Source organism: Neisseria sp., from assembly GCF_030523955.1.
GTDB lineage: Bacteria > Pseudomonadota > Gammaproteobacteria > Burkholderiales > Neisseriaceae > Neisseria.
In genome coordinates this window covers 1-57,671 of record NZ_JAUNHL010000003.1, presented here as the reverse complement: position 1 = coordinate 57,671, position 57,671 = coordinate 1, and the positions used below count along the sequence as shown (strand labels likewise).

The 57,671-nt window shown below is 52.5% G+C and carries 45 protein-coding genes (1 of these 45 running past the window's edge); 25 read left to right on the top strand and 20 right to left on the bottom strand.

Features of this window, described 5'->3' with window-relative positions; all coding sequences use genetic code 11:
- Positions 1-996, bottom strand: partial view of a potassium/proton antiporter gene (locus Q4C79_RS01395; RefSeq protein ID WP_303089246.1) — the 5' portion only. 747 nt of this gene lie to the left of the window's left edge; the window shows 996 of its 1,743 coding nt (coding positions 1-996); the start codon lies at positions 994-996; the stop codon falls past the left edge of the window.
- A gap of 190 nt (positions 997-1,186) precedes the next feature.
- Here Q4C79_RS01395 and rlmB point away from each other — a divergent pair, with 190 nt between their 5' ends.
- From rlmB to Q4C79_RS01375, 4 genes are all read left to right on the top strand, one after another.
- Positions 1,187-1,936 (top strand): 23S rRNA (guanosine(2251)-2'-O)-methyltransferase RlmB, encoded by a 750-nt coding sequence (gene rlmB, locus Q4C79_RS01390; RefSeq protein ID WP_303089245.1) that lies wholly within the window; start codon positions 1,187-1,189, stop codon positions 1,934-1,936.
- A 146-nt stretch (positions 1,937-2,082) separates the two neighbouring features.
- Positions 2,083-4,134: a site-specific recombinase gene (locus tag Q4C79_RS01385; protein ID WP_303089244.1), complete on the top strand. Its 2,052-nt coding sequence runs from the start codon at positions 2,083-2,085 to the stop codon at positions 4,132-4,134.
- 117 nt (positions 4,135-4,251) lie between these two features.
- Positions 4,252-6,507 carry a DNA internalization-related competence protein ComEC/Rec2 gene (locus Q4C79_RS01380; RefSeq protein ID WP_303089243.1) on the top strand — a complete coding sequence of 752 codons (2,256 nt, stop codon included), beginning with the start codon at positions 4,252-4,254 and terminating at the stop codon, positions 6,505-6,507.
- A gap of 246 nt (positions 6,508-6,753) precedes the next feature.
- Positions 6,754-9,912 carry a hypothetical protein gene (locus Q4C79_RS01375; protein ID WP_303089242.1) on the top strand — a complete coding sequence of 1,053 codons (3,159 nt, stop codon included), beginning with the start codon at positions 6,754-6,756 and terminating at the stop codon, positions 9,910-9,912.
- Positions 9,913-10,151: 239 nt separating this feature from the next.
- Here Q4C79_RS01375 and Q4C79_RS01370 read toward each other — a convergent pair whose 3' ends face one another.
- Positions 10,152-10,514, bottom strand: a complete 363-nt coding sequence (locus tag Q4C79_RS01370; RefSeq protein WP_303089241.1) for a hypothetical protein — start codon at positions 10,512-10,514, stop codon at positions 10,152-10,154.
- Between Q4C79_RS01370 and Q4C79_RS01365 the strand changes: the two genes are divergently transcribed.
- From Q4C79_RS01365 to Q4C79_RS01350, 4 genes are all read left to right on the top strand, one after another.
- Complete coding sequence (locus Q4C79_RS01365; protein WP_303089240.1) at positions 10,495-11,778, top strand: hemolysin family protein; 1,284 nt, start codon at positions 10,495-10,497, stop codon at positions 11,776-11,778. The two genes, Q4C79_RS01370 and Q4C79_RS01365, sit on opposite strands and share 20 nt — an antisense overlap.
- 229 nt (positions 11,779-12,007) lie before the next feature.
- Positions 12,008-12,796 carry a 3-methyl-2-oxobutanoate hydroxymethyltransferase gene (gene panB, locus Q4C79_RS01360; RefSeq protein WP_303089239.1) on the top strand — a complete coding sequence of 263 codons (789 nt, stop codon included), beginning with the start codon at positions 12,008-12,010 and terminating at the stop codon, positions 12,794-12,796.
- Between the two features lie 99 nt (positions 12,797-12,895).
- Positions 12,896-13,732 carry a pantoate--beta-alanine ligase gene (gene panC / locus Q4C79_RS01355; RefSeq protein WP_303089238.1) on the top strand — a complete coding sequence of 279 codons (837 nt, stop codon included), beginning with the start codon at positions 12,896-12,898 and terminating at the stop codon, positions 13,730-13,732.
- Between the two features lie 327 nt (positions 13,733-14,059).
- Positions 14,060-14,914, top strand: a complete 855-nt coding sequence (locus Q4C79_RS01350; RefSeq protein WP_303089237.1) for a class I SAM-dependent methyltransferase — start codon at positions 14,060-14,062, stop codon at positions 14,912-14,914.
- 589 nt (positions 14,915-15,503) lie between these two features.
- On the opposite strand, the gene Q4C79_RS01345 is transcribed toward Q4C79_RS01350, so the two are convergent.
- Together Q4C79_RS01345 and Q4C79_RS01340 are read right to left on the bottom strand one after the other, a co-directional pair.
- Positions 15,504-16,370 (bottom strand): RnfABCDGE type electron transport complex subunit B, encoded by an 867-nt coding sequence (locus tag Q4C79_RS01345; protein ID WP_303089264.1) that lies wholly within the window; start codon positions 16,368-16,370, stop codon positions 15,504-15,506.
- An 87-nt stretch (positions 16,371-16,457) separates the two neighbouring features.
- A complete protein-coding gene (locus Q4C79_RS01340) occupies positions 16,458-17,102 on the bottom strand; it encodes a DedA family protein (RefSeq protein ID WP_303089236.1) in 645 nt (214 codons plus the stop codon).
- Between the two features lie 222 nt (positions 17,103-17,324).
- Here Q4C79_RS01340 and hda point away from each other — a divergent pair, with 222 nt between their 5' ends.
- The 4 genes from hda to Q4C79_RS01320 all read left to right on the top strand — a co-directional run bounded on the left by hda (position 17,325) and on the right by Q4C79_RS01320 (position 19,568).
- Positions 17,325-17,990, top strand: a complete 666-nt coding sequence (gene hda, locus Q4C79_RS01335) for a DnaA regulatory inactivator Hda (protein ID WP_303089235.1) — start codon at positions 17,325-17,327, stop codon at positions 17,988-17,990.
- Entirely contained in the window at positions 17,987-18,655 is a 669-nt protein-coding gene (locus tag Q4C79_RS01330; RefSeq protein ID WP_303089234.1) for an HAD family phosphatase, read from the top strand. Before hda ends, Q4C79_RS01330 begins: the two co-directional genes overlap by 4 nt.
- Before the next feature lie 12 nt (positions 18,656-18,667).
- Positions 18,668-18,994: a divalent-cation tolerance protein CutA gene (gene cutA, locus Q4C79_RS01325; protein ID WP_303089233.1), complete on the top strand. Its 327-nt coding sequence runs from the start codon at positions 18,668-18,670 to the stop codon at positions 18,992-18,994.
- A gap of 127 nt (positions 18,995-19,121) precedes the next feature.
- A complete protein-coding gene (locus tag Q4C79_RS01320; RefSeq protein WP_303089263.1) occupies positions 19,122-19,568 on the top strand; it encodes a CopD family copper resistance protein in 447 nt (148 codons plus the stop codon).
- 75 nt (positions 19,569-19,643) lie between these two features.
- Here Q4C79_RS01320 and Q4C79_RS01315 read toward each other — a convergent pair whose 3' ends face one another.
- The 3 genes from Q4C79_RS01315 to Q4C79_RS01305 form a co-directional block, all read right to left on the bottom strand.
- On the bottom strand, positions 19,644-20,486 hold the full coding sequence (locus tag Q4C79_RS01315) for an intradiol ring-cleavage dioxygenase (protein WP_303089232.1): 843 nt from the start codon (positions 20,484-20,486) through the stop codon (positions 19,644-19,646).
- Positions 20,487-20,875: 389 nt separating this feature from the next.
- A complete protein-coding gene (locus Q4C79_RS01310) occupies positions 20,876-22,471 on the bottom strand; it encodes an aspartate:alanine exchanger family transporter (protein WP_303089231.1) in 1,596 nt (531 codons plus the stop codon).
- A 390-nt stretch (positions 22,472-22,861) separates the two neighbouring features.
- Positions 22,862-24,490, bottom strand: coding sequence for an ABC-F family ATPase (locus tag Q4C79_RS01305; protein ID WP_303089230.1), 1,629 nt, complete (start codon positions 24,488-24,490; stop codon positions 22,862-22,864).
- A 227-nt stretch (positions 24,491-24,717) separates the two neighbouring features.
- On the opposite strand from Q4C79_RS01305, the gene Q4C79_RS01300 reads away from it, so the two are divergent.
- The 3 genes from Q4C79_RS01300 to Q4C79_RS01290 all read left to right on the top strand — a co-directional run bounded on the left by Q4C79_RS01300 (position 24,718) and on the right by Q4C79_RS01290 (position 26,737).
- Positions 24,718-25,341 (top strand): phospholipid-binding protein MlaC, encoded by a 624-nt coding sequence (locus tag Q4C79_RS01300; protein WP_303089229.1) that lies wholly within the window; start codon positions 24,718-24,720, stop codon positions 25,339-25,341.
- 139 nt (positions 25,342-25,480) lie between these two features.
- Positions 25,481-26,341, top strand: a complete 861-nt coding sequence (locus Q4C79_RS01295) for a DMT family transporter (protein ID WP_303089228.1) — start codon at positions 25,481-25,483, stop codon at positions 26,339-26,341.
- A gap of 39 nt (positions 26,342-26,380) precedes the next feature.
- The gene (locus tag Q4C79_RS01290; protein WP_303089227.1) at positions 26,381-26,737 is read left to right on the top strand and encodes an STAS/SEC14 domain-containing protein; all 357 of its coding nucleotides are present in this window, start codon (positions 26,381-26,383) and stop codon (positions 26,735-26,737) included.
- Positions 26,738-26,832: 95 nt separating this feature from the next.
- On the opposite strand, the gene Q4C79_RS01285 is transcribed toward Q4C79_RS01290, so the two are convergent.
- Positions 26,833-27,006: a hypothetical protein gene (locus Q4C79_RS01285; protein ID WP_303089226.1), complete on the bottom strand. Its 174-nt coding sequence runs from the start codon at positions 27,004-27,006 to the stop codon at positions 26,833-26,835.
- A gap of 113 nt (positions 27,007-27,119) precedes the next feature.
- On the opposite strand from Q4C79_RS01285, the gene Q4C79_RS01280 reads away from it, so the two are divergent.
- From Q4C79_RS01280 to Q4C79_RS01270, 3 genes are all read left to right on the top strand, one after another.
- Entirely contained in the window at positions 27,120-28,259 is a 1,140-nt protein-coding gene (locus tag Q4C79_RS01280) for a homoserine O-acetyltransferase (protein WP_303089225.1), read from the top strand.
- Entirely contained in the window at positions 28,256-28,837 is a 582-nt protein-coding gene (gene metW / locus Q4C79_RS01275; protein ID WP_303089224.1) for a methionine biosynthesis protein MetW, read from the top strand. The genes Q4C79_RS01280 and metW overlap by 4 nt, the downstream gene beginning before the upstream one ends.
- A gap of 145 nt (positions 28,838-28,982) precedes the next feature.
- The gene (locus tag Q4C79_RS01270; protein WP_368492198.1) at positions 28,983-29,201 is read left to right on the top strand and encodes a hypothetical protein; all 219 of its coding nucleotides are present in this window, start codon (positions 28,983-28,985) and stop codon (positions 29,199-29,201) included.
- Between the two features lie 216 nt (positions 29,202-29,417).
- Here the strand turns inward: Q4C79_RS01270 and Q4C79_RS01265 are convergent, their stop codons facing one another.
- The 3 genes from Q4C79_RS01265 to purM all read right to left on the bottom strand — a co-directional run bounded on the left by Q4C79_RS01265 (position 29,418) and on the right by purM (position 34,755).
- On the bottom strand, positions 29,418-29,834 hold the full coding sequence (locus tag Q4C79_RS01265; protein ID WP_303089222.1) for a hypothetical protein: 417 nt from the start codon (positions 29,832-29,834) through the stop codon (positions 29,418-29,420).
- A 161-nt stretch (positions 29,835-29,995) separates the two neighbouring features.
- Positions 29,996-33,580, bottom strand: coding sequence for an exodeoxyribonuclease V subunit beta (gene recB / locus Q4C79_RS01260; protein ID WP_303089221.1), 3,585 nt, complete (start codon positions 33,578-33,580; stop codon positions 29,996-29,998).
- Between the two features lie 140 nt (positions 33,581-33,720).
- Positions 33,721-34,755, bottom strand: coding sequence for a phosphoribosylformylglycinamidine cyclo-ligase (gene purM, locus Q4C79_RS01255; protein ID WP_303089220.1), 1,035 nt, complete (start codon positions 34,753-34,755; stop codon positions 33,721-33,723).
- A 133-nt stretch (positions 34,756-34,888) separates the two neighbouring features.
- On the opposite strand from purM, the gene Q4C79_RS01250 reads away from it, so the two are divergent.
- On the top strand, positions 34,889-35,977 hold the full coding sequence (locus Q4C79_RS01250) for an AI-2E family transporter (RefSeq protein ID WP_303089219.1): 1,089 nt from the start codon (positions 34,889-34,891) through the stop codon (positions 35,975-35,977).
- A 97-nt stretch (positions 35,978-36,074) separates the two neighbouring features.
- Here Q4C79_RS01250 and Q4C79_RS01245 read toward each other — a convergent pair whose 3' ends face one another.
- Positions 36,075-36,827, bottom strand: a complete 753-nt coding sequence (locus tag Q4C79_RS01245) for a TatD family hydrolase (RefSeq protein ID WP_303089218.1) — start codon at positions 36,825-36,827, stop codon at positions 36,075-36,077.
- 121 nt (positions 36,828-36,948) lie between these two features.
- On the opposite strand from Q4C79_RS01245, the gene Q4C79_RS01240 reads away from it, so the two are divergent.
- Positions 36,949-38,574 carry a CTP synthase gene (locus tag Q4C79_RS01240; RefSeq protein WP_303089217.1) on the top strand — a complete coding sequence of 542 codons (1,626 nt, stop codon included), beginning with the start codon at positions 36,949-36,951 and terminating at the stop codon, positions 38,572-38,574.
- Positions 38,575-38,665: 91 nt separating this feature from the next.
- On the opposite strand, the gene Q4C79_RS01235 is transcribed toward Q4C79_RS01240, so the two are convergent.
- Entirely contained in the window at positions 38,666-39,592 is a 927-nt protein-coding gene (locus Q4C79_RS01235; RefSeq protein WP_303089216.1) for an NAD(P)H-hydrate dehydratase, read from the bottom strand.
- Positions 39,593-39,745: 153 nt separating this feature from the next.
- On the opposite strand from Q4C79_RS01235, the gene Q4C79_RS01230 reads away from it, so the two are divergent.
- Entirely contained in the window at positions 39,746-40,402 is a 657-nt protein-coding gene (locus Q4C79_RS01230; RefSeq protein WP_303089215.1) for a cytochrome b/b6 domain-containing protein, read from the top strand.
- Between the two features lie 93 nt (positions 40,403-40,495).
- Positions 40,496-41,119: a 2-polyprenyl-3-methyl-6-methoxy-1,4-benzoquinone monooxygenase gene (coq7, locus tag Q4C79_RS01225; protein ID WP_368492197.1), complete on the top strand. Its 624-nt coding sequence runs from the start codon at positions 40,496-40,498 to the stop codon at positions 41,117-41,119.
- Positions 41,120-41,486: 367 nt separating this feature from the next.
- Here the strand turns inward: coq7 and rng are convergent, their stop codons facing one another.
- Positions 41,487-42,980, bottom strand: coding sequence for a ribonuclease G (rng, locus tag Q4C79_RS01220; RefSeq protein WP_303089214.1), 1,494 nt, complete (start codon positions 42,978-42,980; stop codon positions 41,487-41,489).
- Positions 42,981-43,269: 289 nt separating this feature from the next.
- Positions 43,270-44,007, bottom strand: coding sequence for a peptidoglycan editing factor PgeF (gene pgeF / locus Q4C79_RS01215; RefSeq protein WP_303089213.1), 738 nt, complete (start codon positions 44,005-44,007; stop codon positions 43,270-43,272).
- A 183-nt stretch (positions 44,008-44,190) separates the two neighbouring features.
- On the opposite strand from pgeF, the gene Q4C79_RS01210 reads away from it, so the two are divergent.
- A complete protein-coding gene (locus tag Q4C79_RS01210; protein ID WP_303089212.1) occupies positions 44,191-44,655 on the top strand; it encodes a serine O-acetyltransferase in 465 nt (154 codons plus the stop codon).
- A gap of 47 nt (positions 44,656-44,702) precedes the next feature.
- Here the strand turns inward: Q4C79_RS01210 and rluD are convergent, their stop codons facing one another.
- Complete coding sequence (gene rluD, locus Q4C79_RS01205; RefSeq protein WP_303089211.1) at positions 44,703-45,824, bottom strand: 23S rRNA pseudouridine(1911/1915/1917) synthase RluD; 1,122 nt, start codon at positions 45,822-45,824, stop codon at positions 44,703-44,705.
- On the opposite strand from rluD, the gene Q4C79_RS01200 reads away from it, so the two are divergent.
- Both Q4C79_RS01200 and Q4C79_RS01195 read left to right on the top strand, forming a co-directional pair.
- Positions 45,823-46,626, top strand: coding sequence for an outer membrane protein assembly factor BamD (locus Q4C79_RS01200; RefSeq protein ID WP_303089210.1), 804 nt, complete (start codon positions 45,823-45,825; stop codon positions 46,624-46,626). The genes rluD and Q4C79_RS01200 overlap by 2 nt on opposite strands.
- 168 nt (positions 46,627-46,794) lie before the next feature.
- Positions 46,795-47,304, top strand: a complete 510-nt coding sequence (locus Q4C79_RS01195) for an RDD family protein (protein ID WP_303089209.1) — start codon at positions 46,795-46,797, stop codon at positions 47,302-47,304.
- 161 nt (positions 47,305-47,465) lie between these two features.
- Here the strand turns inward: Q4C79_RS01195 and Q4C79_RS01190 are convergent, their stop codons facing one another.
- From Q4C79_RS01190 to Q4C79_RS01175, 4 genes are all read right to left on the bottom strand, one after another.
- On the bottom strand, positions 47,466-48,767 hold the full coding sequence (locus Q4C79_RS01190) for an adenylosuccinate synthase (protein ID WP_303089208.1): 1,302 nt from the start codon (positions 48,765-48,767) through the stop codon (positions 47,466-47,468).
- Positions 48,768-48,805: 38 nt separating this feature from the next.
- A complete protein-coding gene (locus tag Q4C79_RS01185; protein WP_303089207.1) occupies positions 48,806-49,957 on the bottom strand; it encodes an ATP phosphoribosyltransferase regulatory subunit in 1,152 nt (383 codons plus the stop codon).
- Positions 49,958-50,197: 240 nt separating this feature from the next.
- Entirely contained in the window at positions 50,198-51,781 is a 1,584-nt protein-coding gene (locus tag Q4C79_RS01180; RefSeq protein ID WP_303089206.1) for an inorganic phosphate transporter, read from the bottom strand.
- A 248-nt stretch (positions 51,782-52,029) separates the two neighbouring features.
- Positions 52,030-57,671, bottom strand: a 5,642-nt coding sequence (locus tag Q4C79_RS01175; RefSeq protein ID WP_303089205.1) for an Ig-like domain-containing protein, incomplete at its 5' end; no start/stop codon positions are given.

Below are 57,671 nucleotides of genomic sequence, written 5' to 3'. Positions count from 1 at the left end.
TTTTTCACGTTGGGTGTAGCGGAAGAATTTGAGGCTGGTCCATACCGCAATCGGTCGAGCCACCAAAGTAAGAAAAAAGGCGATTACCAATGCGTCTACACCGTGGTCAAGCAGACGGCTGGGGGTAACCAGCAGACCGAGTACTAAGAACATGCTGGCTTGGGCGAGCCAGGCCAAGCCGTCCATCACATTGAATACGTGCTCGATCGCACGGGTGTGTGAATTGCCGATAAAAACACCGGCCAGGTATACCGCGAGAAAGCCACTGCCGCCTAATAAGTTGGTAGATGCAAACAGCATCAGGCCGCCGGAAGCGACCAACAGGGCGTAGAGGCCGTCGGCCAGCCGGATTCTTGCCAACAGGCGTGCCAGCACTTTGCCGGCCAGCCAGCCCAATATCAGGCCGAGACCGAGTTGTTTGACCAGCAGCCAGCCGATGGTGAGCGCGTCGGCTTCCTGCGGCTGCATAATCATCATAATCAGGGCGGTAACCATCAGAATCGCCATCGGATCATTGCAGCCGCTTTCCAATTCCAGCGTGGCCATTACGCGTGAGTTGAGGCGCACGCCGCTGGTGCGCAGCAGCGAGAATACTGCGCCGGCATCGGTGGAGCCGACGATGGCGGCCATCAGCATGCCGTGTTTCCAGTCTACGCCGAGAAAGAGCGTAGCGAAAATACCGAGCAGGACAACGGTGGCGATTACGCCGTAGCTGGCGAGTACCGCTGAGGGTTTGAGTGCGATGCGGAAGCTGGAAAGATTGGTGCGCAAGCCGCCGTCGAGCAAAATCACGGCCAGTGCTAACTGGCCGATGGTGTTGGCGGCGGAGTAGTTATCGAACTTGATGCCGCCTATGCCTTGTTCGCCGGCGAGCATGCCGACGCCGAGAAATACCAGTAACAGCGGCATGCCGAGTTTGGTTGACGCCCGGGTCGCTATTACGCTGACAAACAGCAGCAAAGCGGTAATCAGAAATAAGAAATTGACACCGTCCACAATCCGTTATCCTTGTTATTGTGATCAAAAACATTAAACACGCGATTCTACCATTATTTGCTTGCTTCCGAAGGCAGTTTCCCAATGCGGCCGATTTTTCAGACAGGCATTATGCAACCGGAAAACTAACGGCGTTAAACGGTTTGGCAAGCTGCTATAATGTACGCTGTTTTTGTGAAAGATAAACCTCATGGCGAACCAGCGACTGATTTACGGCTTTCATGCCGTCAATGCCCGATTGTGGCAAAACCCGAAAAGCATTACCGAGCTTTATATTCAAGAAGGCAAAAACGATGCGCGTACCCGCGAAGTATTGGAAAAAGCGGCGGGCGAAAACGTGCGCGTACATTTTGCCGCAGCCGATAGGTTGAATACCATCAGCAAGGGGGCGCGCCATCAAGGCGTGGTCGGCTTTATCGATGCTTCGAAAAACCATGTTCATTTGGAAGACGTATTGGAAAATTTGAGCGAGCCGGCTTTGTTGCTGGTGCTGGACGGCATTACCGATCCGCACAACCTCGGTGCCTGCCTGCGTACTGCCGATGCGATGGGAGTGCATGCGGTGATTGCGCCGAAAGACAAAAGCGCCGGTTTGAATGCTACCGTCAGCAAAGTAGCCTGCGGTGCGGCGGAGACCGTGCCGTATATTACGGTGACCAATCTGGCGCGTACCTTACGCGAATTGAAAGAATACGGTATTTGGGTGGTGGGCACGGATATGGAAGGCGTAGCGGATCTTCACCATTACAGCGTGCCGCAAAGTGTGGCTTGGGTAATGGGCAACGAAGGCGAGGGCATGCGTCGCCTTACCCGCGAATTGTGCGACGAGTTGGTATCCATTCCAATGTTCGGTACGGTAGAGAGCATGAACGTATCGGTATCGGCAGGCATGGTGTTGAGCGAAACCCGCCGCCAGCGCAGCCTGATCGAAAAAACTTAAATATTTAAAAACATATACTTTACTGACCGTTCTGTTTTTTCAGACAGGCATTGTTTGAAACAATATTACAAATAATTGCAGGAAAAACTTTTCTATGGGATAAATTTTGCTATTATCCGTACCGATACCTTCTCAAACACAAACCGATGATTAAAATCCGACTTCCAAAAAAAGATCTTTACAGTTGGTTGAAAAAGCTGTGCGACAGCGGCGATCCGATAGCCACGCTGAACAGTTTGGTCGAGTGGTTGCGCCGCGGCGGCACGAAGCATGCGGCAGCCAGAACGGAAGAATTGTTGCAAACGCTGCATAACCATCCTGAACTGGCGCGCGAAATGGGGCGGCAGCTGTTTGGCTGGTTGGCCGTATTGCATATTTATCCTGCGTTGGTGACGCTGGGTATTTTTTCGCGCGAAGGCTTCGGCCGCGAGGCGGGCAAGCGTTTGTATGACCGGTTCAATCCGCCGCCGCGCGATCAGAAAAACCTGCGCGACGTCTTTTTGAGGCTGTTTTACCGGCAGCAAGACCGCGTTTGGTTGCAAACCATTCCGGGCATCCAATGGCAGCGGTTTTACCAATTGCTGATTGCCGGCCTGCCGGCCAATACCGCGCAAACCATACACCGCAAATGGTTGCACGATCAGCTGCACGCCATCGAAATGCTGGCGATTTGGATTGCCGCCGAAGAATTAGATCCCAACCTTATTCGTATCGATCCGAAACTGCTGGAAGTGGATTCGCCTTTTCTTGCGTTGAGCCGCGAAGTGTTCCGCTTGCTGGAGCATCTGCGTAGCGGAAATCCGGAACGTTTCGACGATGCCCATTTGCAGGTGATGTTGGACCAATCGGAGGCGCAGATTGATCGTTTGCGCAAGCGCGGTGCGGGGGCGGGTACCGGCTCTTCATTATCGGTAGCGCATTTGTTGGAACGTTTGGAGCAAACGCTGGACCGTTTGAAAGTTTTATTGGCGATTCAAACCGCCGAGAGCGAAGCCGTGCAAATCAGCCATACTTTGGATTTGCTGCATCATTTTGCCGGCTCGGCCGGTGAATCGCGCAGTATTTCGCTATTGTGGAAACGCAGTGTGAAAATGTTGGCGCGCAGTATCAGCCAGAACACCAGCGGCCGCGGCGAAAAATACATCACCACCAACCGCAGCGACTATTTTGCAATGTTACGCTCGGCGGCTCTCGGCGGGGTGTTGATTGCCTTGATGGCCTTGCTGAAACTCAAGTTGGGTATGATGGGGTTGAGCAAACTGCAGTATGCGGTTTTATCCAGTTTGGATTACGGCATCGGTTTTGCTTTGATTCATATGGTTCACGGTACGGTGGCCACCAAGCAGCCGGCCATGACCGCCTCCAATATTGCGCAGCAGATCGAACGCAGTAGCGACGATAGAACGATAGACCAGAAATTGGCCAAAATCAGCGTGGATTTAATCCGTTCGCAGGCCATTGCCGTGTTCGGAAATATGAGCGTGGCGATTTTGCTGGCTACGCTGATTACCTTTGTGCACGACTGGTACACCGGTTTGCCGATTTTATCGCAAGAGGTCACCGATAAGCAGTTTTTATCGGTGCTGCCTTTCAGTCAGCCGACGCTGATTTACGCGGCGATTGCCGGGGTGTGGTTGTTTTGCGCCGGAATCATTTCCGGCTTCTTCGACAACCGGGCCAATTATCTGAATATGCGGGAACGCTTGCGAGAGCACCCCTTGATGGTGAGGCTGTTGCCGGCCGGTTTGCGCGGCAAAGTGGCCGATTATCTGCATCAGAATTATGGCGCCCTGATGGGTAATTTTATTTTCGGCGTGATGCTCGGCAGTACCAGTTATGTCGGTTATCTGCTAGGGCTGCCGCTCGATATCCGCCATGTGGCTTTTTCTTCGGCCAATATCGCCTATGCGGCGGCGGTGGAGGAGATGTCCCCTTGGATATTTATGATTTATCTGGGCGGCGTTCTGTTGATCGGCATCGTCAACTTGTGGGTGAGCTTTGCTTTGACTTTATGGATTGCACTGCGTTCGCGCGATACGCACATCGGCAGTTTGGGTAAACTGGCCAAAAGCATTTGGCAGCAAATGGTTGCCAATCCGATGAGCCTGCTGTTTCCGGTGCAGGCGGCCGGCCAGATTATTAAGGAGCAACGGCAGCCGGAAAAAGCGGAAAGCAAAAATAAGGATACGGCGGAATAAACATACCTTACCGTCAACCAATGCCTGTCTGAAAAATTACGGATGCGGATTTTTCAGACAGGCATTGTTATTTGTCACTATAATTTAAGTGATATTTTAAATTGGCAAGAAAATAAGATGAAACAGGGGAAAATGCGGCTGATTCACGGCTTGGGCGCTTGGGTATGCGGGCTGGTGTTGTCGTTTTATTTACCTGCGCAAGCTTCTTGGCAGCTATGGGCAGTTGCGGCGTTGTTGCTGGCGGCGGTTGCCATGCGCTACCGCGCGGCTTTACTGCTCTTGATTGCACTTGCCGGCGCGGCGTGGGGCGTATGGAATACCGAAAGGGAGCTGGCGGCACAATGGCCGTTGAAGGAAACGGTTCAATCGTCGGACTTGCAAATACGGGTGACCGATTTACCGCAACGCGATGAGCGGCGGGTACGCTTTATCGCTGAAGCAAGCGACAGCAGCGGCCGCTCTTATCGTTTGCAGCTTTCTGATTACCAGCTGCGCGAATGGCCGGCCGGCAGCCGTTGGCAAGTAATGGCACGGGTTCGTGCGCCTCTGGGCGAATTGAACGGCGCCGGTTTTGACCGTGAAGCATGGGCACTGGCCGCCGGGTTGGACGGTTCGGGTACCCTTGGCAAGGAAAGGCGGCTGTTGACACAAGCGGACTGGCGGGACGGTTGGTTGCTGCTTCGGCAAAACTTAAGTGCGAATTGGCAGCGGATAGACGGGGCAGACGAGGGCGCGGCATTGATGCGGGCGTTGGGCTTGGGCGAACAAAATGCGTTGCCGCAAACGGCGTGGCAGGCATTCCGGCCTTTGGGGCTGAATCATTTGGTGAGCATTTCCGGTTTGCACATCAGTATGGTCGCGCTGATGGCGGCGTGGATTGCGAACCGGTTATTGCGTGTATCGCCATGGCTGCCTTCGCGCCCGCGCAGTGTGGTGTTGTTATCCGGCTTGCTCGGTGCTTTTGCCTATACCGCGTTGGCAGGATTTCCGGTACCCGCTTTGCGCTCTTTATGGATGCTGGCGGTACTGGCTTGGTTTTGGTGGCGGCGCGGTGCGCAATCGGCTTGGCTGGCTTGGTGGTTGGCGTTGGCCGTGGTGTTAACGGTTTATCCGCCCTCGGCATTGGGCGTCGGCACTTGGCTGTCATTCGGATTGGTGGCCGCCTTGTTGTGGGCGGGTTCTTGGCGTTTGCAGGAGCGCGCTTGGAAAATCGCCGTGCGTGCGCAGTGGGCGGCAACCTTGATGACCATCGTATTGGTGGGAGAGCGCTTTTCTGCTGTTCCTTTGCTCAGCCCTTTGGTCAATGCTTTGGCGATTCCTTGGTTTTCTTGGGTACTCACGCCTCTGGCGCTGTTGGCTTCTTTTTTGCCGTTTTATCCTTTGCAATGGCTGGCCGCGCAGCTGGCCCAATACACCATGGATATATTGTATTGGCTGGCGCCTTATGCGCCGGAATGGGGCGTAACGGCGGCTCCTTGGCCTTTATGGCTGCTGGCAGTCGTATCGGTATTCATCATCTTGTTGCCGCGCGGGTTGGCTTTGAAACCGTTAGCTTGGCTGATATTGGCGGGATTTATGTTGTACCGGCCGCCTAAGCCTTTGCCGGGCGAAGTGCGCGCAACGGTATGGGATATCGGGCAAGGTTTGGCGGTGAGCGTGGAAACTCAAAACCATGTGCTGTTGTTCGATACGGCTACCGCCGAAATGGCACAGATGAATCTGATTCCGAATTTACATGCCCAAGGCTGGCGGCGGTTGGATGCGTTGGTGTTGTCTCATCATGATAACGATCACGACGGCGGTTTCGAGGCAGTAGCCCAACGTTTTCAAGCGGATAGCGTTTGGGCGGGGCAGCCCGAATTTTACCCCGGCGCCCGCTTGTGCAGCGACGGTATCCGCTGGCAATGGGATGGTGTGCATTTCGAGTTTCTGCGCCCTGCAGGAACTTTCAAAGCAGATAATGACCAAAGTTGTATTTTGCGGGTGGTTGCCAATGGCCAGGCTTTGTTGATAACCGGCGATTTGGGATTGGCCGGTGAAGAGTCATTGGCAAGCCGGTACGGCAGCGGCTTATACAGCCAGGTGCTGGTGTTGGGGCACCATGGCAGCGCTTCGTCTTCTTCGGGCATGTTTTTGGATGCGGTATCGCCACGTTGGGCGATTGCTTCCAGCGGTTTTGCCAACCACTACCGTCATCCGGCCGAAGAAACGCAAATTCGCTTGAAACTGCGGGGCATCGAATTGTTGAGAACCGATTACCAGGGAGCTTGGCGCGTCGAACTGGGCAGTGGGTCGCAACCGAAAATCACACCATTGGTTTTCAGACAGGCCTATTGGCATAAGAAGCCTTTTGATTTGGATTTCCAGCAATGAGCCATCACGCTCCTGCTTTTATTAATCAACAGAATTTATGAAAAATAAATATACAATAGCTTCATAAAGAAACAATTTGTTTATTTATATTTTCTAATATTAATTTTTGTAAAAACTAAAAATAAAGTTTTTATTTTACAAGTGACTATATTCCCCTGTGCAACCTTTTGCTGTTTGAGTACTCTCTATTTTCAATAGTTTATGATGGCTAAATGCCTGATAAATCTCGTTTATGGAGAAATGCTGATGATGCAAAAGGATGTTTCATTTAATCCTCGCGAATATTCAACTGCTCAAACAGATACTGCTCTTGATCAGGAAACGGCAGCAGACGGTGTTGTCGCTAATGAATATCTCAATCAAGACTATGTCTATGTCGGCGAACATGCAGATACCGGTTTTGCCGCCATTCAAAACATTCCCCTGAATACTGAAGAAATCATGTGGACGGCGTATGCGGATCCCTATCGCCAATATGCCGCTACCGGAGCAGAAACTGCCGAAACGGCTTCTGATACGGCTTTGCTTGCCGCCGATGTGGGTGCAGAAAATCCCTCTTCCGGAACTCAAGCCGCTTGGTGGTTAGCAGGCGGTACTTTATTGGCTGCCGGTATTTTGGGCGCAACGGCATTCAAAGACGATGACGATGATGCCAATACAACCGATAGCACCGCCACACTAAGCAATGCAGACACCGGCAATACGGGTACAACAGCGACAAATACAGAGGCCGTAAGCAATACGGAAACTGAAAACACCGCAGCTACTGAATCTGCAACAGATGATAGCGATACCAGTACCGTTGCCGCCGAAACCACCGATACTGCAAGCAATACGGCGGAAACGGAAAATACGACGGTATCCGAAACCGACACATCGGCAACAACAAACGAAACAACAGTAACTACCGCAGCGCAAACTCCAGCAGCGACCGCTTCGGAAACCACGGCAAACGACAATGCCGCCGATACCGCTTCAAGTTCAACAGATGAAATCGCATCGGCCGGTTTAAGTGCCCGTAGCGCTACCATCGAGCTTAATGAAGGCTTGGGTAGCGACAAAGTACTGAGCAATAGCGACGGGTTGGTTACGCTCAGCGGCAGTTTGTCTGCCGGTGACAGCACTTTACAAAACTATCTGTCGCAAGGTTGGATCAGCCAATTGCAAATTACCATCGGCGACAAAACTTATCTGGCTGATGTTGACGCCGATAGTTTGACTTACCGCTTTCAAGCGCAAGCGGCTGATTTGGCGGCAGCGGCCGGTAGCAGCATAGGCATTGCATTTGTTGAAAGCCCGGTAGATTCGCTGGAAGGTACTGCACTTGCCGATACCTACCTACTGAACCAAGGCCTGCCTACCGCCGACACTTCAGCCATCGAGGTCAGTCTGCAAGATAATATCGATGGTGCCGTTATTTCCGGCAGTTCGGGTAGCTACACCGTATCCGACACCTTCAGCGATACCACCGTTATCGGCGGCAGCATCAGCGGTGCAGAAACCGGTGATACGGTTGAATTAATCGTCAATAATCAAACCTATACCGCTACGGTGGCGGAGGACGGTCATTTCAGCGCAGCGGTCAGCACAGCCGATTTAAGCACCGACAGCGATAAACAGATTGAAGCACGCCTGCTCGACAGCAGCGGCAATACCGTTGCACAAAGCAGTGAAGCTTACGCGGTTGCCGCATCACCCGAGGGCGGCAACGGCAATATCAGTGCACAAAGCGAGCTGCCGTATTTTATTAACGCACTGAATAACGCCGCCACCGCACAAGGTTATCTTGGCGAGAGCAGCAAATGGGCCGGTGTCGGCAGTGCGTTGAACATTAGCTATGCTTTTGACGGCGGCAGCGGCATCGACCGCCAGAGTGGTGCGGCTTTGGGCAACAGCCTGGCTTTCAGCAGCCAGCAGATGAGCGATATCAAAGCTTTATTATCGAAGCTTACGCAATACGCCAACATCACCTTTACCGAAGCCGAAAATGCCGATAGCGCGGATTTGGTATTTTATCTGGATGATTTGAGTACCGTAGGCCTGGATGATTCTTACGGCTACGCCTACACCGGCGGCGACGTACATTTTTCATCTACTCTCTACAGCGCCGACGATGCCTTCAGCCAAGGCGACGGCCCGATGACCGTATTGCACGAAACCCTGCACAGCTTGGGCTTCGAACACCCGTTCGAGGTAGGCGACAACAACAGCGAAACGCTTTCCGAGCAGGAAAACAGTACCGAATTTACGCTGATGTCGTACAACTTCGATGATTTGGCCAAAACCGACGACTTGCGCGTGTTCGACCTTGCCGCCCTGCATTACAACTATGGCGTGAACACTTCGCAACGCAGCGGCAACGACGTTTATACATTCAATGCCTTCAACCGCGGCACATCCGACGGCAGTATTTATATATGGGACGGCGCGGGTGTCGATACCTTCGACGCCGCTTCCGCCGAAGCGGGCGTTACCGTTAACCTCACGCCCGGTTCTTGGAACTACATCGGCGAAAAAAGCCAGTATCTGGCCGCCACCGGTACCGAAACCGTTGATTACGCCACACTGCTCGGCGTTTCCGCCGACAGTACCATTATCGACGGTTGGAATACCGCCACCAATTCCGCCAACTACGTAACCGGTACCCAACAAGCGGTATATGCCACCGGACAATCGTTTATCGGCTACGGTACCCAGATTGAAAACCTGATCGGTTCCGCCCATAACGACAACCTCACCGGTAACGATGCCGACAACCAAATCGAAGGCGGTGAAGGTACCGACACCATCGCCGGCGGTTTGGGTAACGACAGCCTGATTGGCGGCGCCGGCGATGACAATATGAGCGGCGGGCAGGGCAACGATATTTATTATGTAGACAGCAGCGGCGATAGCGTAACCGAACAAGCCGGCGAAGGTAGCGACACCGTATACAGCAGCGTGGATTACACTTTGGCCGCCAATTTGGAAAACCTGATGTTGCTCGGTTCTGCCAATATCCGCGGTACGGGCAACGATGGCGACAACCTCATCAGCGGCAACGGCGGCAGCAATTGGCTCAAAGGCGGTCTGGGTAACGACACCTTAACCGGCGGCGCCGGCGCCGATTATTTCGTGTTCGACGACTTGCTCGGCGGCGGTACCGATACCATTACCGATTTCAGCTACGGCAGCGACAAAATCGTACTCAGCAGCCTGCTGTTCGACGAAGCCGATCTCAATCTCAGCGGCTTTCTGGCTTTCGGCGACGACCAAATCAACGCCGATACCCGCCTGATTTACAACAGCAGCGAACAAAGTCTGGCTTATGATGCCGACGGTTCGGGCAGCGCCGCCGCCGTTACCTTCGCCGGCGTGTCGTTGGACGAACAGATTAATGCCGCCAATCTGATCAGCTTGGTCTAACGTTTTACAGGCGGCAAGCCGCCAGTTTGAATAAAATGCCTGTCTGAAAACTTTTTTCAGACAGGCATTTGTGTTTAAAAAGCTTTTACGGCAGATTTGCCATATGAAATTTTGCAAGCCGTTTCGGCATCTTAAAAAATGCGTCATGCTCGGGCTTGACCTGAGCATCTGGTTTTTAAGAAGAAATAACAGATACTCGGGTCAAGCCCGAGTATGACAAAATATTAATCAACTCAGGATTAAAACGGCTTTTTGCAAAGGCCAAAGCCTATGCCTGTCTGAAAACTTTTTTTCAGACAGGCATTTGTGTTTAAAAAGCTTTTAACGGCAGATTTGCCTATGGAATTTGCAAGCCGTTTCGGCATCTTAAAAAATGTGTCATGCTCGGGCTTGACCCGAGCATCTTTTTGTTTTGAAAGAAAAAGCCGATACTCGGGGTAAGCCCGAGTATAACGAGATATCAATAAATTCAGGATTAAAAAGTTTTTTGCAAAGGTCTCAGGCATATTGAAAGTTGCCGGCAAAATTGTTGTCTCGAAAGGGGAAATGTTATAATAGCCCGTTTTTAAAGAAAAATTTTTTATGAATATCGCCGCCGCCATCCTGATTATCCTGCTGCTGATTCTTATCAGCGCCTTCGTTTCCAGCGCCGAAATCGCGCTGGCCTCCTCGCGCAAAATCAAATTGCAGCTGATGGGCAAAGAAGGCGACACCCGCGCGCTTGACGTACTCAAGATGCAGGAGCAGCCCGGCAGCTTCATCACCGTGGTGCAAATCGGCCTCAATACCGTAGCGATTCTGGCCGGTATCGTCGGCGAAGCCGCCGTACGCCCTTATCTGGATGAACTGCTTGCCGGTATGCCGTGGGCCGCCACCGTCGCATCGCTGCTTTCTTTCTCTCTGCTTACCGGCAGCTTTATTCTGTTTGCCGACTTGATGCCCAAACAATTTGCCATGGGTAACCCGGAAAAAGTTGCCGTACGGGTGGTGCGTCCGATGTTGTTGCTGATTTTTCTGCTCAAACCTTTCGTATGGATATTCGACGGCTTGGCGCGCTTGCTGTTCAAGATGCTCAATATTTCCACTGTGCGCCAAGAGCAGCTCACTTCCGAAGACATTTATGCGGTGATGGATGCCGGCGCACAGGCCGGCGTGCTGAAAAAGCAGGAACACTATCTGATTGAAAACGTGTTTGAAATGCAGGAGCGCACCGTTACCTCCACCATGAACAGCCGAGAATCCATCGTTTATTTCGACAAACACGATACCGGCGAGCAAGTACTGGAAACGATGGCGGCCAATCCGCACAGCAAGTTTCTGGTGTGCGACGGTGACTTGGAACACGTTATCGGCTACATCGAATCGCATGCACTGCTTACCTTGTTTTTAAAAGAAGAAAACGTTCGGCTGACCGACAAACGCGTGCTGCGCAAAGCGCTGTTTATTCCCGATACGCTCTCTTTGTTCGACGTGTTGGAAACCTTCAAAACCTCGGGCGAAGATTTTGCGGTGATTGTTAACGAATACGCCTTAGTGGTCGGCCTGGTTACCTTGAAAGACGTGATGAGCATCGTGATGGGCGAATTGGTGAACACCGAGGAAGAGTCCCAAATCATCCGCCGTTCGGAAGATACCTGGCTGGTAGACGGTGCCACCCCGCTCGAAGATGTGATGCGCGCGTTGGATATCGAAGAATTTCCCCATTCTGAAAATTACGAAACCATTGCCGGTTTTATGATGTACTCCCTGCGCAAAGTACCCAAACGCACCGATTATGTGGTGTACGGCCGCTATAAATTCGAAGTGATCGATACCGAAAACTTCAAAATCGACCAATTGCTGGTGTCTTTGCAAAAGCAGGATTAAACCTCTTGGGCGCTGCTTGGCTCGAATGCCTGTCTGAAAAGTTTCCGACCGCTTGTGATGCGCAATATCAGCCCTCATATCGGCCTGCATCAGCGGATATCGAAAGAAACCAAAAACAGTTTTCAGACAGGCATTCGCCTTTTTCTGCTGCCGGGTATTGCTATTCTGTGCAAAGGGCTTATCATGGCGGCTGTTTTTATAGTTTGATAATAATTGAATCAGAGACTTTATGATTACCGTCAACACCTTGCAAAAAATGAAAGCACAGGGCGAGAAAATCGCGATGCTTACGTGTTATGAGGCCAGTTTTGCCGCCCTGATGAACAGTGCGGGCGTGGATGTGCTGCTGGTGGGCGATTCGCTCGGCATGGTGGTACAGGGGCATGATTCGACGCTGCCGGTGAGTTTGCAGGAAATGTGCTACCACACTTCGGCGGTGGCGCGCGGCAACAGCGGGGCGATGATTCTGGCCGATTTGCCGTTCGGCGCGTATCAGGCAAGCAAAGAGCAGGCGTTTGCCGCTTCGGCCCAATTGATGGCGGCGGGTGCGCACATGGTGAAACTGGAAGGCGGCGTGTGGATGGCGGAAACCACCGAATTTCTGCAAATGCGCGGTATTCCGGTATGTGCCCACATCGGGCTGACCCCGCAGTCGGTAAATGCTTTCGGCGGCTACCGGGTGCAGGGCAAGGGCGATGTGGCGGCACAGGCGCTGCTGAACGATGCCAAGGCGCACGATAACGCGGGCGCGGCAATGATTTTAATGGAATGCGTACCGGCGCAATTGGGCAAACAGGTAACCGAAAGCGTTGCCTGCCCCACCATCGGCATCGGCGCAGGTGCGGATTGCGACGGCCAAGTGTTGGTAATGCACGATATGCTGGGGATTTTCCCGGGCAAAACCGCGCGTTTCGTGAAGAATTTTATGGCCGGCCAATCCAGCATCCAAGAGGCCGTAAAAGCTTATGTAGAAGCGGTGAAAGGGAAAACTTTTCCGGCGGCGGAACATACGTTTTAATACCGGTTTGATCTCAGACCGAAACATGCCTGTCTGAAAAACATATCCTGTCTTTTCAGACAGGCATACTCTTTGAAACTTGAAAAGGATAAGCAAGCGATGCAAATTATTCATGGCATTGCCCAATTGCGCGAATGGCGCAAAACTGCCGGCCGGGTGGCTTTTGTGCCGACCATGGGCAATCTGCACGAAGGCCATCTGGCCTTGGTGCGCGAAGCGAAACGGCATGCCGATGCGGTGGTGGTGAGTATTTTCGTCAACCGCCTGCAATTCGGGCAGGGCGAGGATTTTGATAAATATCCGCGCACCCTTCAGCAAGATGCCGACAAGCTCGAAGGCGAGGGCGTGGCGGTGGTGTTCGCGCCCGATGAGAAAGAACTCTATCCGCGCGTACAGCAGCAATACAATGTCGAGCCGCCTCATTTGCAAAACGAATTGTGCGGTGCTTACCGCCCCGGTCATTTCCGCGGCGTGGCCACTGTGGTGACCAAATTATTCAATATCGTCGAGGCAGATGTGGCCTGTTTCGGTAAAAAAGATTATCAGCAGCTCACCATCATTCAGGGCATGGTGGACGATTTGAATATGAATATTCAGATTATTCCGGTGGATACCGGCCGCGCGGCAGACGGGCTGGCTTTATCCAGCCGCAACCAGTATTTAAGCGAAGCCGAGCGCGCCGAAGCACCGCGTTTGTACCGCGAACTCTCGCAAATGGCTCAAGCGATTGCCGGGGGCAATGTGAATTATGCCGAGCTGGAAAGCCAAGCGACAGCGAATTTGCAGGGGGGCGGTTGGCAAGTGGATTATGTGGAAGTGCGCCATGCCGGCAACCTGCAGGTGGCGCATGCGGGCGACAAACATGTGGTGATCGTGGCGGCCGCAAGATTGGGCAGTACGCGCCTGATTGATAATATCGAAGTGTTTATCGATTAACCGGCTTGGAGAATTCTGATCCGGATTGAAAACCTAGGGCGGGGAACAGGATTTCCCGCCTTATGTTTTATGTTGAAATATCATGACTACAATGAATTATATTTTGAGTGATTTGATGTGAATATATGCCTTTAAAAATCAATCAAAATGAAGTGCGGCTATTGTCTGTTGCGGGCGGGTATTTTATATTTATAGTTGAAAAGAATAAAAACTCGAACAGAGAAGAATCAACCAGATTGCTTCGTAAGAAAGGTAAAAATAAAACAATCTGGCGGCTGAAAGGCAACGGTTTGCCGAGGCCGGAAAACTGAGTAAGGAGAAAACAAGATGCAGCCGGATAAAAATATTCAACCCGATCACTTTGCCGTCAGAACCGCGTTATGGAGGGCCATGCATGTGTTGGCCGACGCACCGCCCCATATTTTGACTGATAACATCGGTTTGAAATTGGTAGCGCCGGAAGGTCAATGGCGCCAGCGGCCGGATATGGGCTTGCATTTTACGCGGCGCGTACGCGCTTCGGTGGTGGCGCAGAGCCGTTTGGCCGAAGAGGTGGTGGAAGAAAATTATCGGCAGGGTGTGTATCAATATGTATTGATCGGGGCGGGTTTGGATACTTTCGCCCAACGCCGTTCGGCGGAAATGAAAGATTTACAGATATTCGAAGTGGACGAAGCCGGCGTACAAACTTGGAAGCAGCAGCGTTTGCAGGCCATCGGTGCGGAAAAAACGGAAGGGCTGCATTTTGTAACCGCTGATGCCGAACGGGGAGAGTGGCTGGCACCTTTATTAAAAGCCGGATTCGATGAAAAAAAACCGGCGGTGGTGGCGGTGTTGGGGTTGGGTTTGTTTCTTGGACAACAGGCGATAAGTATGTTGCTAAAACAGATTGCCGGTTTAGCCAAAGGTTCGCAACTGCTGCTGTCTTATTTGTTGCCGTTGGAGTCGGTAATGCCGGCCGATAAGGCGGTATGGAAAGTTTTCGGCAAAGGAGCGCGTCATTACGGTATGCCGGAACCTTGCTTCTTTTCGGCTGAAGATATGGGTTTGTTGGCCGCAGCGGCAGGTTTTGAAGCAGTACAGACGATTAGTGCGCAAGATTTGGACGAACGCTATTTTGCCAATCGAGGCGATCGTTTGAGCCCGGCCAGCGGCGCTGAGGTTTTATGGGCAAAGGTTTAGAAGCATGTCGGATTAACTTAATCTCCGGCTATGGTATTGCTTGATGCCAAAAATAAGTTACCTCAGAAAATAACCCTTGATGACAAATGCCTGTCTGAAAATTTTAGCTTGGCCATAACGCGCAAGCTTTTTCAGACAGGCATTTTTTTATAGCGGATTTAATTAACTGAGACCTTTGCAAAAAATTTGTTAATCCTGAATTTATTGATATCTCGTCATACTCGGGCTCGACCCGAGTATCTGCTTTTTCTTCTCAAACAAATATAGCAGATTTAATTACTTCGATACAAGGCAGCAAGCCGCAGACAGTACAAGTAGTACGGCAAGGCGCAGCAACGCCGTAGCGAAAGTTAAGTTAATCTGCTATAAATGCTCGGGTCAAGCCCGAGCATGACGCCAGTGTTTTCAGGTATCAAAAAGAATTTTGCAAAGGTCTCTAACTTTCGCTGCGGCGTTGCTGCGCCTTAGCTCGAAGAGAAGAATTTTGTCAGCCGCTAAAGCGGCAACAGAATCGGTTTCATACATGTGTACTGTCTGCGGTTTGCTGTCTTGTATCGAAAATGTGCGAATTCGCCATAAGGGTTGTTTTTTAGCCTTCGGAACCGTTCTGCTCTTCCTGCGCGGCTTTGTAGGCACGCAAAAATTCTAGTGCGGCGGCTTGTTCGGCTTCGTTGCCGTATTTTAAATCGCGCTGTGCGCGGCGGTAGGCAGCTTTGGCTTGGGCGGCTTTGACTTGTTGCTCGCGATAATCTTCGCGGTTGGCCGGTACGGTACGTTGGGTGTGCATGGCTTGTGCACGGGACATGGCTTGTGCGATTAGGGCGGCCGGGTTGAGGGTGGCCGCAGTAGCAGCAGGTTCGGCTTTGCGTTCGATAGCGGCGGCGCGCGCTTTGAATTGCGCTTGTTTGGCTGCTTCGGCCTGTTCCAAGCGTTGGGTACGCCGCTGGTAGCGCACGCGGGCATGGCCAGCGGCGGCAAAGCGCTCGTTGCTGAGGTTGTCGGAGAGATAGTGCGCCTGCGGCAGAAATTCGTTTGTAACCGGCTGCATGTGGATGCAGTCGACCGGGCAGGGCGGAATACACAGGCCGCAACCGGTACATTCTTCGGCAATTACGGTATGCATCTGCTTGGTTGCGCCGAAAATGGCATCAACCGGGCAGGCGCGGATGCAGGCGGTGCAGCCGATGCAAACCGTTTCGTCTATCCAGGCCAGAGCGGTTTGCTGGGTCTTGGCCGGTTCAAGTACTGAACGCCCCAGTAATCCGGCAATATCAACGGCAACGGCATGGCCGCCGGGTGCGCAGAGATTGCCGGCCGCACTGCCTTCGGCCAAGGCCTCGGCATAGGGCATACAGCCGGAATAACCGCATTCGCGGCATTGGGTTTGCGGCAAAATCCGGTCGATACGTTGGGCCAGAGTATTCATATTCGGGTAAGGGGAGGCAAAAGTAAGAATTGAATTATAGAGGATAAAAGAATGCCTGTCTGAAAGCCTTGAATGCGGATTTTCAGACAGGCATTTTTGATGAAAGACTATTTAAACTTAAGCTTTCTCTTTCTGGCCCATTTTCGCGCGGACGATTTCGTAAACCATCGGCATTACCGAAATGATGATGATGGCAATCACCACCATGCCGAAGTTGTTTTTCACAAACGGCAGGTCGCCGAAGAAATAGCCGGCGTAAGAGAGCGAGACCACCCACAGCAGCGCGCCGACGACGTTATAGTGCAGAAAACGGCCGTAGTGCATTTTGCCCATACCGGCTACAAACGGCGCGAAGGTGCGTACAATCGGTACGAAACGGGCGATGATGATGGTTTTGCCGCCGTATTTTTCGTAAAACTTATGCGTTTTTTCCAGATATTCCTGCTTGAAAATCTTAGAATTGGGATTGGAAAACAGCTTTTCACCGAAATACTTGCCGATCATGAAATTAACGGCATCGCCGATAATGGCGGCGGCCAATAAAATCACTACCATCAAATGGATGTTCATATTGCCCAGCGCCGCTATGGCGCCGGCGGCAAACAGCAGCGAATCGCCGGGTAGGAAGGGGGTAACCACCAGGCCGGTTTCGCAGAAAATAATTAAAAACAAAATGGCATAAATCCAAACGCCGTATTCGGCAGAGAGGGTTTGCAGGTGTTGGTCGATGTGCAGAATAAAATCAATCAGGTCTGTAATCACGATATTCTCTTATTGGGGTTGAAGATAAACTCTTGATGCTTTTGTTTATTTTTTGTAGAAAAGCAGGGTGTAAAACAGCTCTCGGGCCGGTTTTGAAATAACCCAGTATTTTATATCAAAAAAGCGGCAGGTCAATTTTTAACCGATAAACGCAGTTTCTTCCCGCTGTGCGCGAAAAACACGTAAAATTAAGCCGATTTCCACCCATTCTTTTTCAAGGCCGTGACCCAGCTTACCTTCGATTTTGCCAGCCGGAATTATCCCGGTTTTGATAAATTCCTCGGCGATGCCAATGGCGAGCTGCTGTATGTTTTGCAACAGCAGCAGGCGCCGTTTGTGTACGTTTGGGGGCAGAAGGGCTCCGGTAAAAGCCATTTGCTGCGCGCTTGGGTCGGTCAAGCGGTTGCGGCGGGGCACGAGGCGGTTTACCTTGATGCGGCTTCAGGCTGGCGGCAAGCGGCGTTTGATGCCGAATATTTGGCGGTAGACCAGGTTGACCGGCTCGACGAAACAGGTCAGGCCGAATTGTTTGCCGTATTCAACCGCAACCGCAATCAAAACAGCGGGTTGCTGCTCTTGAGTGCTGATGTGCCACCGCCGCAGTTGGCGATACGGGAAGATTTGCGCACCCGTATGGGCTATTGCTTGGTTTACGATGTTAAACCACTTAATGATCAGGAAAAGGTCGATGCGCTCACCAGCATGGCGCATGCGCGCCAGTTGGGCATTGATCCCGAAGTGTTTCCTTATCTGCTCACCCATTGGCGGCGCGACATCGACAGCCTGCTCTCGATGCTGGAAACGCTGGAACACTATTCTCTTACCGTCGGGCGGCGCATCACCTTGCCGCTTGTGCGCGAACTGCTGAAACAACAGGAAAATTCATGACCAATCTAGCCATTTTTGACCTCGACAACACCTTAATCAACACCGATTCGGATAACAGCTGGCCGCAATATCTGATGAAAAAAGGCGTGGTGGACGCCGAATATGTGCGCACGCGCAACGACAAATTCTATCAGGATTATAAAAACGGCTGCCTCGATATCGATGAATTTCTCGCCTTCCAACTCGAGCCTTTAAGCCGGTTCAGCAAAGAAGAGCTGGCACAAATGCACCGCGAATTTACCGAAGAGTTCATTCAGCCGCACATTACCGGCATGGCTAAAATGCTGGTAGACAGCCACCGCGAAGCCGGCGATCAGCTGTTGGTGATTTCGTCTACCAACGAATTTATCATTACCCCGATTTCTCATTTGTTCGGCATTACCGAAGTGATCGGCACTTCGCTGGAAACCGGTGCCGACGGCCGTTATACCGGCCGCTATGTCGGCACACCGAGCTTGAAAGAAGGCAAGATTACCCGTCTCGAACAATGGCTGGCCGCGCGTGGCGAAACGCTGGCCGATTACGGCAAAAGCTATTTTTACAGCGATTCGCATAATGATTTGCCGCTGTTGCGTTATGTGAGCGACCCGGTGGCGGTGAATCCCGACGAAATTCTGTTGCGCGAAGCCTCGGAAAAAGGCTGGCCGGTGTTGAATTTTATTTAAGGCGGAATTTCTATGGCCGCCAAATACAAACCCTGTTTGGTTTTTACCACCGCCGCCGATCAAGCGGAGGCTAGCCGCATCGGCGAAGCGCTGTTACAACAAGGCTTGGCCGCGTGCGTACAGTATGAAAACATCCGCAGCCAATATATCTGGCAAGGAGAGTTGTGCAGCGACGACGAAGTGAGGCTAACCGTTAAAACCTCGCGCCACCTTTACCGCGCCGTTGAGAAAACCATCCGCCGGGAGCACAGCTACGATTGCCCGCAAATCATTATGCAGCCCTTGGCAGGCGGTTATAAAGCCTATCTGGAATGGGCGAAAGCGCTGTTGCGCCGGTAAGCTTCGGTTTATTTTGTTGCAATGCCTGTCTGAAAAATTTTTGTAAAAGGTTTTTCAGACAGGCATATTTATGCGGTTTAAAGCATCATGTAAAATGAATGATTCGTATGTTAGCGGGAGTGATGCGATGACGGTTTATGCGGTTGCCCATATTGTTCATCTGTTTTGCGCGATTGTTTTTGTCGGCGGAGTATTTTTTGAAATGCTGGTGTTGAGCGCGATACACGGCAAGCAGGTGTCGGGCGGGGCGCGCAAAGAAGTGGAGCGCGCTATTTCGCGCCGTGCGGTACGGGTGATGCCTTGGGTGGTAATCGGTTTGTTCGCATCCGGTTTGGTGATGGCGCACCGTTATGCGGCGGTATTTAGTAATCCGCTGGCCTCGTCGTTTTCGATACAGTTGAGCTTGAAAGTGCTGCTGGCGTTTAGCGTGCTGCTGCATTTTGTGGTGGCGGTGAGCAAGATGCGGCGCGGAACGCTGACGGCGGCATGGTCGAAATACATACACCGCGCGGTATTTTGCCATATGTTGTTGATTGTATTATTGGCCAAAACGATGTTTTATTGGTCGTGGTAGGGGGGACATGAAATAACAATGCCTGTCTGAAAGCGAATGTTTTCAGACAGGCATTATTGTATCGGGCAAGTTGGTTTAAATAGTAGATAAACCTATTTTTAAATCAATATTATAGCCCTGCTTTTCATCACCGCTCACTTCGGCCATTTGCAATTGGTAGCCGTCGCCGAATACGTTGTCGCTGTCTAAGCTGATGTGGCCGAGGTTGGCGAGGCTGCTGCCGTAAGCGCTGTGTGCATAGACTTGCCGGCAGGCGGCTTCGGGCAGGGCGAGCTGCGAGGTTTTCAATTTATAGGCCGAGTCGGTGGCTTGTTCGGCGCTGGGGTAGATTTCAAAGTGGATGTGCGGCCAGCGGCCGGCGTAGCAGCCGGGAAAGATGCTGGTGAATTGTACGTTGCCTGCTTGGTCGGCACTTTGAACGCCGCGCAGGAAGTCTTCTTTCAGCAGGCCGTCGGAATACATGGAATAGCGGCCGTCGGCTGTGCAGTGCCAGATGTAGACGGCGTAACCGGCCAGCGGGGTGCAGCCGCCGGTATTGACCAATTGCAAATTGATGCGCACGGGAATGCCGCCGGCAATGGCTCCCGTACTGCTGCGGGTGAGGTCGCTGCGCATTTTGTCGCTTCGGGCGAGGAAGTTGGGCGTTTCGCCGCCGGCGTTCAATTGCATCGGCATTTCGCCGGGAGGAGGATTGCCTCCGGGCGGCGGACCGTCGGGGCGGCCTTGTGCCATCGGATTGGAACCGTCGGCCGGATAGGGGCCTGCGGTTTCTTCGGGAATGATCGGGCAGCTTAGGGCTTTGGTGACATGCTTTTGTGCACAGGCGCTAACGGTCAACAGGCTAAGACCGCCGAGTATCAGGTTGCGGCGGCGGCTGTCGGGTTGAGTATGGTTATCGGCGGGTGTGTTTTTATTCATGGCGGTTTGTTCCTGAAAATTACGGCAGAGGCAGTGTATCCGTTTGTATTGATGGTCTTAATCTAAGATGGGTTGGCAAGGAGATAAGTTCTGCTCAGATTGGATGTTAAGCGTGATAAAGCCGGATGATTGGAGCGGCATTTTCAATTGCGGCATCGTTGTTGACTTATCTTAAAGCAATTTGATTCGCTATAGCGAATTAACTTTCGCTACGGCGTTGCTGCGCCTTGCCGTACTATTTGTACTGTCTGTGGCTTGCTGCCTTGTATCGAAGTAATTTAATCTGCTATATAGAAAAGCCGATGCCTGTCTGAAAAAATTTTCGTTTTGCACAAAAAGGGTAAAACCATTTTCAGACAGGCATTACTTTATCTATTAAGGATTCGGCCTTATCCCAAACCGATGGCGCCGACTACCTGTACCACGATAATCTTCAATATCGTCATCGAGGGGAAAATCATTGCATAGCCGATATCCGGTTTGTCGGTGCCGACCGTACGGCTGGTGAAAGCCAGAATCGCCGGATTGCCGGTGGCGCCGGAAACCACGCCGGCAGCCAAGTCGAACGGGATTTTAAATACATAAACCGTCATTATCAGTACGGAAATGGTGAGCACAGCCACAATCAGCGCGCCCAGCAACAGGTAAATCAAGCCGTTTTGGGTAACCGTGTTGACAAAAGTTTGGCCGGACGACATGCCTACTTGTGCCAGAAACAAGGTGAGGCCGAAATTGCGGATGGCCAGATTGGCCTGTATCGGCATTGCCCACACAAAACCGCCGGTACGCCGCCGCATGCCGAGAAACAGTGCCACGACCAACAGGCCGGCGAAGCCGAAGGTGAAACGGCCCAGGCCGGGAATGTAAAACGGAATGGCACCCACCGCCAGGCCGAGCGCCGCGCCGACACCGATGGAAGCAAAGCCCAGTTCGCCGCCGGCGCGTACCGAGTCGCCGAACACGCGGCGCAGGTCGCGTATGTTTTCAATGGCGGCAAGCAGGCCGATCTGGTCGCCGATTTCCAGGCGTAAGTCCAGATTGGTGGTGATGTCTTCATCGTTGCGGCGCAGGTGCAGGATGCTGGTTTCGAATTTCAGCATTTGTTTGACTTCGCGGATGGTCTTGCCGGCCACTTTGGGGTTGGAGACAAACAGGCGCAGATAATCCAGCTCGCCGTGACTGCGCCGGAAAGTGTCGCCCACCCGTACCCCCAGCATTTTTTCCGCTTCCTGCAGGATGCTGCTGTCGACACCGGTAATCAGCACCACATCGCCCAGCGCCAGCTCGCCGTGCACTTCGGCCGAGTGGGTTTGACCGTCGCGGCTAACGGTAGAGGCGTCCACGCCTTGCGGCAGCCAGTTGGTGATTTCAGACAGGGTTTTGCCGACTACATAATTGTTTTCCACACGAACGGCATACATTTGCAGCGAAATCCGTTCCTGCGGCGCGACTTTGGGTTTGAACCAGGCGTTGTAGAGGCCCAGAATCAAAATCGGTACCGCCACACCCAGAGGATAGGCTACCGAATATCCGGTTGCCGGAATACTGTCGCCGGTAACCGCCATCGCCGCTTGCAAGGCTGAAGTGCTGGTACCCGCGCCGGCGAATGCGCCCATCGCTTCGGGCAGCGCTACGCCGGGGATGAATTGCACGGCCAGCAGCATGGTAAGTAATGCGAGCAGCACGCCGATTACCGAAGCGATATTGGCACGTATGCCTTCGCGGCTGGTTAAGCCTTTAAAAAAGTGGGCGCCGTACGCAATGCCGACGCCGTAGAGGAACAATAATAAGCCCAAGGCGCCGACGGTATTGGGAAGCGCAGACTTTGGGGCGATTGCGCCGACGGCCAGGCCGACGAACAATACGGCGCCGGATCCGAGCGAAAAGCCTTTGATGCTGACCGAGCCTAAACCGTAGCCCAGCGCAATGGTGATAAAAAGTGCCAACAAGGGTTGGGCGGCCAGAAAATCTGCAATCGCCGTCATACTCCGACTCCTTATATTTATTATGGTTAATCATTATGCATCGGAAATTTTAATACAAAACAAAGATGTAATGATTTGTAGTTTTATTTCATTTTAGCAATGTTTGCGTTAGGCCAAGAAAAACGGGCAATGCCTGAGAGCTTTGCAAAAAAATCGTTTTAATCCTGAATTGATCAATTTTTCGTCATGCTCGGGCTTGACCCGAGCATCTGGTTGTTTAAGAAGAAAGAACAGATACTCGGGTCAAGCCCGAGTATGACGCATGTGTTTTGTTTAAAGTACCGAAAAGAATTTTGCAAAGGTCTATGCCTGTCTGAAAAATATTTTCAGACAGGCATGGCCAATAAAAAACCGCTTGAATGATTTCAAGCGGTTGGGGTGTTTTTCGTTTTAGGCAAGGCCTTTTTTATCCAGATAGCTTTCGTAGTCGCCCAGATAATGTTCGTAGCCGCCTTTGCCGTCCAATTCGATAATCTGGGTGGCCAGCGAAGATACGAACTGGCGGTCGTGCGATACGAAAATCAGCGTACCCTTGTATTTTTCCAACGCCATGTTCAAGGATTCGATGCTTTCCATGTCCATGTGGTTGGTCGGCTCGTCCATAATCAATACATTGGGTTTCAGCAGAATCAGCTTGCCGTAGAGCATGCGGCCTTTTTCGCCGCCGGAGAGCACCTGTACCTGTTTTACCACATCGTTGCTGCCGAACAGCAAACGGCCCAAAGTGCCACGGATAACCTGTTCGTCGTCGCCTTCCTGGCCCCATTGGCGCATCCATTCGGTAAGGTTCATTTCTACGTCGAAATCGTTTTCATGGTCTTGCGGGTAGTAACCCACATTGGCTTTTTCCGCCCATTTGATGCTGCCGGCATCGGGAGTAACACCTTCCGCATATTCCGGATCAAACGCGCCGGCTAATAATTTCAACAGAGTGGATTTGCCCGCGCCGTTGGGGCCGATAACGGCCAGCCGTTCACCGGCATCCAGCATAAAGCCCAGTTTTTCGAACAATTTGTTTTCAAACGATTTGGCCAAGCCTTCCACTTCCACCGCCTGGCGGTTCAGCTTGGATTTTTCGTCGGTTTCAAAGCGGATATAAGGATTTTGGCGGGTAGAGGGCTTGACTTCCACCATTTCCGATTTGATTTTGTCGGCCTGCTTTAAGCGGCTGGTGGCTTGGCGGGCTTTGGATTTGTTGGCCGAGAAACGCGCGACGAATTCTTGCAACTCTTGCAGTTTTTCTTTGGCCTTGGCGTTGTCTTTCAACGCACGTTCGCGCGATTGTGCGGAGGCGAGCATGTAGTCGTCGTAGTTGCCGGGGTAGATGGTGATGCTGTTGTAATCCACGTCGGCCATGTGGGTGCACACTTCGTTTAAGAAGTGGCGGTCGTGCGAGATGATGATCATGGTGGAGTCGTACTGGTTCAGCACGCCTTCGAGCCAGCGGATGGTGTTGATGTCGAGGTTGTTGGTCGGCTCGTCCAAGAGCAAAACGTCTGGTTTGGAAAACAGCGCCTGCGCGAGCAACACGCGCAGTTTGAAACCGGGGGCGACTTCGCTCATTTGCGCGTTGTGCAGCGTCTCTTCGATGCCCACGCCGCTTAGTAATTCGGCGGCGCGCGCTTCGGCGGTGTAGCCGTCGTATTCGGCGAATTTGGCTTCCAATTCGGCCGCTTTCATATAATCGTCTTCGGTGGCTTCCAGGTTGGCGTAAATCGCGTCGCGCTCGGTCATCGCCGCCCACATTTCGGTGTGGCCCATCATCACCACATCCAGCACGCGCATGTCTTCATAAGCAAACTGGTCTTGGCGCAGTTTGCCCAAACGCACGCCGTTTTCAATCGCCACCTCGCCGCTGGTCGGCTCCAGATCGCCGCCGAGAATTTTCATGAAAGTCGATTTGCCCGATCCGTTGGCGCCGATTAAGCCGTAGCGGTTGCCTTCGCCGAATTTGACGGATACGTTTTCAAACAGTGGCTTGGCGCCGAACTGCATGGTAATGCCGTTGGTGGAAATCATGGTGAAACCTTTGGTCTATCAGAACGAAACAGTAAAAGCGAAGAATTGTAGCATATCCGCCTGCATCTTGCGCTTTATTCTGATTTTTTTACAAGGGTTTGCGGGCGGTGAACGCTCTTTTTTCAGACAGGCTTACCGCTTTTTTTCGCTTTATTAATCGCGGCTAACCGATAATTGCGTTTTAATGTTTTATATGGTTTTTCCCATCTTTTAAGAAAGAGAGAACAATGAATCATAAAAATATAGCTGCCTGGTTGGCAGTATCTACCGTATGGGTGGCGCAGGCGGCGGTGGCCGCTCCGGTGAGCAATCATCCGGCGCAAGTGCAGTTGCAGCAGAATATGGATACCGTGCTGAAAGTAGCGCGCAATACCGGCTTGAACGAGCAGCAGAAAATCCGCCAGATCGAAGGTTATGCCGACCGCTATCTGGATTACCAACGCATCGCCGCGCTGGCGGTGGGCATGCCGTGGCGCCAGTTCAGCGATAAACAGAAAACCGAGTTTATTGAGGCGTTCAAAGACATGATGATTTCGATGTACGCTCGCTCGGCTTTAATGGGTGCGGCCGATTCGCAGGTAACGCTGTTGCCCAAATTGGTGGATAACGGCAATAACCGCGTTGATGCGTTTACCGAAATCCGCGCGCGCAGCGGTAAGAAATACGAAGTGGCCTACCAGCTTTATAAAGTCGGTTCGGTTTACAAGGTATACAACATCAAGGTCGACGGCGCGAGCTTGGTTACGATATACCGCAACCAGTTCAACGAGTTAATCAAGCAAAAAGGCATAGACGGCACCATCGCCACCATCAAGGCCAAGGGCTTGAAAAAAGTGGATGCGGTGAATTAATTTTTGTTTAGGGTTTGTCGACAGACCTTATAGAGTGCCGTTGCCGGTTAGGGTAGCGGCATTGGTTTTGGCTATGCGCATCAGGTGAGGGAGCAAAATCCGTTATAATCGCGGTTTTGTTTAATATCGGCAGGCTGTTATGGTTCAGGGAAAACAAACCGGTTTGGGCTCGGGTTGGATGGTGGTGGTGGCCGCGTTTTTTACCCTGATGAACCTTTGGGTTAAACAGGCCAACCAATTATTCGGCTTCGGCACCGGCGAGGTGGTGTTTTGGCGGATGGCGTTTTCCGCCGTGGTATTGGGCCTAGTCGCCGGCTTGCAGAAGCGCCGTTTCGCTACGCCGCACTGGAAGGCGCACGTTAGCCGCAGCGTATCGGGCACGCTGGGGATGTTTTTTATTTTCTATGCGGTGATGCATTTGCCGCTGGCCACCGGCGTAACCTTAAGCTATACCTCGTCGATTTTTCTGGCCGTATTGTCTTTTGTGGTGTTGCGCGAAAAAATTTCGCGATACAGCCAGGCGATGTTGGCGGCCGGTTTTATCGGCGTGGTGTTGTTGTTGAAGCCTTCTTTTCAGGCAGGGCCGGAGTGGGCGGCGTTGGTCGGTCTCATGGGCGGTTTATGCGCCGGCTGGGCTTATTTGCAGGTGCGCGAACTCTCGCTGTTGGGCGAACCTTCTTGGCGGGTGGTGTTTTATCTGTCGCTGATCGGCATGGTGATGTCGGCGGTGTGGGCAACGGTAACCGGCTGGCATCCGCTGACGCTTGAATCTTTGCCTTATCTGCTGGGAATCGGTGCCACTTCGCTGCTGGCGCAATTGGCGATGACGCACGCTTACCGGGTGGGCCGCAAGTTTACCGTTGCCGCATTGGCTTATCTGACGGTGGTGTTTTCCACTTTGACGGGCATTTTTTTCCTCGGCGATAAAATCGGCTGGCAGGAATGGCTGGGTATGGGTATTATTGTAGCCAGCGGCGTATTGAGCGCCATGAGACGTTAATGTTAACTACGATAAAACCACAAACGAGGAGGCATTGTAATGATTTCCATCAGAGAACAGGATTACGGTCTGAACGTGGCGCTGTACAACGAATTTACGCTGGAAGATTTCCGCCAGTTCGAGGAAGCGGCTTTGCAGGCGGTGAAGCGTGTGCACCGGCCGGATCTTTTGCTGGATTTGTCTATGCTGAAAGATTTCACCATCGATATGGCTGTCGAGCAGCTCAAATTCATGCGCAATCATGACGAAGATTTCGGCCGGATCGCGATTGTGGTGGACGATGTTTGGATCCGTTTCGGCACCCATATTTCGAGCCTGCTTACCCAGCAGCATCCGAAATATTTCGACGACGCGGCTTCGGCGCAAGCTTGGTTGCAGGGCTTGGAGCGCGAATAAAGCGAAACTTATTGATACAAAATGCCTGTCTGAAAACAAGCCTGCGCGGTTTTGCGAAGCTAAAAGTTTTCAGACAGGCATTTTGTTTGACAAACTCAATTCCAGATAAAATAAGCCGCCAGCGCCAAGACTGCCGCCGCCAGCATCACTGCCGCGCTGATTTGCACCACTTCGTGTAAGGCACGTTTGTGGCGGCGCCCGAGCAGGCGATGCACCAGTAGGCCGAGCAAAAAGATAACAAGAAAAATTTTGAGGATACGGCCGATCATCGGTTGGGATGCCTGTCTGAAACCGCTTGGCTATACGGCGCCGCGGTGTACAAAAAAGAGTAAACCGCTATAATAACCGCTTTCCGACTCCGATGCCTATTGAATGAAGCGCCATGATAGAAGCCGACAGCATTGGGCTGGTCAGCCCGCAAAAAATCCCGTTCGAAACCCCGCTGCCTTTGCAAAACGGCCAAGTGCTGCCCCGTTTCGACCTGATGGTGGAAACCTACGGCACGCTGAATGAAGACAAAAGCAATGCCGTTTTGATTTGCCATGCCTTATCCGGCAACCACCACGTGGCGGGCTACCACAGCGAGCACGACAAATCGCCCGGCTGGTGGGACAACATGGTCGGCCCGGGCAAACCGATCGATACCAAGCGTTTTTTCGTAGTGGGCTTGAACAATCTGGGCGGTTGCCACGGCAGTACCGGCCCATTGAGCATTGATCCGGAAACCGGCGACGAATACGGCGCCGATTTCCCGGTGGTAACCGTTAAAGATTGGGTACAAAGCCAGGCCATGCTGGCCGATTATTTCGGTATTGGCCAGTGGGCGGCGATTGTCGGCGGCAGCTTGGGCGGGATGCAGGCCTTGCAGTGGGCGATTGATTTTCCCGACCGCGTGCGCCACGCTCTGGTAATTGCCTCCGCCACCCGCCTGTCGGCACAAAACATCGCCTTCAATGATGTCGCCCGCCAAGCCATCATCACCGATCCCGATTTTCATAACGGCCACTACCGCCGTTACCGAACCATCCCGCGTCGCGGCTTGCGCATCGCCCGCATGATGGGGCACATTACCTATCTGGCCGAAAAAGGGCTGGGCAAAAAATTCGGCCGCAGCATGCGTACCGACGGTTACCAATACGGTTACGACGTCGAATTCGAAATCGAATCTTATCTGCGCTACCAAGGCGATAAATTCGCCGAACGTTTCGACGGCAATACCTATTTACGCATGACCAAGGCGCTCGATTATTTTGCCCCGGCAGCCGAATACGGTAACGATTTGCTGGCGGCTTTGCAAAGGGTTAAGGCCAAGTTTTTCGTTGCTAGTTTCTCTACCGACTGGCGCTTCGCGCCCACCCGTTCGCGCGCACTGGTGAAGCATTTGGTGAAAGCCGGCAAAAACGTACAATACATCGAAGTCGAATCCCATCACGGGCACGATGCGTTTCTGATGACCGACGAGCCGTATGTACGCGCGATGAGGGCTTATATGAACAATATCCACAAGGAATTGCAGGCATGAATTTGCGCGACGACTTACAGCTGATTTACGACTGGATTCCCGAAAACAGCCGCGTGCTCGATTTGGGCTGCGGCAAGGGTGAATTGCTCTCGGCCTTGGTGTACAACAAAAATTGCAGCGGTTACGGCGTGGAAATCGATACCGAAGGCGTGCTCGCTTCGATGGAGCGCGGCATCAACGTGATACAGGCCGATTTGGAACAGGGCTTGCAAGATTTCGATGCCGACAGCTTCGATGTGCTGGTGTTGAGCCAAACCCTGCAAGCGATGCAGAATACCGAAAACATCTTGCGCGATCTCACCCGAGTGGCCAAGGAAGCGATTGTTTCTTTTCCGAATTTCGGTTATTGGCGCAACCGCGTGCAAATGGGGCTGACCGGCCATATGCCGGTATCCGAGCGCATGCCTTACCAATGGTATAACACGCCCAATATCCATCTTTGCACTTTAATCGACTTCGAATTGCTGTGTATGAAAAATGGTATCCGCATTCTCGAACGGGCGGTGATGACCGGCGGTAAACGGGTGAACACGCTACCCAATTTGTTGGGCAGTTTGGCCTTTTATCGAATCGGCTGAATGTGGGGCAAAAAGTGTAAAGATGCCTGTTTCAGACAGGCATTTTCTTTTTTTAAACTTCTCTTACTTGGCAGATTCATGCATTTGCGGGCATAATAATCGTAGCGGACTTTTCCGTATTTCACCAAACAAGAGAGAGATGACTATGAAAAAATTATTGATGATTGCCGCCGTATTGTCATTGACTGCCTGTGCCAACACTTGGGACGGTGCAAAAGAAGACGGGCGTAACATGAAAGAGAATACGGAAGAAACCGCAGAAAAAGGTTGGGATAAAACCAAAGAGTTGGGCAATAAGGCAATGGAAAAAACCGGCAATGCATTAGAGAGCGGCGGCGAATATTTGCAAGAAAAAGCGAAATAATGATTTGCGGATGGGTGGAATGCCTGTCTGAAAAAACGGCTTGTACTGATACAGGCCGTTTTGTTTTGCGATATCGCAAAAATTTTATAGTGGATTGAATCCGCGATAAAAACGTTTTCACGCTCATTCAAGTTGGAAAATAGGGTGTTGAAAACATTGACGTACCAAAAATGCCTGTCTGAAAAGGTTTTCAGACAGGCATTTGATATAAGCGAATTAATGTGCGCTAAAGGTCGCGGGCACTGCTTTTTTCGAACGGCGCCATTTGAAAATATAACCCAATACCACCGGAATCAGTGCCCAGATGATTTTGGCGGTCCAAGTATCGTACCAAGGCTTGCTCAATACAATGGTATCGTTAATCGATTCGGGCGTAACGAAGCCGCGGATGGCGAACCAATCGATAAACGGCCACCAGCAAACCACCAACAAACCAAGGAACACCGGCCAAATCATGCTGGTGAGGTTGCGCTGCCATAAAATAAAAAACAGCGCCGCCCAAATCAGGGTGAAGGCGGTGATCAGTAATGCGGTTTGGGTAGGCGCACCAAAATAGCTGGCGAGAAAATAGGTAAACACAACCCATAAAGCGGCCAAGGCCGCCATGATGAGTTCTTCGGGGCGTTTGAACATGAATCTATCCTTTAATGACTTTTGTAATACTAGGGTGCGCAAAGTTTTTTGACGACACAGCCTAAATGAGATGTAAAAATTTTTGCCAATATACCGCAAATCCAAGGCTTTGGATATGGATAATCCGACATCGGGTACGACGGGCGACCAACGGTATTTTTCTATAACCATTCAGCCAGTTGCCCGCGATTGAGCGTCCATGACCATATGCCGTTTCCGACATCCTGATCGTTAAGCCCGCGTAAAAATAAGTAGCGGATGTTCACTTCAGGCAGCGAATGGCCGTGCTGGTCAAAATAGCGGCATACCGCTATCGCATAAATCATGGCTTGTAGATAATAATGGTGCAGTGCGACGGCTTCGTTCATCGCTTGCAGGCTGTAGTCAGCGGCATTATCGCCCAGATGGTTGGATTTATAGTCGATAATCGAGACGCGGCCTTGTTCATCCAGGCTGATGAGGTCGATAAAACCGTTGAGAAAGCCTTTGAGCGTGGGAAAATCGAGCGTTCGGGCGGCGGCTATGCATTCGGGCGCCAATTGTTGGGCGGGATCGGAAAACCATTTTTGCAGGCGTGCGGGCGAGAAGTCGTCTACATGTAAAACAAAACCCATTTCCGCCAAAAGGTTGGCCGCGGGCAGTTGCAAAAGGGTGCTGCCGCCGGCCAGCGGCGTACGGGCGACCTGATCGGCCATACGGGAAACGGCGGGTTGCCAGACAGTATCGAAACTGTAGCGCGCCAGCGAGCTGTCGATTAATTCCGTTTGCTCGGCGGCCGGGCGCTGGAAATCAAAGTTTTCCAAAATTTCGTGCAAACACAAACCGGCGGCGGTACCGCGCGGAAAATGATGGATATCGTGGACATTTGCAGGCATTTCGGCATTGTCTGCGTTAACGGGGCGGCTATCGGATTCGGCGGCATCCAAGGCGGGCAGCAGGGTATCATGCGCCGGGGCGTGTGCGGAGAGTTTTTGGCTTAAGCCGGTAAAGCTGCTGTAACGCACCAGTTCGAAATGCCTCGGCGGGCGTTGTACGGCGCGATAGGGCTCATGATGGCTTGGGCGTGGCAGTGCACGGGCGGGTTCGGGTGCTTCGTCGGTAAACTGTACGCCGTATGGCGCGGCTTTATCGGCAAAACGCTGCCAGGCGCGTTTGAGGGTCTCTGCCTGCTCTTCTTTTTTTACCGAGCCAAAAACGCGTTGGATATCGGCGCGGCTGTTGTCGGGCGTGCCTTCCAACAGATAGGTAAGCGGGTTGTCGGCGCTGTTTTGATGATAGCCGGCATAGAGGATCAGCTGCTCTTCGGCGCGGGTGAGAGCCACATACAGTAACCTAAGATTTTCACCCAAGGATTCGTCGGCCAATTGGTCTTGATCGTCTTGCGAGAGTTGGTGCTTATTCAGCAATTCGTCGCCTTCGAGCGCGTTGCGGTGTAAAACCTGCCAACCTTTCTCTTGAGGATCTTTGTTGTCCCAAGCAAAAGGGCAATAAACCAGCGGATATTGCAGGCCTTTGGCGGAATGCATGGTCACGATTTTTACCAGCGCTTCATCGCTTTCCAACCGTAATTGGTGCTCTTGATTGGACGCCCCCTCTTTGGCGGCTTGGATTTGGTTGTGCAGCCATTGCAGCAAGGCGGCGGGGGTAAGGCTTTGTGCATCTTCGGCAGCCAGCTGTTCGATTAATTGGTGGTAGTTGGTGAGGCTGCGCTCTTGGCCGGCAGCCAACAGCCGCTCTTCCAAATGATAACGCCCGGCAAAGGATTGAACGGCAGTATAAAAACCGTGTTGCTGCCATAAGGCGAGCGCATCGGCGGCGGCGGAAAGATAGCCGCTGAGCTGGCGCTCGTCGTGATTGAGAGCGTAGAGTTGCTCGGCGGTGTGTTCAAACAGCACGCCGGCGAGTACGAAGCGCAACAGCGAGGCTTCTTGCGGTTGCAGCCAAAAGCCGATCAGGGCGGCCAGCGCTTCGGCTTCGGCGGTGGCGTAAACGGAATCGCGTTGCAGCAAAACGCTTTGTATTTTCCGCTGTTTCAGGGCGCGGCTGATCAGGCGTCCTTCCCTGCTGGTGCGCACCAGTACCGCGATATCGGCCGGGCGTAGCGGCCGGTTTTTAAATTGTTGTTGCTGCAAGGCACCGAGGTTCAGAATGCCGGCGATTTCGTCGGCGCACCATTCTGCGGCACGCGGGCTTAGCATGTCTTTATTGTGGCCGGTATCGTTTGGTTGGTTGAGCCAACGTATTTGAACCGGCGGCAGCGCCGGTTGAAGCAGGCTTTCGCTGCGGTGTGCCTGCACGGGGGCATAGTCGATGCCGGCCAAGCCGAACGGGCGGTTTTTCTGTTTGAACAGCAGGCTGATGGTGTCGACCAGTGCGGCATGGCTGCGGAAGTTGCGGTTTAAGGTGTAGTGGTGGTCGGCATCGGCGGCGGCTTTCAGATAGGCATGGATGTCGGCGCCGCGAAAACGGTAAATCGCTTGTTTGGGATCGCCGACCAGAAACAGCGGTTTTTGATGAGCGATAAAACTGCGGTTGAAAATTTCGTATTGCAGCGGGTCGGTATCTTGGAATTCATCGATCAGCGCCACCTGCCAGTTTTCGGCAATCAGCGCGGCCAAGGTTTCGGCGTGCGCGCTTTCGGTAAGGGCGTGGTAAACGTCGGTCAACAAATCGTCGAAGTTGCGCTCGCGGCTGCTTTTTTTCTGTTCTTGCACCGTTTCGCGTACGGCTTGCAGCAAGTCGAGCTGGAGTGCGGTGAGGGCGTTTTGTTCGGCCTCTTCTGCGTTTGAGAGCTCTTCGTGCAGGCGGCCGAGGCGATCGATCAGTAATTTGTCTTCATCGCTTATGTTGCCGTTTTTCTTGGTTTTGTCGGTAAGGTTGGCAAAGGTGAATACGCTGTTGCCGTTGCTGTCGATTAATAGTTTGATGATGGCGGGTGGCGGGTAATCGACATGGCTTAGCGCTTCGCGCAAGCCGACGAATTTATTTTGGTAAGTAGGGGATTTGAACGAACTGCCGTTCAAATTAGAATGAATCCGCCAAAAGGTTGCTTCGATTTCCGCCAAACTATCGCGCACGATTTGCCATTGCCGTTGCAGATTTTTTTGTGCTTGCGGGAGGCTGTCGGCAGGGCGGCGGAAGTGTAACAGCGGGCGGTTGAGATAGCTGCGGATGCCGGAGAGCATTTTTTCCGGTGTTTGCCGGTATTTAAAGACTAATTGGGCGGTTGGGGCATCATACGATACGCGGCGGCGCCAGAAATCTTCGGCGGCGGTGAGCAGCGCTTGCTCGTTTTGGGCGCTTAATTCGGTATCGAAGGGGACTTGGCAGAAGAAAGCGTAGTCGCGCAGCAAGCGTTGGCAGAAGCCGTGTATGGTATAAATGGCGGCGGCGTCAAATTGGGCGAGGGCGGCTTTTAGCCGCAGCACCAAGCGTTCGTGCGGCTCTTGTTGCTGGGCTTTTTCGATCAAATCCCGCAGAAAATCGTCTGAGGCGTCCGGACGGCCGCTTAAGCTGTCCAAAGCTTCTTCCAAGCGGCGGCGCAGCCGGTTTTTTAATTCGGCGGTGGCGGCATTGGTGAAGGTGACGACCAGTATCTGATCGACCGGCAGTTGCTCCAGTAATACCAAACGGGTAAACAGTGCGGCAATGCCCCAAGTTTTTCCGGTACCGGCGGAGGCTTCAATCAAATTGGTACCGCTGATGGGTACGGTTAAAGGGTCGAAAGAAACGGTGTGTTGAGGCATGGCATTGGCAGCAGAAGGCAAAACTGAGGGGTTTCAAGATAAATGCCTGTCTGAAAAAATTTGAATGCGTTTTTCAGACAGGCATTTGCGGCGCTAGAGATATTTTTCAGACAGGCATCGTTGGAAAAATATCGGACAGTTTAAGCGACTTGGGTTTGATGTTCGCTACCGTTGCGTTCGCGGATTTCGCCCAAGCGGTAAACGGTTTCGCCCTGTTCCGCTAAAAACTGCTGCACCGCTTCGGCATCTTGCTTGTCGATAATCACCACCATGCCGATGCCGCAGTTGAAGGTTCGGTACATTTCCTGTTGCTCCACATTGCCGGCTTGTTGCAGCCATTGGAAGAGCTTGGGCATAGTCCATGCTTTCGCATCGATTTGGGCGACGGTGTTTTCCGGCAATACGCGCGGTACGTTTTCGGTGATGCCGCCGCCGGTGATGTGCGCCATGCCTTTGATGGTGAATTGTTTGAGTGCGGCCAGAATCGGTTTTACATACAAACGGGTGGGCGCGATGATGGCTTGGCGCAAAGTTTTGCCGTTATCGAACTCGGTATCCAAATCGGGATTGTCGCGGGCGAGGATTTTACGTACCAAAGAATAGCCGTTGGAATGCGCGCCGTTAGAAGCCAAACCTAATACCACGTCGCCCGGTACGATGCTGCGGCCGTTGATTACCTGGTCTTTTTCCACTACGCCTACGGCGAAGCCGGCCAAATCGTATTCGCCTTCCGGATACATGCCCGGCATTTCGGCGGTTTCGCCGCCGATGAGGGCGCAACCCGATTCTTCGCAGCCTTGCGCGATGCCTTTGATGACATCGGTGGCGCGTGCCACATCCAGTTTTCCGCAAGCGAAATAATCGAGGAAAAACAGCGGCTCGGCGCCCTGCACCAGAATATCGTTCACGCTCATGGCGACAAGATCGATGCCGACGGTATCGTGTTTGTCCCAATCAAACGCCAGTTTCAGCTTGGTACCCACGCCGTCGGTGCCGGAAACCAGCACGGGATTGCGGTATTTTTTACTGATTTCCACCAATGCGCCGAAGCCGCCCAGATCGCCCAATACTTCGGGGCGCATGGTACGTTTGGCAAAAGGTTTGATGTTTTCGACCAATTGGTCGCCGGCATCGATATCGACGCCTGCGTCGCGGTAGCTTAAAGAATCGCTCATTTGAAGATCCTGAAAAAGAAGGTTGGCATTCGGCAGCTATTCTAACCGATTTTGCCTGAGCACGCTTGCCGAAATCATGGTCAAACTGTGGTATGCTTGGCGCTGTTTACGAAACCGAATCAGCGGGATGATTATGTATCAGAAAAAAGCGCGGGGCGTAACGCCTTGGGTAATAGCGGCTGCAGTATTATTTGCGACCGGTTGGCTGTTTGTGCAATTGAAAGAAGTATTGATGCCGTTTGCGGTAGCGGCGACGCTGGCCTATATCTTAAACCCTTTGGTGGAAAAATTGCGCAACCGGGGCATGAAGCGGGGCTTGGCCTCGATGTTGGTGATGCTATTTGCCTTGGCAATATTGTTCGCGCTGATTCTGGTGATTGTGCCGATGCTGGTGAGCCAATTCCAAAACATGGTGGCGCGTTTGCCGCAACTGGTCGATTATCTGCAAAATACGCTGTTGCCGTGGGCTAACCGGTTTTTGGGTGACAACGGGGTAACAGTCAATCGCGATACGGTGTTGCAATGGTTGCAGGAGCATACCGGCTCGCTGCAAAGCGGCTTGTCGTCAGTGGCAGGCACCGTGGTATCGCGCGGCGGCGCGGTGGCCTTGGGGCTTACCAATGTGGTTCTGCTGCCTTTGCTGTTATATTATTTTCTGCTCGACTGGCAGCGTTGGTCGTACGGTATTAAGGCGATGATTCCGCGCCGTTTTATCAGTACGTATAGCAGAATCGCTTCGGAATTGGATAAAGTATTGGGCGAATTTTTACGCGGCCAATTAATGGTGATGCTGATTATGGGCGCGTTTTTCGGTATCGGCCTGATGATGGTGGGGCTGGATTCCGGTTTTGCTATCGGCATGGTGGCCGGTTTGCTGGTCTTTATTCCCTATCTGGGTGCGTTTACCGGTTTGTTGCTCTCAACAGTCGCCGCACTTTTGCAATTCGGTGTCTGGCATGAATTATTGTTGGTATGGGGCGTGTTTACGCTAGGCCAATTGCTGGAAAGTTTTGTTGTAACGCCGCAGATTGTCGGCGACCGCATCGGTTTGTCGCCGTTTTGGGTGATTTTGTCTCTGATGGCTTTCGGACAATTAATGGGATTTATCGGTATGCTGATCGGTTTGCCTTTGGCGGCGATCTGTTTAGTGTTGCTGCGCGAAAGTTCGCAAGCTTATTTCAAAAGCGATTTTTACAAACGCTCGTCGGATGATGCGGTCTGATTGTTCAATAACATTATTTTAACCAAGCGTTTACTAAACCAATGCCTGTCTGAAAACTTTTCAGACAGGCATTGGTTTTTTCTTATTTTCTTAACAGTTATACACTCAGCAGCGAATCGATATTTTTTTCGGTTTGCTGCGCAAGATCGGATAGGCTGATGCCGCGCAGTTCTGCCGTGATGGCGGCGATTTCCCGTAAATTGGCCGGCGTATTGATACCGTTGGCCAGCATAAACGGGCTGTCGGTTTCCAATACGAGAGAAGAGAGCGGTAACTCGGCTGCGGCGCGGCGGGCTTTCTTGGCAGTGGGGTTGAGCAGCAATGAGCCGATACCGATTAACAGCCCCTGTTGAATAAACGCCTCTGCTTCTTCCAAACTGCCGGAAAAAGCATGGACAATGCCGCGGCGGATACCGTGCTGTTTCAACAAGGCGAGCAGGTCGTTGGAAGCGCGCAGATTGTGCAGAATCACCGGCCGGTTGAGTTGGCGGGCGATTGCCAATTGTTGCGACAGCACATCGCGTTGTTTTGCGCGGTCTTTTTCCGAGCGGCTGCGGTGATAATCCAGCCCGATTTCGCCTACCCACATTTCGGGCTGGCGTTGCAGCTGCCGGCTTAGCTTTTCGATATAGTCAGAATCGGCCTGTTCGGCAAACCACGGATGAATGCCGAGCGCGCCCAAGATATCCGGCGAAGCTTCCGAGAGTGCGTAAACGGCAGGCCAGTCGGCGGCTTCGGCAGCCGGAACGATAAAACGGTGTATGCCGGCTTGGCGGGCCTGATGCAGTATTTGCGGCAGGCAACCGGTAAAGGCGGCATCGGCAAGGTGGCAGTGGCTGTCGGTAAACATGTTTGCAGGTTTTTGGTAAAGTGTCGGCAACGATTATATACCACTGAAGGAAGGCGGCCTGCGGTTGCTGGAAAAAAAGCGTTTGTGTTAAAATAATCCATTCCAACTTAGGTATAAAATCATGACCAAGTTCATTTTCGTAACCGGCGGCGTCGTATCTTCATTAGGTAAAGGTATCGCCGCCGCTTCTATTGCTACTATTCTCGAATCGCGCGGTTTGAACGTGACCATGCTCAAACTCGATCCTTATATCAATGTCGATCCCGGCACCATGAGCCCGTTCCAGCACGGCGAAGTGTTCGTTACCGAAGACGGTGCCGAAACCGATCTTGATCTGGGCCATTACGAGCGTTTCATCAACTCCACCATGTCGCGCCGCAACAGTTTCAGTTCGGGCCAGGTTTACGAGCAGGTGATTGCCAAAGAGCGCCGCGGCGACTATCTGGGCGGTACCGTGCAGGTGATTCCGCACATTACCGACGAAATCAAGCGCAAAATCCACGAAGGGGCGGCGGGGTACGACGTGGCCATCGTCGAAATCGGCGGTACCGTGGGCGACATCGAATCGCTGCCTTTCTTGGAGGCCATCCGCCAGATGCGCAGCCAGCTTGGCCGCAACAATACTTTGTTTGTGCATTTGAGTTATGTGCCCTATATCGCTGCGGCGGGCGAAATCAAAACCAAGCCCACCCAGCACTCGGTTAAGGAGTTGCGCGAAATCGGTATCCAGCCCGATGTGCTGATTTGCCGCATGGACCGCATTCTGCCCGAAGAGGAAAAGCGCAAAATCGCCTTGTTCTGCAACGTGGAAGAGCGGGCAGTGGTGGGCAGCTATGATGCCGGCAGTATTTACGAAATTCCCGAAATGCTGCACAACCAAGGCATCGACAACATCATTTGCGAGCAGTTGCAGCTGAACGTGCAGCAGGCGGATTTGACCGAATGGAAGAAAATCGTCTACGCGATCAATAATCCCAAGCATACCGTTAAAATCGCCATGGTCGGCAAATATGTGGATTTAACCGAATCCTATAAATCGTTGACCGAGGCGCTGAAACATGCCGGTATCCACACCGAAACCGACGTGCAGATTACCTATGTGGACAGCGAAGCCATCGAAAAAGAAGGCACCGGCTGCCTGCACGATATGGATGCCATCCTCGTGCCCGGCGGTTTCGGCGTGCGCGGCGTGGAAGGCAAAATCGCCGCCGTCAAATATGCGCGCGAAAACAATGTCCCCTATTTGGGCATCTGCCTCGGCATGCAGATTGCGCTGATCGAATACGCCCGCGATGTGGCCGGCTTGAAAGGCGCCAACTCCACCGAGTTCGACCTGAAAACCCCGTATCCCGTTGTGGCGCTGATCGACGAATGGCAAACCGCCGACGGCAGCGTGGAAAAACGCGACGAAAACGCCGATTTGGGCGGCACCATGCGTTTGGGCGCGCAGGAAGTCGAATTAAAACCCGACAGCCTTGCCGCCAAAATCTACGGCAGCACCGAAATCAAAGAACGCCACCGCCACCGCTACGAAGTGAACAACAACTTCGTGCCCGAGCTGGAAAAAGCAGGCTTGGTAATCGGCGGCGTATCCGCCGGCCGCGAACGCTTGGTGGAAACCATCGAGCTGCCCGGCCACCCGTGGTTTTTTGCCTGCCAGTTCCATCCGGAATTTACTTCTACCCCGCGCAAAGGCCATCCGCTGTTTACCGCTTTTGTCAAAGCGGCTGCGAAGAATAAAGGCTGATGCGTTTGATCCAAACAAAATGCCTGTCTGAAAAGCTTTTCAGACAGGCATTTTGTTTGTGTAGCGGATAAGGGTAGGGGGTGCGGCAGATTCAGGCAAACAAGCCCGGTTCGTCCCAATCGGCTTTTTGCAAATACGTGCTCAAGCGGTTGCGTATCCAACGGGCGGCAGGAGCGATTTCGCCGGCCAGCATGCCGGCGGGGCCGGTTTGGCAGTCGCGTAACACATCGGCCGCCGCGCCGTGCAGCCATACGCCGCCGCAAGCGGCTTGCCAAGCGTCTATATTTTGCGCCAGCAGCGCGCCGATGATGCCGCTTAACACATCGCCGCTGCCGCCGCTGGCCAGGCCGGGATTGCCGCTGTGGTTTTCATACAGTTGCCCGCCGGCATCGGCCACCAAGGTGCGGTGGCCTTTGAGCACCACCGTGGCGTGGAAACTTTCCGCCAGTTGTTTCACCGCCGCTGTCCGGTCGGCTTGAACCTCGGCGGTAGTGCAATGCAATAGGCGGGCGGCTTCGGCAGGGTGCGGCGTGAGGATAAGCGGGCCGCGGCCGATTTCGGCCGCTAAATCGGGATGTCGGGCCAGCAGCGTTAAGGCATCGGCATCCAACAGCAGCGGCATCCGGCCGGCGGTTTGCAACTGCTGAAATAAGGTGGCCGCCGCTTCGGTATCCAGCCCCAGCCCGCAGCCGCATACCCAGGCGCTGATGTCTTCGCGTTCCAGCAAGGCGCCGTCGGTAGACAACATGATTTCCGGCCGGCTGGGAATGATCGGCATCGGCAGTGATGGCTGTCTGAAACCTGCCCACACCTTGCCGCAGCCGCCGTACATCGCTGCGGTGGCGGCCAATACCAAGGCACCGCTCATGCCTTCCGAACCGCCGATCAGCGCCAGCGTACCGTGGCTGCCCTTGTGGCTCTCTTCGGCGCGGGGGCGGAATATTTCGGGAAAACGGCGGGCGGTTTCGGCGAGATTTTCGAGATACGCGGGGTGGTCGCAAGTTTCATAAGGATGCATAATCGTTCCTATAGTAATAAGTAACAGGCAGAAAACGCTGAAAAACGTGTGGCATGTTAGAATAATACTTTTAGCGGTAATGTGAAAGGCCGTAAAAGAGCCGAACACAAGCTTCTTGGATTAAATCAGACGGCTTTAATGATGGGATAAAACATGAAACAAAAAGTTAAAATATGGGATCTTCCGACCCGCCTCTTTCACTGGAGCTTGGTATTGTCGGTAGCGTTTATGTGGTTCAGCGCCGAAGAGGGCGGCGATTGGTTGGTATGGCATTTACGCTGCGGCCTCTTTATTCTCGCCTTGCTGGTTTTCCGTGTGTGTTGGGGGCTGTGGGGCAGCGATACCGCGCGTTTCGCCCAGTTTGTCAAACCTGCGCAAATCGGCCGTTATTTGAGTGGCCGGCTGAATGAAAACGAGCAGCCCGGGCACAATCCGCTGGGTGCGCTGATGGTATTGGCGCTGTTGGGCGCTTTGTTTTTCCAAGTCGGCACCGGCCTGTTTGCCGCCGACGGCAATACTTTTACCAACCCGGGTTATCTCAATAGCCTGGTAAGCGAAGAGAGCGGTGATACTATCCGTTCGTTGCATATGCAGTTTTTTAATGTATTGCTGGCTTTGGTTGCGGTGCATGTTGCGACCATTTTCTTCTATAAAATTTTTAAGAAACACAATCTGATTACCCCGATGATTACCGGTTATAAATATCTGGAGGGCAAAACCGCCGATTTGAAATTCGCGGGTGTCGGTAAATTCATCGCCGCCGCCGCCATTGCGCTGGTGGTGGTGCTGATGGTAAAGAATATCGGTTAGGCCGAGATAAAAATAAGGAATGCCTGTCTGAAACCTTTCAGACAGGCATTTTGTTTGTATAATAACAAACAGGATTTTTATAAAGGATTAATCATGCTGGCCGAAAAACTGATTCCCCATATCGATACCGTTTTACGTACCCTGTTTGCTCCCGCCACCACCAGTCGCCCTTATCCCGATGCGGGTATGGAAGAGGGCGAGTTGAGCGAAGAAGAAAAGCGCCATGCATTAGGCTTGATGCGGGTGAACCATGTCGGCGAAGTGTGCGCACAGGCGCTTTACCAAGGCCAGGCCTTAACCGCGCGTACCCAAGAAAACCGCGAAGCGCTACAACACGCGGCTTATGAGGAGGTGGAGCATCTGGCGTGGACGGAAAAACGGGTAAAAGAGTTGGGTGGCCGTACCAGCCTGCTCAATCCGGTGTGGTACGCCGGCTCGCTGGCCATCGGTATCGGCGCCGGATTGCTCGGCGACAAATGGAATCTGGGTTTTCTGGAAGAAACCGAAAATCAGGTTACCCGCCATTTGGAAGAACATCTGGAAGGTTTGCCGGAGAAAGACGGCAAAAGCCGCGCGATTGTTGCGCAAATGCGTTTGGACGAAATGAAACACGCGGAAATGGCGCATGATTTCGGCGCGGCCAAGTTGCCGGTGCCGGTAAAGGAAATGATGCAGTTAACGTCGAAAATCATGACCACCATCAGCTATCGGATTTGACGGATGATTTTGAATAGCATCAATGCCTGTCTGAAAATCGTTGGCTGCTTGCAGTATGGTTTTCAGACAGGCATTTTGATGGAATGATTTTTTCGGTTTGACGGTTATATAGCGGATTGAATTACTCCGATACAAGGCAGCAAGTCGCAGACAGTACAAGTAGTACGGAATCGATTCTGTTGCCGCTTTAACGGCTTACAAAATCGTTCTCTTTGAGCTAAGGCTCAGCAATGCCGTAGCGAAAGTTAAGTTAATCCGCTATAAATCCGTTAGGCTTCTCACTAACCCTCTGGCACGGAAGAGGGAATAACAGATGAAAAAATGCCTGTCTGAAAAAGTTTCAGACAGGCATTTTGCAGCATAAAACCTACATAATCACTACATCGTACTGCTCTTGGGTATAGCTGTTTTCCACCGCCAGCGAAATCGGCTTACCGATAAAATCAATCAGCATCGCCAGCGATTGCGATTCTTCATCGAGAAAGAGATCGATCACTTCCGGAGAAGCCAGAATACGGAATTGTTTCACATCGAAGCGCCGGCTTTCGCGCACGATTTCGCGCAAGATTTCATAGCACACGGTTTGAGCGGTTTTCAGCCTGCCGCGTCCTTCGCAAGTGGGACAGGGTTCGCTCAAAACATGGGCGAGGCTCTCGCGGGTGCGTTTGCGGGTCATTTCCACCAGTCCCAAGCTGGTAAAACCGTTGAGCGTTACCCGGGTGCGGTCCATGCTCAAGGCTTTGGCCAACTCCTGCAACACCGCTTCGCGATGGCTTTCCTGCTGCATATCGATAAAATCGATGATGATGATGCCGCCGATATTGCGCAGGCGCAATTCGCGGGCGATGGCGTGGCAGGCTTCGAGATTGGTCTTGAAAATGGTTTCTTCGAAGTTGCGCGCGCCGACAAATCCGCCGGTGTTCACATCGATGGTGGTCATCGCTTCGGTTACTTCGATAATCAGGTAGCTGCCGAAATTGAGGTTGACCCGCGGTTGCAGTGCACGGTTGATTTCCGGTTCGATATTGTGGGTTTCGAACAGCGGCCGCTCGCTGCTGAACAGGCGGATTTTGTCTACCGCGCCTTGTACGTATTGGGCGGCGAATTCCTGCATTTTCTGATGGTTTTCTTTGGAATCGACCAGAATTTCGCGGGTGTTGTCGCTGAACATATCGCGCAATACGCGCAAAGAGAGCGGCAAATCCTGATAAAGCATGGTTTCCGGCGGCAGCGTTTTGGCGCCGTGCTGGATATTGGCCCATACTTTGGTTAAGTAATCGATATCGGCTTGCAATTCGGCATCGGTAGCGGTTTCTGCGCTGGTGCGGATGATGTAGCCGTGGCCGGCTTCGGGCGGCAGCAGGTTGTTCAGGCGGCTGCGCAAGCTGTTGCGCTCTTCTTCGTCTTCGATTCGCTGGGAGATACCGATGTGTTCATCTTGCGGCAGATGAACCAAGAAACGGCCGGCCAGCGAAATTTGGGTGGAGAGGCGGGCGCCTTTGCTGTTGATGGGGTCTTTAATGACTTGTACCAGTACGGTTTGCCCTTCGAACAACATGTGTTCGATGCGTTGGGTTTCGTCGGGATTTTGGCGCTGTTCCAATAAATCGACGATGTGCAGAAAGGCAGCACGCTCCAAGCCGATGTCGATAAAAGCGCTTTGCATGCCGGGCAGTACGCGGCGCACGATGCCCAGATAGATATTGCCGACCAAACCGTGGCCGCTGTTGCGCTCGATATGTAATTCGCAAATGCTGTTTTCTTCCAACACCGCCACCCGCGTTTCTTGCGGCGTGATGTTGACGAGCACGGTTTCGGGAGGACGAACGGTGTCCTTAGGCAGGGGAATACTGGCTAACATGGATGACTTTCGAATTTTAAAAATGTTTTGCGGCAAACGCTGAAGCTGTTGCAGCGAGCGCTTGCGGCAAAACATTCTTGAAGAGTGCATGATACCTTAAAGGTTTGTTGGCTGCTACTCTAAGCAGGCGTGCTTACGGAAAACCCGGATTGCATATGGCGTGATTATTATCTTTTCAGACAGGCATTATCCGTAGGAAAGATATTCTTTTGATTTTGAATGAAAAAAAGAATGCCTGTCTGAAACCAGGTTTTCTGTTCAGACAGGCATAATAGGCTTTTTATTTTTCTTATTTTTCCAGCCAGATCAGACTGACCATGCGGCCGGTTTGGCCATCGCGGCGGTAGGAGAAAAAATTGTTGCGCTCGAGTACCGTACAGTGTTCGCCACCGTATACTGCGGTTACGCCGATTTTCGCCAGAATCAGGCGGGCGAGGGCGTAAATGTCGGCCAGATATTTTCCTTCGCCTATGCTGCGGAATGCGGTTTTGGCTTCAGGCAATTTGCGACAAAACGCATCCCAAACATCTTGGCCCACTTCAAACGCATCGGGGCCGATGGCGGGGCCGAACCAAGCCAGAATATCGGCGGGGTCGGCCTGCATGGCGGCGACGGTATTTTCCAATACGCCGGCGGCAAGGCCGCGCCAACCAGCGTGTGCGGCGGCTACCACGGTGCCGGCACGGTCACAAAACAATACCGGCAGACAATCTGCCGTCATCACGGCACAAGCCGCTTTGCCGCTGCGGTCTACACTGGCGTCGGCATCAAGTGCGGATGATACGCTCTCGGCAGCTTGTACCACATCCGGGCTATGTGTTTGATTGAGATAAGCCAACGGTACGCTTACCGCCGACTGTACCCGTGCCCGGTTCTCAGCCACATGTTCGGCAACATCGCCGACATGCGCACCGACATTCAAGCTGCTGAACACTCCTTCGCTCACACCGCCCTGTCTGGTAGTGACCAATGCACGCACATTTTCCGGCGCAGGCCACACTGGGCTTAAAAAATTACCGTTTAACATATGTTTACTTCCTTTTAATTAGCTTCATCTAAAATAGCGAACCGGCTTTATCCATGCCTTTGTCATTGAGTGGTACTGCTTTGAAACAGGCATGATAAATTGTTAAAACCAATGCGAAGGTTAGTCGGAAACCATAAACGAAACACACCATTTAATTAAATAACATTCAAGGAATTCAAACACATGAAAGCTTTATTGCTCCCTGCACGCCATTTAATGTGGATTCACCGTATTGCTCACGCTTTATACGGCAATAAATTAACACGGCCGATCAGTTATTTTATCTATCTGGTTGCCCGTGTGATTTATGCCAGCGATGTTCATCCGGCCGCTCGTATCGGTAAGGGAAGTTTTTTCGTACATCATTTTAATATCGTTATCGGGCCTTCAGTTATCATTGGGGAAAATTGTACTATTTTCAACGGCGTAACACTGGGCGACAATGGTAAGCAACGCCATGCCTGCCCCGTTGTCGGCGACAATGTTTTTCTGAGTACCGGTGTTAAAGCTGTCGGCCCGGTAACCATCGGCAATAATTCTATTGTCGGTGCCAACAGCGTAGTATTGAAAGATATTCCTGAAAACTCGTTGGCGGTCGGCATTCCGGCGGTGGTAAAACGCACTATCAACCGTGCAGATTATTATTGATTTTCCATAGAAATAATCAAAAGGCACCTTTTCAAGGGTGCCGTTTTTTATTCTTTCAGATAAACCACTTCTACGTCGTAATCGTCTTCATTCCAATCATCGTCATCTTCTTCGGACAGATAATCCTGCCATTCGGCTTCATTGCTCAAGGAAGAATCCATGCCGTTTTCAAGGCGCAATACCGATAGCAAATGATAAATATCCTGCGGCAGCGGCGCTTCAACGGAAACCGTTTCACCGCTTTGCGGATGCACGAAGCTGAGGCGGAAGGCATGCAGAGCTTGGCGGCCAAGGTTTTTAATCACGTCTTTTACCGCATCCGGTGCCGGATGGCGCGGATTACCGTATACCGGATCGCCCGCCAGCGGATGATTGGCTTCGCGCATGTGTACCCGAATCTGATGGGTGCGTCCGGTTTCCAATGCGCATTCGATATAGCTGTGCGAGCCATAGCGTTCCAATACTTTTACATGGGTAACGGCCGGTTTGCCGCCGAATTTTACTACTGCCATTTTCAAGCGGTTGTGCGGGTCACGACCGATTAAAGTATCGATTTTGCCGTCAAACGGCACTACGCCGTTGGCCACTGCGCGGTAAATCCGTTTTACCGTGCGTTCCTGCAATTGCTGCACCAAATGGTTTTGCGCTTGCAGGGTTTTTGCCACCACCATCAGGCCGCTGGTGTCTTTGTCCAAGCGGTGAACAATACCTGCCCTCGGTACTTGGGCAAGTGCCGGGCAATAGGCCAACAGGCCGTTTAGCAGCGTGCCGCTCCAATTACCGGCTGCGGGGTGTACTACCAAACCGGCGGGTTTGTTCAGTACCAACACGCTGTCGTCTTCATAAACGATGTCCAATTCCATGGGTTCTGGCGTGAAAGCCAGAACTTCTTCGCTCTCTTGTACGGTTACCTGTAATTGCTCGCCGCCTATCATTTTGTCCTTAGGTTGGGCGCTTTTGCCGTTTACCGTTACCGCGCCGTCTTTAATCCAGCCGGATAACCTGCTGCGCGAGTAATCCGGCAGCAATTTGGCCATTGCAGCATCGAGCCGCAGGCCGGCTAATTCCACCGGAACAGTTAAATTTATGCAACTTTCTGCATCGGGGACTGCCGAAAAGCCGAAATCATCGTTATAATCGGCTTCATTTTCAAAGGAAGTGTTCTGCATGAAAAAAATTCTTTTAGTTGTTACACTGGGACTGGCGCTGGCCGGTTGTGCATCGACCGAGGCAACCGACAAGGATGCGCAAATCACCCAAAGCTGGTCGGTAGAAAAACTCTATACCGAAGCACAGGACGAACTTAACAGCCGCAATTATACGCGAGCCATCAAGTTATATGAACTCTTGCAGTCGCGTTTCCCTACCGGTATTTATGCGCAGCAGGCGCGCTTGGATACCGCTTATGCTTATTATAAAGACGAGCAGCCGGCCATGGCGCTGGCCGAGGTGGAGCGTTTTGAAAAGCTGTATCCGCAAAGCCAAAGCTTGGATTATGCTCTATATCTCAAAGGCTTGATTTTATTTAACGAAGACAAATCTTTCGTGAACAAACTGGCCGCCCAAGACTGGTCGGACCGCGATCCGAAAGCCAACCGCGAAGCCTATGCTGCGTTTGCACAATTGGTGGAAAGATTTCCTCAAAGCCGCTATGCCGATGACGCGCGCGAGCGCATGGCCAAACTGGTTGACGCGCTGGCCGGTAATGAAATGGCGGTCGCTCGTTATTATATGAACCGCGGTGCTTATCTGGCGGCCATCAACCGTTCGCAAAAAATCATTGCCCAATTCCAGAATACCCGTTTTGTCGAAGAAGCGTTGGCCATCATGGAGTTGTCCTACAAGCGGATTGACCGTCCGCAACTGGCTGCCGACACCCGCCGTGTGCTGGAGCAGAATTTCCCGCAAAGCCCTTATTTGCAGCAAGACTGGAAGCCAGACATGATGCCTTGGTGGCGTTATTGGAAATAAGTATGCCTGTCTGAAAAAAAAGGATGGATTAACCATCCTTTTTTACTGTTTTATTTGTTGCCTATTAGAGCGGATTAACTTTACTTTACTACTTGTACTGCCTACTGTCTTCGGCTTGCTGCCTTGTATTGAAAATGAATTGAATCCGCTATATTACCGAGAATCCCTATGTACACGCCGACTACTGCTTCATTGAAACGTCGTTTTGCTTCATTGGTTTACGAACTTTTGCTTACCGCCGCAGTAACTTGTATCGCGATGATACCCGCCGGCATCGCAGCCACGGTGTTGGGGCGTGTTTGGCTACCGTTGGCCAGTATTGCTGTATGCATAATTATCATCGGCGGCTGGTGGCTGTATTTTCGCGCTAACTGGCAGCGCAAAGGGCAGACGCTGCCGATGCGTGTATGGAAAATCGGTATGGTCAACCGAAGCGGGCAACGGCCGAGCACCAAAGAATTCAAAATGCGTTTTATTTGGGCTTGCGTATTTCTGGTGTTTATTCCGCTGCTGGCCTACAGCGTTTTGCACAGTATGGGCATTGAGCCGAAAATCGCAGCCTCTACCGCTTTGTTCTGGTGGATATTACCTTGGGGTTATGCATTGCTTAACCCGGACAGACAGTTTCTCTATGATGCGCTCGCGGGTACGCGCTTGGTTGAGCAGGCGGATAAGTGAGCAGCAAATATAGTGACTTAAATTCAGAATAGTACAGCGTTGTCTCGCCTTGCCGTACTATCTGTACTGTCTGCGGCTCGTCGCCTTGTCCTATTCTGAATTTAAGTCACTATAAAATGCCTGTCTGAAAATGTTTTCAGACAGGCATTTTAAATATCTGCTTAAGCAAACGGATGTTGCAGCAAAATGGTTTCTTCTCGGTCGGGGCCGGTGGAGATAATCGCAATCGGTGCGCCGCACAATTCCTCAATCCTTTTCAGGTAACGCTTGGCGTTTTCCGGCAGCGCATCGTAATCCTTTACGCCTACGGTTGATTCGCTCCAGCCGGGCAGGGTTTCGTATACCGGCACGCATTTTTCCACCGCATCGGCGCCGAAGGGCAGGATGTCGATGTGTTTGCCTTCGAATTCGTAGCCGGTACCGATTTTGATTTCCTCCATGCCGTCCATCACATCCAGCTTGGTGATGCACATGCCGCTGATGCCGTTAATCTGAATCGAACGTTTCAATGCCGCGGCATCAAACCAGCCGCAACGGCGCGGACGGCCGGTTACCGAACCGAATTCGTTGCCGCGTTTGGCCAAACCTGCGCCGACTTCGTCAAACAACTCGGTCGGGAAAGGGCCGGAACCCACGCGGGTGGTATAGGCTTTGACAATGCCCAAAACGTAATTCAGCATTTGCGGCGGCACGCCGGCACCGGGCGAGGCTGCACCGGCCAAACAGTTGGAAGAGGTTACATAAGGGTAAGTGCCGTAATCGATATCCAAAAGCGTACCTTGCGCACCTTCAAACAACAAACATTCGCCTTTTTGGCCTTTTTCGTATAAAGCAGCGGCTACATCGCTGATCATCGGCAGCATACGTTCGCGGAAGGAGCGGATTTTCTCCATTACCGCCTCGAACGATACCGGGTCGGCATTGTGCAGATGTTGCAACTGAACATTATACAAATCCACATTGGCCTGCACTTTGGCCGTGATTTTATCCATATCGAACAAATCGACAGCACGGATCGAGCGGCGCGCTACTTTGTCTTCGTAGGCCGGGCCGATGCCGCGGCCGGTGGTACCGATTTTCGAAGCGCCGCGCGAAGCTTCGCGCGCTTGGTCGAGCGCGATGTGGTAAGGCAGAATCAGGGTGCAGGTCGGCGCGATTTTCAGGCGGCCTTCTACGTTTTTTACGCCGGCAGCATTTAATTCGTCGATTTCCGACAACAGCGCTTCGGGTGATACCACTACGCCGGAGCCGATGTAGCAATCCAGAGATTCATGCAGAATACCGCTTGGAATCAGGCGTAAAATAGTTTTTTTGCCGCCCACCACCAAAGTGTGGCCGGCATTATGACCACCTTGAAAGCGCACCACGCCGCTGGCCTGCTCGGCCAGCCAGTCCACGATTTTACCTTTGCCTTCATCGCCCCATTGCGAGCCGATAACCACCACGTTTTTAGCCATAATCACTACCTGTCGGAAAGAAATTAATCAAATAACCAATCAAATCAATTTTCAATAATCTGCCATGCGCCGTCTTGCCAAACCAAGCGGCGGGAGCTGTTTTGCATACTGTTGGCGGGCAAGCCGTAATCGACCGCCACCGTTACGCCCTCGCGGCGCAATTGTTCCACTGTTTCGCGCGCTGCGGCCAAATCGGCTTCGGCTACCGCCACCGTATCCGGGCGCTTTTGCTTGGGCAGGCGGCCGGCAAACAGGCGCAAATCGAAACTAAAGCCGGTTGCAGGACGGGCACGGCCGAAATGTTTGCCCAAGCCGTCGTAACGGCCGCCGCGTGCCAGCGCATCGTGAAAGTCGCTGCTGTACACCGAATAGAGCAAACCGGTGTGGTATTCTACCACGCGCAATTCGGCCAAATCGATGTGAATGGTTGCCGAGGGAAAAGCGTCGACCACAGCTTGCAATTCTGCCAACGCTTTTTCTACTGCCGGCAATGAAGGCAGCCGTTCGCGCGCTTCGGTTAATACTTCGCTGCCGCCGAACAATTGTGCCAACGCGGCAAAAGCGGCGGCCTCTTGCGGTTTCAGCGGCCAGTTTCCTACCAGCGCGGATACTGCACGCGCATCTTTATCGCGCAACATTTCGGATAATTGCTTGGTTTGCGCCGTATCCAGATTGGCGGCTTCTGCCAGGGCTCGGAAAATGCCGATATGGCCGAGCGATAAAATAACCTCGCCGACATCGCCGATTTGCAGCGCTTTGAGCATCAAATCAATCAGTTCGATATCCGCCGCCACACCGGCATAGCCGTATAATTCGGCACCGACCTGAAACGGTTCACGGGTGGTTAAAAGCCCTTCCGGCCGGGCGTGCAACACAGAACCGGCATAACACAAGCGGTTGATGCCTTGGTTGGCCGACAGCAAATGCGCATCGATACGTGCCACCTGCGGCGTAATATCGGCACGGATGCCGAGTTGGCGGCCGCTTAATTGGTCGACCACACGGATGGTTTTCAAAGATAAACCGGGGTCGATATGGGTAAGCAGGGAGTCGCTGTATTCCATCAGCGGGGGGTGTACAAGCTCGTAGCCGTGTACGCGGAATAAGGCCAGAAGCTGCTCTTTTGCGCTTTCCAGATGGCGGGCGCTATTGGGCAGAATATCGGCAATGTGTTCGGGAAGCTGCCAGGACTGCATGGGAAATTTCCGTGAAACGCATAAAAAAAGCGGCTGGACCGCCTTGCGCTTGTGAAGTTGTTAAAGCAAAACTTTAACATAAACCGGCGTTAAAATCCATGTGCCGAATATATATATCGCGGAAAAGCTTATTTTTCGCCGGCAGTCTTGGGTTCTATAAGCGTAGAGGTGCGGTATCAAACAAATGCCTGTCTGAAAAAGTTTTCAGACAGGCATTTGTTTGGAACATTATGAAACGGTTTAGCCGAACATTGCGTTTAAGCCGAGGAAGCAAAGAACGGCGAGAAGGGAGGAGGCGGGCAGGGTAATGACCCAGGCAAGGCCGATGGGTTTCATCATTTTCCAGTTGGCGTTGCGGTTTACCAAACCGATGCCTAAAACGGCGCCGACCAGAATATGGGTGCTGGACACCGGAAGACCCAGCAGCGAGGCCATCATTACGACGGAAGCGGCAGCCAATTCGGCGGTGAAGCCTGAAGATGGGTGCATTTTGGCGAGGTTGGTGCCGACGGTGGCGATGACTTCTTTACCGATAAACCACAGGCCGACGATCAGGGCGATACCGAAGGTAATCATGACGACCGGCGGGATGGGTGCGGAACCGCCGATTTCGCCGGTACGCAAAACATCGAGAATGGCGGCAAAGGGGCCGATGGCATTGGCAATATCGTTGGCGCCGTGGCTGAAGGCGAAACCGGCAGCGGTGAATACCTGCATCCAGCTGAACATCAGGAAGGTAGATTTGCCGAGATCTTTGCGTTTCAAGGTTTTGGCGTAAATAAAGGTGGCGAGCCAGATACCGGCACCGATCATGCCGATAACGAGGAAGCTGTTTAAGGTGCTCATGCCCAGATCAAGGTTTTTCAGGCCTTTGAAAATCAGCATGGAGGCGATCATCATGCCGCCGAGTGCGGAGATGGCGGGCACCCAAGAATGTAGGGCGCGGTAGGCGTCTACTCCTTGCTTGCGCTGTTCGAGGGCATAGAGGCCTTTATAGTAATTGGATTCCAGTTCGTTGGGGTCGAAATCGGGTTCGTTGTAAATCTGGGCGTCGCGCGCCATGGCGGTGGCCACTTGGATTTTTTCTTGTTCGGGTAAGGCGTCGAAACGCAATTTATGCTGTTCTTTATGCTGTTTACGCTCGGCTTTCAGATGTTTGAGCTGTTCGTCGGCGGCATCGTTGTAGTCGAGAACGTGCTTTTTGATTTGGTAAAACAGAATATAAGATACAAGACCACCGAGTACAGGAGAGAGTACCCAGGAAATAACGATAGAGCCGATGGCGCTCCATTTAACCAGCGACATGGATAATTCGCCGCCGCCGGAAATTTGGTAGCCCAACAGCATGGAACTGCCGACAATGCCGCCGATAATGGCATGGGTGGTCGATACCGGTAAGCCTTTATAGGTGGCAAACAGCAGCCATAATGCGGCGGCCAGCAGGGCGGACATCATGATGAAGATGAATTGCATCGGCTCCAGTGGCAGGGAATCCATATTGACGATACCGCTGCGTATGGTTTCGGTGACTTCGCCGCCGGCGATGACGGCACCGCTTACTTCGAATACGGCGGCGACCAGCAATGCCTGGCGGATGGTCAGCGTACCGGCGCCGACGCTGGTGCCGAAGGAGTTGGCCACATCGTTACCGCCGATATTGAAGGCCATGAATACGCCGAACAGGGTGGATAGGATGAAAACGGTACTGGAGTGGTGCTGGGTATAACCCAGCCCCCAATAAATAAAATAGCCAACCATGCCGATAAACATGGAGGCGAAAAACAGATTGGTTTTATACATCGGGCCGGTTGTTGCCTGTACCATGGGATTTCCTTATTTAAGAAAACAGAAGAGGTATCAGATTTCTCTGTATATAGTATTGTTTTATATTGATTTTTTTGTAAATTTGGCAAGGCGTTTGATTACCTGCCCGAATAACTCGGGGCTATTATAATGGGGATGTTGTTTATCTCAAAGGGTATTATGTCAAAAGAGAGAGGTTTTTAGGCGCAAGAGATAAAAATGCCTGTCTGAAAATATTTTTCAGACAGGCATTTGTTTTGCCTTTTATTTTATACGATATTGAAATTACTGCTGTCGAGGGTAAGGTCTTTGTTTAACAGGGTGGCGAAATGAATGCCGTCTGTTTGACCCTTACCGTCGCTGTCGTAGTAGAGATAGCCGGTGCTGTTTTGGAAGCTGATGTAATCGGCAAAACCGTTCATGTTATTGCTGATGTTACCGAAAATGGCGGCAGACAGTTCGATGGTATCGTCGCCGTATACAAAATCGGTGATGGTATCGATGCTGCCGTCCAATATACTGTCGAACACGAATACGTCGCGCCCTTCGCCGCCGGTGAGGGTGTCGTTGCCGGTGCCGCCGATGATGCGGTCATTTCCGCCCAAGCCTTCCAGAATATTGTCGGCACCGTTGCCGTGTAAGGTATTGTCCGATCCGTTGCCTTGGCCGTTGACGGCGGTATTGCCGATTAGGGTCAGCTGTTCCAGATTGGCCGACAGGGTATGCGTGACACTGCTGTACACATGGTCGGCATCGCCTTGATCGGCCGCTTCGATAACTGTGTCTTGTTCATCGTCGACAACATAGGTGTCGTTGCCGGTACCGCCGGCAAGGGTGTCGGCACCGCTGCCGCCGTCGAGATGGTCGTTTCCTGCGCCGCCGCTGATGGTGTCGTTTCCTGCGCCGCCGTAAATATTATTGTCGGCGTTATTGCCGGTCAGTACGTCGGCGTGTTCGGAACCGATCAGGTTTTCAATTTGCGTACCGTAACCGATAAAGGCTTGGCCTTCGGTGTAAGTATTCAGCGTAACGGTGGCGCTGCTGTTGCCGGTCAGCGTGGCGCTGCTGTCCAAGCCGAAATAGCTGCGCATGTCGTAAACGGCGCTGCTTGCCACGGCGAAGGTTTTCTCTAGATTACCGCCGGTATATATCCACGAACCGGGAGTAAGGTTGACGGTAACCCCCTGTTTTTCATCCGATACATCAAAGGTATCGACGCCGCCTGCGTCCCAGATATAACGGTCGGCATCTTGGCTATACATATTGTAGTTTTTAAAGGTATAGGTATCGTTGCCGGTACGAACGTTTTGGTTGATGCCGAACGCGTAATGCAGATAGGCCAAATCGTAAGTGCGCAAGTGCCCTTGGGTCAAAAACAGGGCGTTGTTGACATAGGCGTTATACGACATATTGGAAAACTCGATGGTTTCTTCTTTTTTATAATCACCGGTAAAACCGCCGGAGGTATGCGCCATGCCGAGGGTGTGGGTGACTTCGTGCAATACGGTGTAATGGACAAACTCTTTACCCCACGACATATAGTTGTGGCGGCTGTTCCATGCAATCAGGCCGCCGTTGTAGGCGATGGCGGAAGAGCCTTCGAAACCGTTGATCAGGTTGCCCATGATGTAGTTGGTATTGGCTTCGGCCATGCTGCCGACTTCGACGAATTCGATGTTGGTAACGGCGCTGATCTCTTTATACGCGTTGCGTATGATGGTCTGCAAATCCGACGAATAAGTGGTCATCGTACTTCTGTCGATAGAATTGTTGTAATTCGCCGGAAGAGCATTGATTTCGTCGAGTGTCAGGAAGTGGTATTTAATAATGGCCGGCCCGTCGGTCTTGCCGCCGAAAGGGATACCATAACTGCCGCCGTTGAGGCTGCCGGTTTTCTGAATGAAATACGGGAAATTGTAATTTGCAGCACTATGGTCGCTGTTGACCGTACCGCTCATTTTGCTGTGCGCGCTGACGAATGTTCCACCGTTTTGATTGGGTGCGGCATAGTTTTCGGTATCGGCAACGCTGATGCTTGCGCCGGAGAGATCATGGGTGTTCAATACGGCGCGTACGGTTTGTGCCGATGTCAGGTCTTCCGCCAATACCGCGGCGCTAAAGGTCAGGTCGTCGCTCACTTGCGTGGTATAGATTTTGCCGCCAACGTCCAAGGTAACGGTGTCACCGGCTTTGGCACTGCCGCTTACGATACCGCTGATGTCCGTTTTAACCGCCTCGGCGTTGCTCACGACGTATTGACCGTCCTGATTTTGTTCGATAAAGGGGCTGTCGAACGTAACCGATTTGACCGGTACCGTTGTATTGCGTGCCAGCGTATTGATGCGGTAGCTATTGGTATCTGTCTGTACTAAATCGTAAAGCAGCGGATCGGCATTTACTTTGAAGCTGAGGGTTTGGCCGTTGAGGGTGGCCAATTCTTCGGTGGGAATATCCAGATAAAAACTACGGTCGGCTTTCACACCCGCACGGTAGCTTTTCTCGCCTATGGTTACGGTAATCTGGCGCAGAACTTCGTCGTTCATGCCTTCGGTAAATACGCCTTCGTTCAGTTCGATGACACCGCTGATGCGGGTATTGGAAACCGCTTGCGGTAGAGAGGCGTCAAAATTGCTGCTGATACCGGTGATGTCGATTCGGGCGGCTGCTTCGGCAGCGACTTCGTAGCTGCGCGAAGTTTTGGCTGATGATCCGTTGCCTGTCTGAATGCTTGCTTGTACGGTGTAATCACCGTCGGCAAGCAGTTTGCCGGCGCTAAGGGTTTGGCTGAAGCGATAGTCGTCTTGCACGGTAACGTTGAAAACTTCGCCGTTAACGGATAATTGCACGGTTTGGCCGGGCTGGGCGTCTGTGCCCGAAACGCTGCCGGAAATCGTGATTTCCTGTTTGGCTTCGGTAACATTGATCAGATCGTCGCCGGTGATGAGGTTTAGCCGGATATCGATATCGCCGTTTTTCACGCTGTATCCGCGGCTGGTTTGCGCCGAGCCGGTATTACCGGCGTCGTCGGTGGTGGTGATGGCAGCTTTGACAGCAGGAATCTGGGCCGCAACCAACAGAGCGGCGGAAACGTTGGCGGAGAATATGCCGCCGCTGCCGACATCCGCTTCAAAGGAGCTGCTGTTGACGGTCAGAATCACCTTATCGCCTTCTTTGAATTCGCCGCTGACGGTGCCGGACAAGACGATATCGCCGTTGTTTTCGCTGCTGTCGATGATATCGTCAACCGCGATGGGATCCAGCACGATAACGGGGGCAGGTGCGACGGTGTCCACACGGTAGTTACCACTCGTTTGATTACTTCCGATATTGCCATGAGTGTCTGCAACGGTTACGGAGGCAGCCAGATTCAGGTCGCCTTCGCCGGTCGCCAGTACGGTAGCGGGTACTTCCAGTTGCCAACGGGTGCCGGAAAGAGTGGGCGCGTAATCGGTACCATTGATGGTTACGGTTACCGTGGCACTATTTGCCACAGCGGTGGCGCCCAATACCAACGAACCCTCGATCATCACTTTTTCAGACAGGCCTGCCGCATTAAGCGCTTTGCCGCCGTTGATGCTGTCGATATTGATTTCCACGGTGGGCGGCGTGGTTTGCAGACTGTAGTTTTGAGTTGCACCGACGGCTTCAGCAATGCGGCCGGTAGAGTCTTTTACTTCTCCTTTGGCGCTGATTACGGTATTGGCGGTAATAACATCGGATGGTATCGCCGCATTGAAAGTGGTTCCCAAAAGTTTGGCCGGATATTCTTGGCCGGCAATGACCAGGGTAACCGACTGTACGTCATCGCCGTCTTTCAAGCCGGTTACTTTGCCGGATACGGTAACGGTTGCCTGCGCCGCTTCGTTTTGATTGATGATGTTGTCACCGGTAATGCTGTCGAACACGATCGTGCCGGTGGGCGGGGTTTTATCGACGAGAAGCATTCTGGATGTGCTTACCGTAGCACTGGAGCCGGTATTACCTGCCGCATCCACTCGGGCAACACTGGCCAATACCGCATATTTACCTTCTGCGGCGGTCGGGGCGAAGCGGGCGGGTTCGGCTTCTACACGGTAGGTACCGTCGGCTTGTACGGTGGTGGTGTAAACAATTTTGTTTACGGTAACCGTAACCGTTTCACCCGGTTTGCCGTCGGTGACTTTGCCCGAAATGGTTACCGATGATTGTGCGATTTCGTTTTCATCGAGTACGTTGTCGCCGGTGATGGAGTCAATGGTGATGGCGGTGGCGTTAACCAAATCAACACGATAAGGGCGCGATGCGCTTGTGGTTTCGTTTACACCCGCATCGTTCGGCGTATTGACCGAAGCGGTGAGGGTACCGTTTAGCTGATTGGTATTGTTGGCAATGCCGAAGAAAGTTTTGGCGACATCTGTACTGAAGCGACCGCCGGTAACCAAGGCAGTAACCGACTGGCTGACGGCAACCAGTTTGATTTCGGTACCATCGGCAACATTTTCCACGCTGCCGGAAAGGGTAATTGCGTTGCCGTCGGCTTCGGCTTTGTTGATGTAGTCGTCTCCGGCAACCGGATCCAGTGTGATCACGGGTTTGGGAACACTGGGGTGGTAGCTGCGGCTGTTTTCCGCAACCGTACGGTTGCCCGCTGCGTCGATAACGGTTGCATAAACGGTGACATGATCGGCGGCGGCCAATTGATCGGTGGGAATTTCGGCAGAATAGCTATCACCGTTGATAAGCGGCTCATAATTTTGGCCGTTTATTTCAAGCGACACGCTGCTGATCTGTTCGCCTTCCTGCATACCGGTTATCGTACCGGAAATACGGTGGCTGCTTTGGGCGCGCTCTGCTTGAGTGAGGATGTCGTCGCCGGCAATGACATCGATCGAAACGCCCACTTCAGGAGCTTGTAGGTCTTTAGTGTAGCTTTGGCTGGTTTCGACGGTGGCGGTATTGCCTGCCTCGTCGCTGGAGGTTACGCTGGCTTTGATGATGTTATAGCCGTCGGCTTTGATTTCGGTGCCGGAAAAGTCTACAGTAAAGCCGCCGTTTTGTACTTTGGCCCAAATATCGATCCAGTTTACCGTGCCGCAACTTTCGCAGCCGCACGAAACCAAAACGTCTTCACCGTCGGCAACGTCGGTAACTTTGCCGGTAACGGTTACGGTGCCTTCCGATTCGCTGATGTTCAGAATATTGTCGCCGGCTATTTTATTCAAGCTGATGGTGGGGGCGTATTCCGTATCGACGCGATAACTGCGTTCAGCATGACCGGTCGCACTGTTTTGCACATCGTCGACAGTGGTGAGCGAGGCGGCTACCTTACCGTGGTTGAGTAGGGTTTTGGTGTCTACCGCTACATTAAAGACACCGCCGTTTACCGTACCGCGGTAGACCGCTTCGCCGATGGTCAATACGATTTCATCGTTCTCGCGGGCATTGTCGACCGTGCCGGAGAGCATGGTGGTTTCGGTTTGCGACTCGACTAAATTGATGATGTCGTCTTCTGCAATCGAATGAATTTGGATGACCGGTTCGGCGATTTCGGTATCCACCGCGTAGGCAAGAGTAGCGCTGCCTTCGGCGCTATTGCCGGCATCGTCTGCGGTTTGTACACGCACACTAATTTCGTTGTGGGCGGCCAGTACGGAGCCTTCGACGCTGATGCTAAAGCTGCCGTTTTGTACGGCGGCGGTGTAGCTTTGATCGCCGACGGTGAGGGTGATTGGGTCGCCGTCGCGGGCATTGGCCACTTTGCCGGAAACGGTCAGGGCGGTTTGCGATTCCGCCGCATTGATGATGTTGTCCGCGGTTAGCGGCTCGAGGGTGATAACCGGTTCGGCGATTTCGGTATCCACCGCGTAGGCCAGGGTGGCGCTGCCTTCGGCGCTATTGCCGGCATCGTCTGCGGTTTGTACACGCACACTAA

Excerpts from the sequence above, each read along its gene's own strand:
- Q4C79_RS01245 (WP_303089218.1), bottom strand. The coding sequence starts at position 36,827 with ATGTTTACCGACAGCCACTGCCACCTTGCCGATGCCGCCTTTACCGGT.
- Q4C79_RS01380 (WP_303089243.1), top strand. The coding sequence starts at position 4,252 with ATGAAACAGGGGAAAATGCGGCTGATTCACGGCTTGGGCGCTTGGGTA.
- Q4C79_RS01370 (WP_303089241.1), bottom strand. The coding sequence starts at position 10,514 with ATGGCGGCGGCGATATTCATAAAAAATTTTTCTTTAAAAACGGGCTAT.
- rlmB (WP_303089245.1), top strand. The coding sequence starts at position 1,187 with ATGGCGAACCAGCGACTGATTTACGGCTTTCATGCCGTCAATGCCCGA.
- Q4C79_RS01265 (WP_303089222.1), bottom strand. The coding sequence starts at position 29,834 with ATGTTCAAACGCCCCGAAGAACTCATCATGGCGGCCTTGGCCGCTTTA.
- Q4C79_RS01300 (WP_303089229.1), top strand. The coding sequence starts at position 24,718 with ATGAATCATAAAAATATAGCTGCCTGGTTGGCAGTATCTACCGTATGG.
- Q4C79_RS01235 (WP_303089216.1), bottom strand. The coding sequence starts at position 39,592 with ATGCATCCTTATGAAACTTGCGACCACCCCGCGTATCTCGAAAATCTC.
- Q4C79_RS01285 (WP_303089226.1), bottom strand. The coding sequence starts at position 27,006 with ATGATCGGCCGTATCCTCAAAATTTTTCTTGTTATCTTTTTGCTCGGC.
- rluD (WP_303089211.1), bottom strand. The coding sequence starts at position 45,824 with ATGCAGAACACTTCCTTTGAAAATGAAGCCGATTATAACGATGATTTC.
- Q4C79_RS01375 (WP_303089242.1), top strand. The coding sequence starts at position 6,754 with ATGATGCAAAAGGATGTTTCATTTAATCCTCGCGAATATTCAACTGCT.
- Q4C79_RS01280 (WP_303089225.1), top strand. The coding sequence starts at position 27,120 with ATGATAGAAGCCGACAGCATTGGGCTGGTCAGCCCGCAAAAAATCCCG.
- Q4C79_RS01210 (WP_303089212.1), top strand. The coding sequence starts at position 44,191 with ATGAAAGCTTTATTGCTCCCTGCACGCCATTTAATGTGGATTCACCGT.
- Q4C79_RS01200 (WP_303089210.1), top strand. The coding sequence starts at position 45,823 with ATGAAAAAAATTCTTTTAGTTGTTACACTGGGACTGGCGCTGGCCGGT.
- Q4C79_RS01240 (WP_303089217.1), top strand. The coding sequence starts at position 36,949 with ATGACCAAGTTCATTTTCGTAACCGGCGGCGTCGTATCTTCATTAGGT.
- Q4C79_RS01295 (WP_303089228.1), top strand. The coding sequence starts at position 25,481 with ATGGTTCAGGGAAAACAAACCGGTTTGGGCTCGGGTTGGATGGTGGTG.
- rng (WP_303089214.1), bottom strand. The coding sequence starts at position 42,980 with ATGTTAGCCAGTATTCCCCTGCCTAAGGACACCGTTCGTCCTCCCGAA.
- Q4C79_RS01270 (WP_368492198.1), top strand. The coding sequence starts at position 28,983 with ATGAAAAAATTATTGATGATTGCCGCCGTATTGTCATTGACTGCCTGT.
- Q4C79_RS01180 (WP_303089206.1), bottom strand. The coding sequence starts at position 51,781 with ATGGTACAGGCAACAACCGGCCCGATGTATAAAACCAATCTGTTTTTC.
- Q4C79_RS01250 (WP_303089219.1), top strand. The coding sequence starts at position 34,889 with ATGTATCAGAAAAAAGCGCGGGGCGTAACGCCTTGGGTAATAGCGGCT.
- recB (WP_303089221.1), bottom strand. The coding sequence starts at position 33,580 with ATGCCTCAACACACCGTTTCTTTCGACCCTTTAACCGTACCCATCAGC.
- coq7 (WP_368492197.1), top strand. The coding sequence starts at position 40,496 with ATGCTGGCCGAAAAACTGATTCCCCATATCGATACCGTTTTACGTACC.
- Q4C79_RS01350 (WP_303089237.1), top strand. The coding sequence starts at position 14,060 with ATGCAGCCGGATAAAAATATTCAACCCGATCACTTTGCCGTCAGAACC.
- panB (WP_303089239.1), top strand. The coding sequence starts at position 12,008 with ATGATTACCGTCAACACCTTGCAAAAAATGAAAGCACAGGGCGAGAAA.
- Q4C79_RS01320 (WP_303089263.1), top strand. The coding sequence starts at position 19,122 with ATGACGGTTTATGCGGTTGCCCATATTGTTCATCTGTTTTGCGCGATT.
- Q4C79_RS01330 (WP_303089234.1), top strand. The coding sequence starts at position 17,987 with ATGACCAATCTAGCCATTTTTGACCTCGACAACACCTTAATCAACACC.
- Q4C79_RS01315 (WP_303089232.1), bottom strand. The coding sequence starts at position 20,486 with ATGAATAAAAACACACCCGCCGATAACCATACTCAACCCGACAGCCGC.
- pgeF (WP_303089213.1), bottom strand. The coding sequence starts at position 44,007 with ATGTTAAACGGTAATTTTTTAAGCCCAGTGTGGCCTGCGCCGGAAAAT.
- Q4C79_RS01305 (WP_303089230.1), bottom strand. The coding sequence starts at position 24,490 with ATGATTTCCACCAACGGCATTACCATGCAGTTCGGCGCCAAGCCACTG.
- metW (WP_303089224.1), top strand. The coding sequence starts at position 28,256 with ATGAATTTGCGCGACGACTTACAGCTGATTTACGACTGGATTCCCGAA.
- Q4C79_RS01290 (WP_303089227.1), top strand. The coding sequence starts at position 26,381 with ATGATTTCCATCAGAGAACAGGATTACGGTCTGAACGTGGCGCTGTAC.
- Q4C79_RS01185 (WP_303089207.1), bottom strand. The coding sequence starts at position 49,957 with ATGCAGTCCTGGCAGCTTCCCGAACACATTGCCGATATTCTGCCCAAT.
- Q4C79_RS01230 (WP_303089215.1), top strand. The coding sequence starts at position 39,746 with ATGAAACAAAAAGTTAAAATATGGGATCTTCCGACCCGCCTCTTTCAC.
- Q4C79_RS01195 (WP_303089209.1), top strand. The coding sequence starts at position 46,795 with ATGTACACGCCGACTACTGCTTCATTGAAACGTCGTTTTGCTTCATTG.
- purM (WP_303089220.1), bottom strand. The coding sequence starts at position 34,755 with ATGAGCGATTCTTTAAGCTACCGCGACGCAGGCGTCGATATCGATGCC.
- cutA (WP_303089233.1), top strand. The coding sequence starts at position 18,668 with ATGGCCGCCAAATACAAACCCTGTTTGGTTTTTACCACCGCCGCCGAT.
- Q4C79_RS01365 (WP_303089240.1), top strand. The coding sequence starts at position 10,495 with ATGAATATCGCCGCCGCCATCCTGATTATCCTGCTGCTGATTCTTATC.
- Q4C79_RS01310 (WP_303089231.1), bottom strand. The coding sequence starts at position 22,471 with ATGACGGCGATTGCAGATTTTCTGGCCGCCCAACCCTTGTTGGCACTT.
- Q4C79_RS01385 (WP_303089244.1), top strand. The coding sequence starts at position 2,083 with ATGATTAAAATCCGACTTCCAAAAAAAGATCTTTACAGTTGGTTGAAA.
- panC (WP_303089238.1), top strand. The coding sequence starts at position 12,896 with ATGCAAATTATTCATGGCATTGCCCAATTGCGCGAATGGCGCAAAACT.